The organism is Bacillota bacterium, assembly GCA_040757205.1.
Lineage (GTDB): Bacteria > Bacillota > Desulfotomaculia > Desulfotomaculales > Desulforudaceae > Desulforudis.
Map to the genome: position 1 here is coordinate 1 of JBFLXL010000008.1, position 57671 is coordinate 57671.

The following is a 57671-nucleotide window of genomic DNA, read 5'->3' on the forward strand; positions in this document are numbered from 1 at the left end:
AACTCGATCCAAGAGGTCCGGGGGCCGGGAACGTCAACTGTCACGGCTCCCGGTGCCATCCACTCCCGGCAATGACGAGTGCCATTGGCACGCGTCAATCAGTGACAAATAGCTCCGGCAGCAACAGTTACCGGCCAGTATAAAATCACGCAGCTGACTACAACCTCACCGTCACGGTTGAGGAGGCGGCTCCGAGGAGTTCGCGGACCAACTTCCGCCGCCGGGCCAGGTACTCCTCGGAGGAAATTACGGGAGGAAATTACGGGAAGGAAAAATTACGGGGACACCATTGGGAAATTACGGGGACACCATACTGAATTACTGAGTTTTTAGTCTGCTGTTTTTCTTTTCCGAGGCCCCTTGGGACCCGGCTTACGGGGTCGCAGATTCAGCCCTAATGTTTTCTCAAGGGCAGCGAGAAATCCCTCATTCCCCAAGGGGCGCCCCGTTCTCTCGTGTTGCCCGAATACTTCGGCTTCCTCTGAAGAGATGGCCTTGGAAAGATATTCCCTCCAATTACCGAACATCTCTAACAACGGTCTGGCACGAAGCAATACGTCGTCGCGCCCATCCATATGCGCTCTGGCACTACTCCAACGATACTGCCACGGCTCCTTTACTAACCCCGCACGTACAGGGTTGAGTTCTATGTAGCGTGCACCAACCCAAAGATGGGCTTCATCCATTGGAAACGAAGAGAAACGTCCCTGCCACAGGTGACCGCTCCAGCCTTCCCGTGAGTTTACCCGGCGCGTGTAGCGGCGGTGGGCTTCTCCAATGGCGCCAGTCAGAGCTTCTTTCGATGGCGGCACAGCAATCAAGTGTACATGATTGGGCATCAAACAATAGGCCCAGATTTCCACTTCCCAAAGGGAACACCACTGCGCCATCAACTCAAGGTACTCCAGATAGTCCTCATTGCAGAAGAATGTCTGGAGGCGGCGGTTACCGCGTTGTGTGACGTGGTGAGGCACGTAGGGTGCCACCACGCGTGCTATTCTTGCCATATTTATCTTATAACACAAACATTTGGTAGAAAGCAATAATTCAGTATGGTGTCCCCTTAATTCTTCCAATAATTCAGTATGGTGTCCCCTTAATTCTTCCAATAATTCAGTATGGTGTCCCCTTAATTCTTCGTCCTTAATTCTTCCCCTTAATTCTTCAGAATTCTTCAGGTATGTCCCCTTAATTCAGGTGGGGAATTTCAATTTGCCGTTGACAATCCCGCAGCCGCGGTGATCAGGGCTGCACCCGGGCGATGCGCAAGGTATCCATCCTGACATTGCCGTACTTGTGCCCCCGGGCGTCCTGGATGTTGAAGTACTCCTTCTTGTATGCTATCCCGTTGGTTGAGCACTGACTGGACCAGTGATGCAGCCCGATAATGTGGCCGCTGCTGTCCCGGAGCCATTCGATGAACACCACGGTATGCCCGGTGTTATTTTCCCTGCCGAATTGCATGAAATCACCCGGCCGTGCCTCTTCAAGATCGGCGATCCCCATGCCCAGGCCGTACTTCTCTACCGCGGCCACAATGTGGTGACCGGCCTGAGCGCCGCCGGCCATATACCAGCGCAGCAGAAAATCAAACAGTTCGTCAAAGGTCATCCCGTTGAAATCCCCCGGGTCGAGCCCCAGGTCAATGTTCCGCTGCTGCATGGCCTTGAAGAAAACCTCGAAGGTGATGCCCGTACAATGACTGGCCCTGTTCCCGCTGGGATGGGCCCGGGCCAGCACCCAGCCCTTATATTCCAGAGTGGTGGTCACCCCGTTGTAGTTCTGATAGTCGGTGTTGAACAGGTAAGGATAATCCCGGCCTTGATAGGTGTTGACGATATCCAGAACATAGGTGTTGAAGGACTGTATGGAGAGGTCTTTAAGGGGCACGGATTCCGGTGGCGGCGGCTGGGGCTGCGGTTGCGGCGCCGGCGCCGGCTGCGGCTGCTGGATCCGGGGTTTCTCGGCCTCAGCCGGGTGCCCGCTTTCGGCTTGAGCCTGCTCAGTCTCCGCCGGGGCTTCCTCGACAATAAACGCTTCTTTTCCCAGCGCCTCCGCGGAACCGCTGTCTGTGGTCTCATCGCCGCTCCTCCGGTCACCGGCGACCACAGATGCGGCATCCTGAGCCACGGTACCGCCGCCAACGTCCGGCGGAACCGCCTGCGCAGCATATACCCAGATGGTGATCATCACCGCCAAGGCCGTAACCACGATCTTGCCGCAGTGCGTTTTCCAGAACATGCTAAGATACCCCGCCGCTGCCAAGTTGCTTAAGGAAAACCACTGCAGTAAAAATTATCGTAGATGACCAGAATTCCTCTTGGTAAATCCATACAGCAAAGTAGGTTGGAAGAACGGGAAATGGAAAAAACGAAGCCAGGCCCGCTTCACTGTTTTCCACCTCTGGGCAAAGCGTTCGCGGTTTCTTCCCGGGGTGGGTCAAGAATTACCCCGTCGCACCACTGAACACCGCCAGCCCGGCCGGAAGGACAAAGCATGTCCATTACGACGTGCTTGCCGTTAAAGGCTTCAGGATTTCCACGAACAGCCGCACCAGTTCCGGGTCGAACTGCGAGCCGGTGCACCTCTCAAGTTCGGTAACCGCTTCTCTGTGCGACATCGCCTTCCGGTAGGGGCGGTCGTTGGTCATGGAGTCATAGGCGTCGGCGACAGCCAGGATGCGGCATTCCAACGGGATTTCCTCGCCTTTCAATCCCAGGGGGTAGCCCTCCCCGTTCCATACCTCGTGGTGCTTCAGAATCAGGTCGGCAATGTGCACCAGGTCCGGGACCGAATGGGCGATGCGGTGACCGATCTCACAGTGCCGCTGCATTTCCGCCCTCTCCGCCGGGGAAAGGGGCCCCTTCTTGAATAAGATACGGTCCGGCACACCAACCTTGCCGATGTCGTGAAACTGGGCCAACAGGCGCAGGTCGTTTACCGTGCGCTCGGGCAGGCCAAGAGCCTGGGCCATGCGCAGGACCAAGTCTTGCATCCGTTCCCCGTGCCCCTCGGTAATGTGGTCCCTGGCTTCCAAGGTCTTCATCAATGTCTGGATGATCGCGCTGCGCGTACTCTGGCTGCGGTGCAGTTTATCCCGGTACATGTTGTTGTCGGCTTCCCGGAATAGGTTGTTTAAGTTGTCGGTATCGTCGTCACCCACCGCATAACCAACGGACAAACTCAAGGGAAGCTCCGGATGAAGCAGGTTGTGGCGCTCCACCGCCTCCCGGATCCGTTGGCAGGCACCCTGGACGACTGTCTTATCGCTCTCCGGCAGGACCACGGCGAATTCGTCTCCCCCCACCCGGGCCACCACGTCGCTCTTGCGGAAAGCCTGCTGCAAAACCCCGGCCGCCGCCCTGAGCAGCGCATCCCCGGCATCGTGGCCCAGACTGTCATTGACGAGCTTGAGTCCATCCACGTCACACACGACGAGGCCTACCGGCGCGAAGCGTCCGCCCTTCAGGCGCCGCATTTCCTCCTCGAAGTAAGCCCGGTTGTAGATTCCGGTCAGCGGGTCGTGCAGGCTCAGGTACCTGAGCCGCTCCTCCGCCTCCTTCCGTTCGCTCACATCGCGGATGGTTTCGATCGCCCCCGTCACATTCCCCTGGCCGTCAAACAGCGGCGACGCCTTCTCCCAGACGAAGGCCCCTTGGCCCCCGTAGACTGAAGGAACGAAACCCTCGGCATAGTAGGTGTTGCCTTTAATCTCAAAGCCCTGGTACTGCCACTCAATACCCTGGTCCCCCCCTATCACCAGGTCGATCAGCATGGGCCTCGGCCGCCCGTAAAAAGGTAAGGAGTAAGCATAGTCACCCTTACCGAGGATTTCGGCCTTCGAAATCCCCGTCATTTTCTCAGTGGCTAGGTTCCAAGCAATCACCCGCTTGTCGCGGTCGACGACAAACGTGGCGTCCGGCAAAAACTCGATAATGTCCTGCAACTGCTGGTGTGCAGTCTGGAGTTTCTCCGCCAGGCCGCGGTAGGACTCTTCACTGTCCTGCAATTGGCGGCCGGATTGCTCCAAGGCCGCCAGCATCCGGTTGATGGCGCCGGCCAGGTTTGACAGTTCGTCTTCTCCGGGGATAGCCAGGCGTACCGACAGGTCACCGGTCTTTCGAATCTCTTCAACCCCGGAGTTCAGGCGCTCCAACCGGGAAAGAACCAAGTTCTTCAAAAGGAGCATCGTGCTTATGATGATTACAAAACCGCCCGCCATGAGGAACCAGACAAAGAAGTTGATGGTGGCCAAACCCTGTTTGTAGATCGCCCGTGGACGGTCCACCTTCAGGACAAGCGCAGGTTCGCCGTGGATATCCTCGAGCAGCGCGTACCCCGCCACCGAATCCGCACTCACCGCCCGGGCGACAATTGGGGTTTGTTGCGACAAAAGACCGCGCGCCGCCTCGAAATCAGCCGGCGGCGTTGGGTCATCCAGGCGACTGGCGGAGAGATTCAGCTGTGTTACTTCAGACAAACGCGCTATTTCCAGATTGTCCAAATAACGGCCCCAAATCAGGGCTCCCTGGATCGGTCCCTGCCTTTCATTAGTCACGATGGGTCGCGAAGCAACCAATAGCGGTCCTTCCGGGAGAAGAACCAATCCACTGACACTGCTCTCCGGGTCGAAATGATCCAACAGGGGGCTGCCGTCCCCAAGGTGTGGCTCCAGGCTTCTCGGCAGCGGCATTTCCTCTCCGCTCTGCAGGTCAAAGGCCCGGCCGAACACAACCCGGCCGGGCGCATTGACGAAAAGCATTAAGTTCAACCGGAGATTATCAAATGTGGCATCCGGGATGTTTCGGCGCACATAATCCGGATCGCCGGTCATGATAAACGCGTAGGTCTCATCCCACGCGGCCCAATCACCCACCCCGTTACTCAGTTCATCCAGTTGACCGGCAATCAAACTCAGCGCCTGTTCGGTATAGTCGCGGGTCCTGTTCTCTTCCAAGTCCTCGTAGCTGTGCAGGAGTATATGGTGAGCGGCTGTATAAAGAATCACCAGTAAACCGAGGAGCATCGCCCCTATGAACATCAGGGTCTTCCTACGGAGTGTCAAGCACTCGCCCCCCGACCTTGGTTTCAACAGGATACCATACGACAAAATCTTCCCTATTTCCTCTTATCGTCCAAAAAGCTTGCTCGTCAACACCACACGAAAAAAAACCCGCATAAGGCTTAGAAGCCCCAAGGGAGCTTACGGGAGTACTTCGAAGAACATGGCAGGGGCTAATGAAAGCACGTCGGCAGAAACATTCATACTTGAAGTTGAGGCGGATAAATTGACACTGACAGCCTGGCGGATAATGCGGTTCTTTGTGTAGCGGGCTGCGCGAATCAATACCCGCACCCATTATTAATATAGTTAATGGTAACATTAAGAATCTTAAATTAGCCATTGACATCTTTGAGTTGACCGAATAGAATGGGCTCAAATCGAGCGTGCCGCCGATCCAAGTGCCGATCCAAAGACCGGTTCGGAGCACGATCTCAGGCCGTCCGAGGCCGGACCAAGAAGGGGGTGAATCAATGAAGTACCAGGCGCCGCACTGCTGCCCGGTCTGCAATCAAGAATTGGTCATCAGCAGCCTGGCGTGCAGGCATTGCCAGACGCGGCTTGAAGGCGGCTTCACCTCCTGCAAGTTCTGCAAATTGCCGGCCGAGCAGCAGGAATTCATCGAGGTGTTCATCAAGTGCCGCGGCAGCATCAAGGACGTGGAAAAAGAACTGGGCATCTCCTACCCCACGGTGCGCAACCGCCTGGACGGGTTGATCCAGGCGCTGGGCTACCGGGTCGACCGGCCGCCCGCCGAAAGGCCCGACCACGCCGCAGAAAAGACCCGCAAGCAGGAGATCCTTACGGCGCTGGAGGCGGGGGAGATCACCGCCCAGGAGGCCGCCAAGCTGCTCAAGAAAACGGCTAAGTAAACGGGACAAACAGGAAAGGGGTAAGTATAATACAATGAGTGAGAAGAACAGAATCCTGCAGATGGTCCGGGACGGAAAGATCAGCGTGGACGAGGGGCTGGAACTCCTGAGCGCGCTGGACGAGACCGACGCCAAGGCCGCCCAGGCCGCCCAGGCCGCCGCTCAGGGCCCGTCCGCCAAGACCCGCGACCGCTTTCTCAGGGTGCGCGTGGACAGCGCCGACACCAAAGTCAACGTCAACATCCCGCTCGGCCTGCTGAAAGTGGCTTCGAACCTGATCACCATGGGCTCGGGCTTCATCCCGCAGGAGGCCCGCCGGGAAATGGAGGCCAAGGGGATCGACATCTCCAAGATCGACTTCGAAGAGCTCGTGAGCCTCATCGACCAGGGCCTGGTGGATGGGAAGCTTGTGGATGTGGACGTCGATGACCCGAAGGAAGGAAGGACCAAGGTGGAGGTCTATGTCGAGTAAGCGGCAGAGCCAGTTCCTGCTGATCAGGGTGTCTCAGGGCGGGTTCCGCCGGTTTGCGCTTCCGGTGCCCCTGTACGTCCTGGACCTGACCCTGGACGCTTTCTCCGACCTGGCCGCCCTGGCCGACACGCTGGCCCCGGGGCGGCTCGGGGCCCTGAAGCGGGCAGACCCGGGGGGCCTCGGCGGTCCCGGCGGCGGTAGTGTTGCCGGCAGCCTCATCAACGGCGGCGGTAATGCTGACGGCGGCTCGGCCGGCCGCCGTGGCCGCCGGTTGTCCGTGGAGCGCGTTCTCGCGCTCGTGCTGGCGCTCTTTCGGGAATTGCGCCGGCACGGCCGGTTGCGCGTGGTGGAGGTGCAGGCCGGCAAGGTGCGGGTATCCATCGACTTATACTAGACCGGAGAGGCTAAAGCAGCCGCGTAGGGCAACTCCGGCCTAAAAGTTATCCGTCGGCTTGTACTAGACTAGACCAAAGAGGTGGTCCGGATGAGTAGGCTCGTTTTCAGGATGGTGGCCAACACGGTGGCCGTGTACGTGATCGCGCTGGTGATTCCGGTCGTGGTCCTGGAGAGCGCGTGGGTGGGGCTTCTGGCCGGCGCGGTGCTCACCCTGCTGAACGCGCTGGTGCGGCCGTTACTGCTGTTGATCACTTTGCCCGTCAACCTGATCACTCTGGGCCTTTTTACCCTGGTGGTCAACGCCTGGATGCTGATGCTCACCAGCCGCCTGGTGGAAGGGTTGACGATCCCCGGGTTCTGGTGGGCCCTGGCCGCCGCCCTGCTGGTGACGCTCGTCAACGTGCCCTTAAATCAGTTGTTCGGAAACCGCCGTTTCAGGATGTGGTGAACTGCCGGAAAAGGGCGCGCCGGCACCCCGGAGGCGGAGTCCCTGCGGCACTGATCAAGAAAGCGAAACCCGGCGGGTCTTTTCATCGGGCTGGCGCTGTTCGGGTTAACCGGACGGAAAGAGTTCAGCGGGCAGTTTGGGGAGAGGCGTTTGGCCGGTTCGGATTGAGGCGGCGGGTCAGGAGCCTGCGCGCCACGTTTACTTCGCGGAAAGCCGGACGGCTGCAGGCCGATTTGCGTCGGCGGGCCGAACAACTGGAGAGGGAATACCGCGTTTGCGAAGAGGCCCTGCGGAACACGGCGGGAGAACTCTGAACAACGGCAAGGAACGGTCGGCCGGCCCGTAGGTGCCGAAAGGGGAGTCCTTTAGGCGCCGTCAGCGAGAAAGACAAGGTGCTCCGGGTGGTGGTCCGGTCCGTAGATGCCGGAGGGGGGTCTTTAGGCGCCGTTAGCGTCCGCTGTGCTCCGGCAGTCCGAATACAGCGGTTGACCTTCCGTTCAGCCCTGCAGTTTGTCGCGCAAAAGCCGGTTCACCTTGCCGAGCATGTTGCCGAAGCTGTTGGACCGGGTGATTCAGCCCTGCAGTTTGTCGCGCAAAAGCTGGTTCACCAGCTGCGGGTTCGCCTTGCCCTTGGTCTCCTTCATCACCTGGCCCACCAAAAACCCGAGCGCCCTCTCCTTGCCGCCCCTAAAGTCGGCGGCCGGCCCGGGGTGGGCGGCGATCACGCGGTCGGCCACCGCACCCAGTTCGCCGGCGTCGGCGATCTGCACCAGGCCCTTTTCCTTCACGACCGCCCCGGCGTCGGCGCCGGTGGTGAACATCTCATCCAACACGTCCTTGGCCATCTTGCCGCTGATGACGCCCTCGCGCACCAGCTCCAGCAATTCCGCCAGCCGCCGCGGGGTGAGGCCGGTTTCCTCGATCTCCCGCCCGGCCGCGTTCAGGCAGCGGCTCACCTCGCCCATGAGCCAGTTGCTCACCGTCTTAGGCTCGCCGAAGAGTGCGACCGTCTCCTCGTAGAAGTCGGCCATCGCCCGCGAGGCGGTGATCACTTCGGCGTCGTAGGCGGGGAGCCCGTGCTCGTCCACCAGGCGCGCACAGCGGGTGTCCGGCATCTCGGGCATCGTCCGCGCAAGCTCCGCCACCCAGGCCGGGTCGATCTCCAGCGGGGGCACGTTCGGGTCCGGGAAGCAGCGGTAGTCGGTGGCCAAATACTTGGTGCGCATTGCCCGGGTCATGCCCCGGGCCTCGTCCCAGTGCCTGGTCTCCGGGACCACCGGCTCCCCGTTTCGCACCAGGTCCATCTGCCGGGCCACCTCGTACTCGATGCCCCGGGCCACGGCGCGGAACGAGTTCATGTTTTTAATCTCGGTCTTCTGGCCGAACACCGCGCTGCCGCGCGGCCGCACCGACACGTTGGCGTCGGCGCGCATCGACCCTTCCTCCATCTTGCAGCCCGACACCCCGGTGTAGCGGATCAGGGAGCGCAGTTTTTGCAAGAAAAGGCGCGCCTCCTCGGGGTCGCGCACGTCGGGCTGGGTGACGATTTCCACCAGCGGCACCCCGGCCCGGTTGAAGTCGACCATGCTGTAGGGCGAGTCGGTGATGTTCCCCAGGTGCAAAAGCTTGCCGGTGTCCTCCTCCAGGTGGATCTGGCGGATGCGCACCCGCCGGGTCTCGCCGTTCACGTGCACGTCCACGTGCCCGCCCACGCCCATGGGGTAAAAGTACTGGGAGATCTGGTAGCCCTTCGGCAGGTCGGCGTAGAAATAGTTCTTGCGGTCGAAGGTGACGTAGGGCACGATCTCGCAGTTTAGCGCCAGGGCGGCCCGGGCGTGGTACTCCACCGCCCGCCGGTTCAAGACCGGCTTGTGGCCGGGGAGTCCCAGGCAGACCGGGCAGACCTGGGTGTTCGGCGCGGCGCCGAAGGCGGCGCTGCAGCCGCAGAACATCTTGGTGCCGGTGCCGAGTTCGATGTGGATCTCCAGGCCGATTACCGCTTCAAGCTCCTGCACTTTTCAGTATCCCTCCGTATTCGTAAACGCGATCGGCGGCACGTGCCGGTAGAAACCGATGTCCTCCTCCAGGGCGCGGGCCGCGCGCAACAGCACGCCCTCCCCGAAGGCCGGGCCCACCAGGTGCAGGCCCGCGGGCAAGCGTCCGGCGAACCCCATCGGCAGGGAGAGCGCCGGGAGCCCGGCCAGGTTGGCCGGCAAAAGCGCCGCGTCCCGCAGGCGCGCCGCCAGCCCGTCCAGTTCGGCGTCCGCCCAAGGGGGGGCCGGCGCCGGGGCGGTGGGGGCGGCCAGGAGGTCGAACTTGGCGAAGGCGGCGTGGAAGTCCTGGCGCACCAAGGTGCGCACCTGCTGGGCCTTCACGAAAAACTCCTCGAAGTGGCCGGCGCTCAACACCAGCGTGCCGAACAACTGGCGGCGCCGGAGGTCCGCGCCAAACCCCTCGCGCCGGGTGCGCCGGTACATCTCGTGCAGGTGGCGCGCCTCGGCCCGGTGGCCGAACCGCACCCCGTCGAAGTTCGAAAGGTTGGAGAACGCCTCGGCGGACGAGATCACGAAGTAGGCGGCCACGGCGTGGGCGGTGTGGGGGAGCGAGGTCTCCTCCACCCGGGCGCCGAGGCCGGAGAGCCGCGCCAGGCACTTCTCGAAGAGCGCGCGCACCTCCGGGTCCATGTCCGGGGAAAGGTACTCGCGCGGCACGCCGACGGCGAGCCCCCGGACGTCTTGCCCGAGGCGGGCGGTGTAGTCCTCGCCCGCCGCCCCCGTGGTCAGCGGGTCGGCCGGGTCAGGCCCGGCCAGCACGGTGAGCGCCGCCGCGCAGCCGGCCACGTCCACCGTGAGCGGCCCCAGGTGCTCCAGCGAGGGTGCGCACTCCACCAGCCCGTGGGTGGGAATGAGCCCGTAGGTGGGTTTCAAACCCACCGCGCCGCAGTAGGCGGCCGGCAGGCGCACCGACCCGCCGGCGTCCGAGCCCAGGGCCAGGCAGACCTGGCGGGTCACCACCGCCACCGCCGCCGCCCCGCTCGAGCCGCCCGCCAGGCGCGAGTCGTCCCAGGGGTGGAGGGTGGGTCCGAAACGCGAGTTCCGGTTGGTCGTCCCCAGCCCGAACTCGTCCAGGTTGAGCTTGCCGACCGGCACCGCCCCGGCCCGGCGCAGCCGCTCGTAGACAAGAGCGCTGAACGGGGGCACGAACAGCTCCAGCATGCGAGAGGCGCAGGTGGTGCGCACGCCGGCGGTGCAGATGTTGTCTTTTACGGCGAAGGGGATGCCGGCGAGGGGGCCGGGGTCTTCGCCGCCGGCGATCTTTTGGTCCACCGCCCGGGCGTCGGCCAGGGCCAGGTCCGCGGTCACCGTGATGAAGGCGTTCAGGGGTTCCTGCAGCGCGTCGACCCGGTCGAGCACGGCGTTCGTCAGCTCCTCCGCCGAGAACTCGCGGGCCACGAGCAACTCACGGAGGCGGCCGATCCGCGCGTCGTTGAGCATCAAGGAAGCCTCCTCAAAGTATTTCAGATGAAGTTTTCTTTTCTATTCCTCGATAATCCGCGGCACCCGGAAGCAGCCGCTCTCCTCCTCGGGCGCGTTCGCCAGGGCGGTCTCCAGGGGCAGCGACGGCCGGGGCTCGTCCGGCCGCGTGACGTTCTTCAACGGGCGGACGTAGGCGGTCGGCGCCACACCCTCCACGTCCAGCGTCGCCCACTGCCGCTCCACGAAGGCGAACAGGGCGTTCACCGCCTCCAGAAAGCCGTCCAGCTCCGCAGCGGGGATCTCCATGCGCGCCGCCTCCGCGGCCTGCGCCAGCTCCTCGGCACTGATCATCGGCAAAAAACACCGTCCTCAAACCAAGATAATACAAATTTGCCCCATTTTCGTATTATACCAGCACCGCACCCCGCAAGGCAATGATCCTGCAGTAGCCCGCGTCCAATCACTTCTGGAAAGATTGCAAAGTGAGCGGCATAGCGAAGGGGCGTCATTGGAATCTCAGTAAATTCTCTTCTCGGGAATGGCTTCGCGGATTCCACCACGTGGGTCTTCGATGTCCCCTGCATAACGGGGAATGAGATGGACATGACAATGCCAGATGGTCTGGCCGGCGGCTTCTCCGATGTTAATGCCTACGTTGTAGCCTTGAGGATTGTACTTGGTCTGGAGCAACAGTCAGCAGTCGTCTAAAAGGCGCGGTCGTAAATAGCGAAGGTTAGATTGTTCGGTCACTATTATCACCCCCTAGGGTACCCTGCCCAGGGTCCGATCCGTGATTGCGCCCATAAGCGCTAGCATCATGCGACCTTCCCTAAGATCGCTCACCGCAAATGTTCGCTGTCCATCTGATCTATCGTCCCACACCCCGAATTCACCGCGGCCCTGGTAACGAATTCGTATCCTTTCGCTGTCCAGTAAGAAGGTGGTCCGTCCCCGGGGATCGTCCGGGTCGATTGAGGCCGCTTGGCCGGCCTTGGTCGTGAACGTAATGCCGGCTTGGCGTAACTCCTCCCACAGCCGGCGTTCGGCTTCGGTTTCCAAATAGAGTTCGCTCATTGTCTTTGAGTGCTCTAACGAGTAACGCGTTCCCCAGCGAAAAAGAACCCGGTGCCGGTCGGTGTTCCAGATAGGCCGCTGGAGCTTCTCCAGTGGATCAAGGTGAAACAGGATGTAGGGTTCATCCGCCGATCCACGTCCAGTCCAAGGGGTGTGGATGTCACCCCGCCGACGCATCTCAATGCCATGCACCCTGGCGCAATAGCGGACGCCGCCGTAGTCCTGGCCGGTGAGGGTGACTGGTTCGAAAAAGGCGAGCCATCTTACATTCATACGGCGCTCTTTGCTGATCCGGGCCAGTGGTGCCAGATAGAGTCGATGCTGGCGAATCCAGACCCATTGCTCAAGACCGTGTCCTATTACCCCAACCAGCACTACCTCAGCCATCTTAGCCCGGTTGGCCAATTCCTCGTCACGCAATACCACCCCGACTGCCTTTTCGGCGAAGTGGGTACCCGAGCGGCGGCAGTTCCTGGCCAGCCACTCTTCCACGTAGCTGGTCTCCGAAGGTAGGAAGGGCAACGCCCCAATACCGATGGCGTCTAGGCTGCGAAAGAGACGGTTGTCACGGAATTCCAAGTTCTGTGTATCCCGAAAGGGGAAGAGAGCCAGCGCTTCGACAATGCGCCGGCGGGGCGGAATGGCATTGTCCACGATAGCGTCGCGGTAGCGGTACAATTGGTTCACCGCATCTTCAGGCGGGCCGGGAGTGCCGTACTTATCCAAATAGTCTTGGTTTCCCACCACCCGGTACTTTGCATCCAGGACTACCTCGACCGGGGTCTCCCAGCCCGTTGGGTGAAAGCTGAGCAGGATGTCGGGACGCTGGGCGCCGGTGGCCGAGACAATTCTGGGATTGTATCGCATGGTGCAGACCGTGCGGCCGTGTCGGCGGACTTCCATCATCAGATGTCTTCCGCGGCGCAGTCGGATAGTCAAGCCTCCTGGGCTACGTTCAACCAGCGTTTGGGGTTCAAACCGACCACCGGTACGAGCCGAAATGATGCCCAACAGGGCCAACACGCACCAGTACTCATAAAGTTCGCTTACGTCTTTGAGGGAAAGCTGCAGGGCGTCAGCCTGGATGCGCAGACCCAGACGCAGAGTAAGACAGCAGCGGAATGCCTCCCGGTAGCCGGGTGCAGCTCGGAAAACGAGAGAAGAATGGGCGGTTGGGGATGCGCCGGTTACCGAGGCCAGGGGTTCCAAGCGCATGATTTGGTCGAGGCGGGTCTCAAGGTGCCTGACCTGAGCGGCGGCTTCTCGATAATGTGCCCGGCCCGAGGCGACCCCCGCGGCCCGAACCCGGGTGTGCATGTCGGCGAGGCGCCGGCGGACCAAATCCAATTCATAGCGCAGCCATTTGTTCTCTGGGGTGTTTAGGTTAGGGCGGGGGCGATTAGCCCGGAGACGGTCCGGAATGGGCACTTGGTCCACGAGAGTGCAGGAAAGAACACCACGGCGCGCCGCGCTACGCACGGCTGCTCGGACGAACCGGTCAGACCGCTTCACACGGGCTGATGGTCCGTACATTGGTTCGGGAACCAGGGCCCGGTGCGGCTGGCGGGCGATTTGATGCACTGCGCGTTCCAGGTCCTGAAAGACATAGTCCAGCAGCAAAAGCCACTCTAAATCGGTTTGTGTGCCGGCAGGCTTAGATGGTACGGCACCCTGGTAGGTGGCCCGGAGGTAATCAAAGGCGAGGTTGTAAACGTACTTGGAGACTTCGGCCAGCAAGTCCCAGTAATCTTCGTCGTAGTCGAGCTTGGTGGGGAAGACTTCAAGTTCAAGCGTTAGATGCTCTTGCCGGCCGAGAAGGAAAGTGAAAGAGCTTAGCCCCACCCGATCTTTGAACGTAAAAGTACCAGTGCTAACACTGGGGTCGATAGCCGAAGGGTAGAAGCCCTGTTGCACCAGCGGGTCGCGATGCCGGATTGAAGGTGTTGCTCCCGGCTTTTTAGCCCGAACGATTAGTTGATAGGTAGTGTTTTCAAAGAAGGTCGGTTGCGCTTTAGGTTCGGATGGGTCCAAGGTGTACGGTTGGTTGGTGCGCAAGCGTAGGCGGGGATAACGGCGCCTGGGACCAAGAGGTACGACCGCTTCCGGCACCCCTTCCGGTCCCCAGATTTCCACGGCCAAGTCGGCAGTCTCGATGAACAACAAACGTGTGGGCTTCACAACATCACAACCAGTAAGAAGTGTAGCCGTCGCGGTCCAACCGCTCCAGCATTATCCGGAGCTTGGCTGCAGTTTGAGGGTACCGGAAAGAATCTAAGCCCGGAGTATGACGCAGCAAATACGAGAGCTGCTGATCTCCCGAGCGCACTTCGGCAATCAGGCTGCGATACTCAGCAGAGTTGTTGCGGAGAGTAAGCTCGAGCAGGTCGAGCATTATCTCCTGCAGGGTTGCAGCACCTCCGTGAATCCGCGGCAAAACCTTAGCGCAAAGCACGTAGTCGAGGGCAGTGTTCTCCGGAAAAACGTCCGAGATCGTGCTGGCGTGGCACACGAAAAGGCAGGCCTCGTCACGCACGCGGTAGCCCACTTGAAGTTGGGCCTTTTGGAGGCTCCGGTTTACACGTGCGAGCAGGTCAATCACTCGCATACACGTTTCCCAATGCGGTTCATCGGTTAGCTCACTCAAGGTCAGGGCCAACGGCTTGAACAGTTCCAGGCTGACAACAGAGCCGGTCGGTAGTGCGTCCGGCTCCAAGTTTGAGCCAAACTGGTGCAGATCCACTTCCGAAAACTCTAGAGTGAAGGCGCGGTCCAATACCTTGCGGCTAAAACCGTGAGTGGTCTCGTCCATGTTTACCGTACCGACGATGAAGAGGTTCTCTGGAAGGCCGATCTCGTGCCATTTTGCAGCTAATGGGTCATCATTCAGTTCTTCCGGGGCCACTAGTTGGTCGGTGACCACCTTACCATCCTCGCGGCGACGGCTCTCGATTTTGCTCAGTACATCGGCCAGGTAGTGTTCTACGCGGGCCAGGTTCATTTCATCCAGTACAAAAACGTGGGGTCGGGCGGGTGATTTGGTTGCTTCGCCGGCAAACCCCAGTAGTCGCCCGGGCCGGAAGTTCTCCTTAAGGTCCCGGTAGCCAATCAGGTCTGCGCTGTCGGCCCAGTCCGGACGGACGGCTTCCAACCGCAACTTGGCACCGATGGCCTCGGTAAACAGCCGTGGCAGGCGGGTCTTTCCGGTCCCGGAGATTCCGGCGAGAATCACAAACGGTTTGGTACGCAGGGCACAATAGAAGGCCGCGACTTGCGGCAGGGTGAAGTGGAATCCGCGTGCGCTGATGTACCCGTGTACCATGCGGATGGCTTCGCTGGTCGCGCTCACCGAGGTCACACCTCCCTGGGGACTATTAAGTCCACTGGGTTCCGGCCACTCGCTGGCTAGCGCCTGACTTTGTTCGGGAGTGAAATTGTGGACCTGGCCGCCCCCCAAAGCCACTAACTCGGCGTGTAACTCCGGAGGAATCTCACGGATGGAATGCTGCTGGTTGAAACCTGGCTGAGCTGAGATTTGCGCTCTTAGGTCAGAGGTTAAGGGGTACGGCTCAGGGAACGGTATGAACTCCTTGAAGTGCGCCCGGTAGCGTCGACGCCGATTCTTATCTACCCCATCGTCCTCGATGGTGCCGAACTCACCGTGCCCGACTAAGACCACATTACCGCCTTCGCGCCGGTCCATAACAAACCGTACACCAGGTTGAATCCGCGTATATCGTGGAACCGTCTGACCGTACTGGTAGGACTGACCCTCAGCATCTTGCCAGTTCGAATCCGGGTTAGAACGGATTATGAGGCAATACTCAAACGAAGTAATGGGCATCATCGCACCCCGCCAATTCGTTAGTCCAGGTTTTCGACATCTGACACTAAATTCCTGCATTTCCAGACTGCTTTTGGCGGGGGTCGCCCCAGGCAGAACGGGCGAAGCATTTCGAGTCTGACAGCTCCAGGAAGGATTTGGTGTTTTTTATGTCGAATTGATGACCAATACGTTTCCAATGAATCAGACTGATCGATGGGAACCGCGGTTGAAACTTAGGGGATTAAGGCGATGGTGTTGATCTATACAAGTGCAATGGGAGCAATTATCATTCCGCTGAGAGCATTTGAAAGCAAGGAGCAGGCGGAAGGATTTATCCAGATGGCTAAGTCCTATCATTCAGCGGCAAGAGCTGTTGTACCAGTTGAAAGATAAGGTTCCGGGGTTCGCCCTACGGTGTGCGGCGAGGGGTGCGGGAGGTCCTGCCCGAAGTAAGCAACTTCTGCTTGGCGGACCTCGCCTAATCGGTCAAGCAGTGTCTCCAGGCAGCAACATCAGGTGCCCGGCTTCACGGGCTTTCTTTTAATCAAAACCGAGTCCGAACCCGCCTCCGGTGGGACCCACCTCCGGTAGGTGCTCCCGGGCCTCGTCCCAGTCGATGAAGATTATACGCGACGTGGCGGGGGGTATGCGCATAACCCTCCCTGTCTATCTTGACACGGGTAAATCATACGTATTACATTAAGGGTGTGGAGAATGAAAAGCTACTCCTCAAAAGAGATACTGGACGTGCTTCAAGATGACGGCTGGGTGTTCAAGAATCAGAGGGGATCGCATGTGCAGATGATCCACCCTGCAAAACCCGGGAAAGTGACCGTCCCCCATCCCAGAAAGGACCTTGACCCCAAGACCGTCAGGAGAATCGTGAATCAGGCGGGGATAAACCCAGGCGAGCTGCAGGGAGGGTAAAACATGGACAGCTACATATTCCCGGCCGTTTTTGAGCCGGGGGAAATCAAGGGGTACATCGTAACCTTTCCCGACCTGCCGGGGTGCGTCACCGAGGGTGACACTCTGGAAGAAGCCCTCAGAATGGCCAGGGATGCATTGGAGCTTCACCTGTACGGTATGGAGGAGGACGGGGATGAAATCCCGGGCCCGACTCCTCCTGAGAAAGTCGGCGTTCTCAAGGGCGCTTTCGTCGTCCCCATTGAGGCGTGGATGCCGCTGGTTAGGGACGAGATGGCCAACAGGTCGGTGAAGAAGACCCTGACCATCCCCAAGTGGCTCAACGACCTGGCCGAGGAGAGGCAGGTCAACTTCTCGCATATTTTGCAGACCGCTTTGAAGGAACGTTTGGGGATTAGGAATTATCCGTAGTGGTGACAGCCGAGATTGTTGGTGCGCCTTGTAAACTTCTACGCAGACGCCACTAGAGACGGATGCGCCGGCTGATTCTGAGCGTTCGTCGGGGGTGCCCCTTCTATGCGGGGCGGCATGGGGGCGCGGCAGCGCAGAGACTTGGCCGAGCGGCTGGCGGGGATACCGGACGGGGAAGAGCGGGTACTCATCGCCACCGGCAGGTACATCGGCGAGGGTTTCGACGACCCCCGGCTCGACACCCTGTTCCTGGTGATCCGATCTCCTGGCGGGGTACGCTGCAGCAGTACGCGGGCCGACTGCACCGGCTGAACCACGGCAAGCCGGTGGTGCGGATCTACGACTATGTGGATGAGCGGGTGCCGGTATTGTTGCGGATGTACGAAAAGCGGCTGAAGGGTTACGGCGCCATCGGCTACCGGGTGAGGGACGGCTGCTAGCGGGTAGCGGGAGAACAAGACCTGGTTGTTGTTGACCACGCACAGTCCGGACTTGATCAGTCGTCTGCCGGTTGGATGCTTTGCGGACGCAACGGCTGTAAGGGCTATCCCCCTTGTTATCGGCCTGAGGTGTATTGGGCGAAGAGTAAATCAGGGGTGCGGTGCGCCGGAGGTGAAAAATGCAGGAAGGAAATTGCAGGCGCAACAAGGGGTGCCGCCGCATCCACGACGTCGAGTTCGCCATCCTCGATGCGGGCGGTCAGCACGGTTACTTGTTATCAAGTGACTGACAGTCCCCGGTGCAGCCGCTGCACCCCGGCGGCGATCCGCTCCGGTTCCAGGTGCCCGTATCCCAGGATTACTTTGTGCCGGTGCCGTCCCTTCTCGAGGGCGTGCCGCTCCACCGGGTAAACCCGGACCCCCTCTTGTTCTAGCCGGGCAAGCAACTCCTCGGTGAAGTCCACCCCCGGGAACTCAACCACCAGGTGCAGTCCGGTGGAGTCGCCGCTGACCGTGTGCGCGCCGGGGAAATGGCGGCCCAAGGCCTCCTTGGTGGCCCGCCGCCGTGCGGCGTACACCCGCTTCATTCGGTTGATGTGCCGCTCGAGCCGGCCGTCGTCGATGAGGCGGGCCAGCGCCAACTGGTCGAGCGACGGGGTGTGGATGTCCGCGTAGCGTTTGAGCTCGCGGCAGCGCACCATCAGCTCCGGGGGGAGGATGACGTAGCCCAGGCGCAGGGCCGGGGCCAGCACTTTGCTGAAGGACCCGGCGTAGATGACCCGCTCCGGGTCAAGCGAATGCAGGGTGCTCAAGGGCGGCCCCTCGTGGCGGAACTCGCTGTCGTAATCGTCTTCCACGATGAAACAGTCCTTATCGCGGGCGTAGGCGATGAGTTCGATGCGGCGCTGCACCGGCAGGATGCCGCCCAGGGGGAACTGGTGGGACGGGGTGACGTAGACGAAGCGGGGGCTTGCGTCCGCCGGCAGGAGCGCGGTGTCAAGGCCGTGGGCGTCGACGGGCACGGGGATGAAGCGGTACCCGGCGCCGGCGAATATCCGCTGCATGCCGATGTTGACCGGGTCCTCCACCACTGCCGCGGCGTCCGGCAGATAGAGAAGTTTGGCCACCAGCGCCAGACCCTGCGTCGCCCCGGTGGTGATCAGCAGCCGGTTGGGGTTGCACATGAGGCCCCGCGCCCGGAAGAGGTACCCGGCCAACGCGCGCCGCAGCTCCGGGCGGCCTTCCGGGCGGTCGTACATCAGCAGGGACCCCGGGGCGTCCAGGCAGACCTCGTGGACGAGCCGGCCCCACTTTTTGAGCGGGAAAACGTCCACCGCCGGGATCCCGGAGCGGAAGTCGATGAGGTCTTTGGGCGCATCCGCTGCAGGGGGCGGCGGGTTCCCCGGCGGGTGCCCGGCAAGGATCCCGCTGGGTATGCCAGCGGGCATGTGGGCGGGCCTCCAGGCGGGCGTCCGGGAGGGGGCCGGGGGCTTCCCCCCAAGCCGCCCCAGGCTGGCCCCGGCCGCCACCCGGGTGCCCGAGCCCTGCCGTCCCTCGAGGTACCCCTCGGCGGTCAAGAGGCCGTAAGCCTCGAGCACCACGTTCCGGGAGACCCCCAGCACCGTGGCCAGCTCCCGCGTCGAGGGGAGCCGCTCGCCGGCCGTGATTCTCCCCTCCAGGATCAAGTCCCGCAGCCGGATGTAGACCTGCCGGAAGAGGGGGGTGGGGTCGCCCCTGGTGACCGTGATGCCCAGCATCTTCGACCGCCTCCAACAACCAAAGTGGTACCATCAAAAACGTCTTGAAGTGGAACTTCTGCGACCACTCCGCCGATGGTACCATTATAGCCGATGAAGACGAACGTTTCCGCCTACCTTTGCTTGGCCGCGGCGATGGCCCTCGCCGGCAGCTCGGTGGTGGCCGGCAAGGTCCTCACCCAGCAGCTCCCGGTGTTTCTGGCCGCGGCCGCGAGCCTCCTGACGGCCCTGCTGGTGCTGCTCCCCCTCGCCTGGAAGATCGGCGGGGGGCTTTGGAACGTCCCCAAAAATGACCTGAAGCTGCTCGCCCTTCAGGCGCTGACCGGCATGGTTGGGTTCCGGATCTTTCTGTTGTACGGCCTGAAGACCACTTCCGCGGCCGCAGGAGGGATCATCACCAGCACGATGCCGGCGGTGGTGGGGCTCATTTCGTTTCTGGTGCTGCGGGAGAAACCCACGTGGCACAAGGTCGGCGGCATTGCGGCGGTGGTGGCGGCGGTGCTCGTCCTCAACCAGGCGGGCCGGTCGGGAGTGGGAGACTGGTCGTTCTGGGGGAACGTCCTCGTCTTCTTGGCGGTACTGGGGGAAGCCCTGTTTGTAATTCTACAGAAGTGGATCTCCAAGGAGACCCTGGCGCTGACCCGTACGGCTCTGGTCAGCTTGTTCGGCTTTATCTTCTTTTTGCCGTTCGCCGTCTACGAGGGGCTCAAGTTCGACTTCGCGGCCCTGGGTTGGGTGGATTGTCTCGTGGTGGTCTACTACGGGGTGGTCGTGACGGCACTCGCGTACATCCTTTTCTACAAGGGGGCGGCGGCCGTGCCGGCCACCACCGTCGGGGTGTTCGGCGGGTTCATGCCGATAGCGAGCGTGCTGCTCTCCAGCCTGATTCTGGGCGAAGTGCTGTTGTTTCAACACCTGTTGAGCCTGGGCCTGGTGGTGGCTGGGATCGTTTTGATCGCGGCGGGTCCGGAAACGGATCACCTTCTCCCCGCTGCGTTCGGACAGAAGCGGCGTCGTCGAGAGAACAATTGACAATACGCGGGATCTAAGCGGCCGGGATATTCGAAAGGCTTTGAGACTTTTCCGGAAGTCAAATCCGCCGCGGCCAACTGCTCAACCGTGGCACGCACCGCGCCAGGAATCACGGATAACCGTTCCCGGTCATCCTCGTTTTCGAGCTGGATTTCCTCAAAACTGCTCAAGCACCAGGCAAAGGTATCCGATTTCCCGGTTCAACTTGACCCTCCCGCCCTGGTAGATACTCTTTCTGACCAGGTAGGTAGATGTCTGCATCTCTTCGGCGATTTGCCGAGTTGTAAAACCCATTGACTGCAGGAGCATCGCTTCCAGCACCATCAACCGGGCCGACTTCTCTTTTTCCCTTGCCTCTTGATAGTATTTTTCCGTCTCGGCCTTCCGTTTCAGCCTGTTCGCCTCGGCCCGCCGCTTCCTTTCCGCCGCGATCAGCCGCCGGTCATGGTCGGTAAGCCCGGTCTCAAACCGCCATTTGACCTGAGCAAAAGTTATTGCGGGCGATCTCAGCAGGCTCCCGGCCCGGGACATTACCGCGCCGATGAAGTCACTGCTCCGGTTCGCCAGCAGACTGTCGATGTATCTCTGCAACATTCTGGACTGGGAGCGGTACATTTCTTCAAAACTTTCGTGTACGCCGCCATCTCTATTCAGTCTCTTGTCCCGCCGTCTGATCCGCACCGCCTTGCTGCGGGCGCGCACCGCGACCACCCGGTAATATTCCCGCAACGCCTGCAAGTACGCGTCGGGGTCGGGCTGGGCGAACGGAGGCGGGACAAGCGCCTTCAAGACGGCTTCCAACCGGGCGTCGGCAGCGTCCGGCGACAGGCGGGCCCGGCGGTCCCATTCCTCTCCGCCGTCCCAAAAGTGCTGCTGTTCGCCGGCCGTGAGCGTCCAATATTCCGGATCATCGCCGCCGGCCGCCGCACCGGAATCTGCCGCATACTCCGCCGCCGGCCCGGTGGTGGACACCGCCGCTCCTGCCGCCGCCCCCGCTGCCCTTGCCGCCGCCCCCGCCCCAGCCGCCCCGCCAGCCCATTGCTCCCGAAGCGCCGCCAGAAGCGCTTCGCGGGAACGGCCGCGCAGTTCAAAAATCAGGAACGGATTCTGATCGAACTCCCGGGCCAGCACGTAATGCACGGCGGCGATGTGCTTGCACGGATTCGCCCAGTCCGGACAGGAACACTCGGCCTGCAGTTCCCGGGGCGAAAACGGTAAAAGGTGGCAATCGGCGGCCACAAAAGCCTGCTCGATCTCCGCCGGCATCTCCCCGGCCAGCAAGCGGGCGGCAAAATCGGCCCGGCCGGCCATGACCTTGATTGCCTTTTTCCAGGCGGCGTTCGGCAAAGTGTCGATCCGCATGTACACATGGTAGGGGCGCGGGCGGGAACCCCGCACCTGCGCTTTCACCAGGCCGGCACCCAGCAAGATCTCCTGCACGCGGCCGCTGCGGGCATAAGTGCGGCCCCGCTGCAACCGGCCGGCCCAGCCGAACGACTGCAGCACGGCAACCCAGCGTTGCCCCCACCAACTCACTCCAAATTCCTGGCGTCGCGCCATCTCCATCCCCCCTCCGCGCCTGGCGCCTGCTTCTGGATCGGCAGGCGATTCGTCCAGCGCCTCCGTGGACGTCGCGCCATCTCCATCTCCTCCCGCGGCGCCTGCTTCAGTCCGGATCTCCGGCCAGGGCTTGCGCCCGCAGTTGGAACAAATCGCGCAACTCGGCGGTGGACAGTTCGGTCACCCAGTCCTCGCCGCTGCCGATCACCTCGGCGGCCAGCGCCGTTTTCTGTTCAATCATCAGGTCGATTTTCTCCTCCACCGTTCCCACGCAGACGAATTTATGCACCAACACGTTCCGTTGCTGCCCGATGCGGAAAGCGCGGTCCGTGGCCTGGTTTTCCACCGCCGGGTTCCACCAGCGGTCGAAATGAAAGACGTGGTTGGCGGCGGTCAAGTTCAGACCGGTGCCGCCGGCCTTCAGAGAAAGGATGAACAGCGGCGGCCCGCCGTCCTGAAATCGCGCCACCATCTCGTCCCGGGCACGGCGCTGGACGCCGCCGTGCAGGAAAAGCACCTCCCGGCCGAAACGCCGCTCCAGGTGCAGCCGCAGCAAGGCGCCCATCTCCCGGAACTGCGTGAACACAAGCGCCCGGTCCCCGGTCGCCAACGCCTCGTCCAACAATTCTTCCAACCGGTTCAGCTTGCCGGAACGCCCGGCGAGCGAACCGCCGTCCTTCAGCAGATGCACCGGATGATTGCAGAGCTGCTTAAGCTTGCCGAGCGTGGCCAGGATGAGCCCGCGCCGCTCCATCCCCGCGGCGTTGTCGATCCGGTCCAGCATATCCGCGACCACGGCGGCATAAAGCGTACCTTGCTCCGGCGTCAGGTGGCAGAAAACCTTTTGTTCCTGCTTTTCCGGCAAATCAGGGGCCACGTTCGGATCGGTTTTCAAGCGGCGCAGGATGAAGGGCGCCACCAGGCGGCGCAACCGGGCGGTACGGGCCGCATCGCGGCCCCGCTCAATGGGGCGGGCAAAGTGTTCCTGAAACCAGCGCTGGGAGCCCAGATACCCCGGGTTCAGGAAATTGCTGATCGACCAGAGTTCGGAGAGGCGGTTTTCCACCGGCGTACCGGTCAACGCCAGGCGGTAGCCGGAGGCCAGCGCACCCACATGGCGCGCCTGTTTGCTCCCGGCGTTCTTGATGTGCTGCGCTTCGTCCAGAACGATCCCGTCCCATGTCACCCGCGCCAAGGCGGCGTGATCGCGGACAACCAGCCCGTACGTGCTGACCACCAAATCCCAGCGGACCGCTTCCCGTACCAGGTCGTCCCCATGCAGCCGCTGCGGACCGTGGTGCACCAGCACCCGGAGTCCGGGAGCGAACCGGGCCGCCTCCCGTTCCCAGTTCCCCACTACCGAGGTCGGGCAAACGAGCAGTGACGGGCCTTGCGCCCGTCCCTGCTCCCGGCGCCGCAGCAAAAACACCAGGAACTGGATGGTCTTGCCCAGTCCCATGTCATCGGCCAGGCAGGCCCCCAAACCCCACTTTTCCAAAAAACAGAGCCAGGAAAAACCACGTTCCTGGTATGCCCGCAACACTCCTTGAAAACCGGCCGGCACCGGCAGGGCCCCGGGCCGCTCCCCGGCGGTCAACTGCGCCAGCAAATCCCCCACCCAGCCCTCGCCAACGGTTTCGACCACCGGCAGCGCGCCCGGTTCGCCCGGTTCCGCCGCCGCCCCTTCATTCGGCGCCCGGCCCGCATCACCAGACAATCCGTAGCGGAGCGCCTCCGCCAGCTTCATCCGGCCCGCCCCGGTTTTCCGGCGCCACAGATCGGCCACCGCCGGTACCGTTTCCGGCGCCAACTCCACCCAGCGGCCGCGCAAACGGACCAGCGGCACCTTCAGGGCCGCCAGCCGGGCAAACTCCTCCCGGTCCAACAACTCTCCCCCCAAGGCCAGTTCCCAGTCGCACTCCACCACCGATTCCATGCTCAGCAGCCCGGATATCCCGCCTGCCGGAGAACGCCCGGCCCGACCCGGGCGCGGCGGGCGCAATTTCAAATGCAACCCCGGAGAAACCGCCTGACCGCACCAGGGCGGCAACTGAACCACAAAGCCCTGCTCCTGCAACCGCGCCGCCCCGGTACATATAAAATCGTAGGCCTCGGCGATGGAAAGACGGACAAAAGCCGGGCGGGCCGTGCGCAGTCCGCCGTCCAACGGCGGGAAAACCTGAGCGGCCAGTCCCAGGTCGGCCAGCAGTCTTTCCTGGGGACGCACAAACCGCCGCTGCAAAAACTCCAGATCCCGGCCCCGGGCGTTCCACACCTCTTCCGCCGGCACCAGCAGCGAGGGATCGTCCACTGCCTGCAGAAAAAACTCCAGCCGCCAGTCTTCATCCCCGTCCGTCTGCGACCATCCCGGTTCGGCCGGTTCCTCGGGTTCTCCCGGCTTCTCCGGCGCCACCAGCCGCAGGCAGGTGCGGAAACCGGCCTCCGCCGCTTCCACCTCCCGGGTCAGTTCGCCCTGCCAGGCCGCCAGGCCGGCCGTCAACGATTCCAGGGACCGCTTCGGTATCTTGAGCAGCGGTCGGCGGTCGCCCAGCGCCGCCATCCAAATCCCGGCGGGCGTGGACTGGTGATACAAAGACAGTTGGGTACCGCCGGCCTCCGCCAACCAACGGCGCACCGTGGCATCGATCACCGCCTGCAGGAAATCGGTCAGCAAATCCGGACCGCGGCGCGGCAGTACACCGCTGTCCGCCGCAAAAACCGCCGGATCGGCCGCCATCCGGCAAACGGGCGGCATTCGCTCTCCCAAGTGCGCCAAGCGTTCCGCATCCTCCGGCGCGTTCAAAACCGGACGCCAGCAGGCCGCCGGCACCAGTTTTTCCCGCGCCGGTTTTTCCCACGTTGGTTTTTCCCGCGTTGGTTCGGTATGGATCTCCACACCCGGCTGGATGCGCAACCGCTCCAGGAGATCCAGGGCAAACCGGGCCGCACGGCCCCAATAGAGCACATCGGCCGCCGGGAGCACTCCGGAAGAACCGTCCATCTCCGGCAGCGTCAACAACACGTCCAGCAACCGGGCCGGAAAAACCGCCGCCGCTTCCACCGTCCAGGGCAACAGCCGCAGCACCGGTTCCAGGCCTCCGCCGGAAGCATCCGGCCCGTTCACCGCACCTCTCCGGGCCGTCCCGGCGTGTTCCGCCCGCCGGTGCGGCCCGGCCGCCATCGCCGCGGGCGCAGAAACAGGCCGAGTCTCTGTAGACGGCAGCACCACCACCAGCTTGTCCGGCTCCGTCACGGGAATAGGGTCACGATTGTCCCAAAAAGGCAGCGCGTCCCGGAGTTGCACCGCTTCGACGGCGAACGGGTGCGCCGGCTGCCAGCCACCTTTGCGCCTCGCGGGCCGCCCCTTGCTCCCCTTGCTCCCGGAGGCATTGGAAGCCTTTTCCCCCCAAAAGTACATGCGCCCGGCTCCGGGACAGTCCCCCTCATTCACCCACACCGCGTGCAGCACAATCACCGCACCAACCACTCCCTAAATCCGGTCAACACCAACCAATATCCGCGATCCGCGCCCCGGTTCGCAAATTTAGCCCCATATCCCCAAACCATTGAAACTCCAAATGAATAGGTCTGGTTCAACGAACAAACTCGATTTCCTGCGGAGGTGAGAAATAATGCGGCGTCTTTCGGAAGGTTTGCGCCAGACATCGGAAGGTTTGGGCCAGACGACGGTCACTTGTTATCAAGTGACCGAAAGCCCCCGGTGCGGCCGCTGCATGACGGATTGCCTGGTGGTATTCACCCAGGCGGTGATGAACAAATTACTGATGGCGTTGGGAGCGGCCCTCCTCGAGCTGGATCACCGGGACGTCGAAGATCTTTTCCCCGGTGCGGTTCAATGGTTTTACCCTCGCCCGGCGGTTTTCGGAGTCCAGTTCCTCGATCCAGACCGGAAAACCGTTCAGCAGCACCTCGATGGTGTCGTCGGCGGCGACGATCTCGCGGGCCCTTTCAAAGTCCATTTTCATTTCGCTCCCTTTTTTTATGGCTTTCCAGTGGGTTGGTGCTTAGGAGATAGTCTTCCCCGCCACCGGGAAAAAACATCTTGACAGGTTCGTAGAAGATTCATAATATTAGGTTAAGTAGGGGGGAGTAGCTCTTAAGCAGCGGCGGACATCGTCAGCACGTCCTGCGTTAACGTGGGGCCGGTGCCGCAGATCAGGGCACAGAACGTATTTGTGCCTGATGAGCAAGACCTCTGCCAGGCGCGATGCTTTTAGACAAGCGTTCGTCCGGCAGGGGTCGTTTGTTTTAGTATCGGAAAGGAGATTGTCCAGGTTAGTATTTCGGAAGCTAAGCAAATATAACCCTGTATTGGGTTAAGTAGGGGGGAGTAGCTCCCGGCAGCGGCATCGTCAGCACGTCCTGCGTTAACGTGGGGCCGGTGCCGCGGATCAGGCGCACAAGACGTATTTTGTGCCTGATGAGCAAGACCTCTGCCAGGCGCGATGCTTTTAGACAAGCGTTCGTCCGGTGGGGGTCGTTCGTTTTTTCTGATGAACGCAAAAACAGTGCCGGGAGGTGAGTAACGCCGATACTCAGGTGAAGGCGGCTTAAACGCCGTGCTCTTGTCGAGCGGGGGAACCTGCACGAATCCGAACCTTGACCCTTCAGGGAAATCTTACCGCCAAAGGAGGTGCCCGGCCCTTATTATCAGGGGATGCAGGGGATGAAAAAATAAACTTTAATTTTGTGATGGAGGTATTGCCGTGTCTCAAGCTACTTTAAACCCGGTAAATGCAAATTATGTTGAAGGCATTCGCAAGGCTCTCCCGGGCTTGATTCTGGTGGCCGCGCTGGGCGGGTTCGCCTTCTGGGCGGACGGTTACATATTTATGTGAAACATTTTCTCATAGGTCCCAAAAATATTCCTTAATTAACGGGGGTGTGATAAGAAATGAAAGGACAGGCTCCTCGTCCTGCGGACGATGTGGTGGTGCTGGATGAATCCCCTAAAAAAGGATTTTCGGAACTCTTTAAAAGCGAGGATTATTGGGCCATTTGGTTGGGTGCCGTCGTTTTGCTGATGGGGTTGTTTCTTTACGTGGTCCTGGGTCCGGTGACCGATGCCCGTCAGAAGATAGACGAATACAATGCCGTTATGGCCGCGGAAGCCCAGAGAGCCCCTTTTAAAACCATGGCCTGGCACCAAGCCCGGGAGGCTAAGGAAAAAGTAACCACCAGATCGGAGCCGGCCAAAATACTGGAACAATATCTGGCCCGGCCCGGCAGATGGGATACCAGCCCCGCGGCTTCATTCTACCTGAGCCCGGAAGAGGCCAAAGCCGTCAGTGAGGCCAACAAACCCAAGTTCGAGGCGGCCCAAAAGGAAAGGGAGGAAGCGGAGGCAAAGGCTAAAATAGCCGAGGCAGACGCTGCCGCCGCCGGTTATAAGGATGCCGCTCTAAATGCTCAGGCGGGGTCACAAATCGACGCATGGATAAAGGCCCGGGAAGCGGAAGCAAAGGCGAAAAAAGCCGCCGAAACCAAACCATATAATCACTTTGTATCTCTGGGCGTACTGTGCGTGGCCCTGGGACTGTTCTTTTCGATCGGCATGAAGATAATGGGCGCCAGTCTGCGCCGGTTTTTGCTCGGTTTTCCTTTTGTGTTTCTCCTGGCGGCACTGGCCTATTTCCTGGCCGCCCAGGTTGACATCAGGGCGTGGGGATTGGAGTATGTCCTCTGGGCCATTATCATCGGCCTTTTGATCAGCAATACCGTCGGCACCCCCAAGTGGGTGATGCCGGCGGTGCAAACCGAGTATTATATTAAAACAGGCCTGATTCTACTGGGGGCCAGTATTCTTTTCGGCAAGATCATTCTGGTGGGGCTCCCGGGATTGCTCATTACCTGGGTGGCTTGCCCGGCGGTGCTGATCTTTACGTACTGGTTCGGCCAGCGCATATTGAAAATGGAATCCAAGACTCTGAACATTGTGTTGTCCGCCGATATGTCGGTGAGCGGCGTGTCGGCGGCCATAGCCACCGCCGCCGCCTGCCGGGCCAAAAAAGAGGAACTTACCCTGGCCATCGGCATCTCCATTATTTTCACTTCCCTCATGATGTTTGTCATGCCTGCTGTGGCCAAAGCCGTGGGAATGCACCCGGTGCTGGCCGGCGCATGGATGGGTGGTTCCATTGATTCCACCGGGGCGGTGGTGGCAGCGGGCGCACTGCTGGGAAACGAAGCCATGACTGTGGCCGCCACCATCAAAATGATCCAGAACATACTGATAGGGATCGTGGCCTTTGGTGTGGCGGCTTACTGGACCACGGTGGTGGACCGCACCCGCGCCGGCGAAGTGGAACTCACCGCAGGCGCAGCAGTCAGGGAGATTTGGAAGCGTTTCCCAAGATTCATCCTGGGCTTTTTGGGGGCTTCCCTGGTATTCTCCGCCATTTATCAGTACCTGGGCCCGGACATGGGCAAGGCGGTGCTGGACGAAGGAATGATCAGGGGTTGGAGTTCAATCCTGCAAGGCTGGTTTTTTGCCTTGGCTTTTGTATCCATCGGCCTGGGGACCAACTTCCGGGAGCTGAAAAAATACCTCAAGGGCGGCAAACCGGTAATACTCTATATTGTGGGTCAGTCCGCCCAGTGGATAATCACCCTGGTCATGGCCTACCTGCTGTTCTTTGTACTGTTTAGGAGTATTACGGATAGGCTCATGATGTAACCTCCGAAGCACAATGGCAGAATGCGGAATACGGGGAATGATGATGGAAAAGGACAGATATGCCGAAAGACCCGGCGGACCCAAGGGTCCGCCGGGCACAAACAACAAATGGCTCGTTTTTTTGCTGACGGTGTCGCTCCTGATGATTTTCGCCTTTGTGTTGCTTCCCGGACTCCCGGGCCTCTTGGGCCTCAAGCATAGCCATAATCTGATCATCGAAGAGGGTATCGAAGCGGGGGCTTTTTTTTACCCCGATGTAAAAAAAGTCGGGGAAGCCGAGTCCTACTTGCGGGATTCCCGCGACTACGCCCCACCGGGGTGCGACATTTCCCAGTAATACCAATGCTTTTCCGGATTACGTTTTTTGGCGAAAACATCTTGACAGGCCCCAAGAAAAATCATAATATTAGGGTAGGTAGGGGGGAGTAGCTCCGAGTAGCGGGCATCGTCAGCACGTCCTATGTTGTGTGGACCGGTGCCGCAAATCAGAGTGTTGGTGTATTATGTCTGATGAGCAAGACCTTTACCAGGTATGGCACTTTTATGCAAGTGCGTCTGGTAGGGGTTTATTTATTTTTATTGTTTCTACTACTAACTGACCAATAACTGACCGAAAAGGAGATTATCCATGCCGACATCTTCACGGTGGCACTGCCTGAGCGTTGAAGAAACGCTCGGGGAACTCAAGACGTCGCAGAGTGGACTGACCTCGGAAGAGGCCCGGGAGCGCCTTGCCGTCTACGGCCGCAATGAGCTGGAAGAGAAGAAAAAGAGGACGCCACTCATGATGGCCCTGGACCAGTTCAAGGATTTCCTGGTCGTCGCGCTGCTCATTGCCGCGGTTGTCTCCGGCGTCGTTGGGAAGCCCACCGCCTCCCTGGCGATTCTCGCTATCGTGATCTTAAACGCGATCATCGGCTTTATTCAGGAGTACCGGGCCGAAGAGGCCATGGCGGCGCTGAAACGAATGGCGGCGCCCCTCGCCACTGTCCTGCGGGACAATGTGCCCGCGCAGGTCAAAGCCGCCGAGCTTGTTCCCGGAGACCTGGTGCTGCTGGAGGCGGGCCAAATCGTACCTGCGGATCTGCGCGTGGTGGAAACGGCGAATATGCTGGTGGAGGAGGCCGCCTTGACCGGGGAATCCGTTCCCGTGGAAAAGCACACCAGAAAGCTTCGCGACCCCCATCTCCCCCTCGGCGACAGAAAGAACATGGCCTATCTGGGGACCGTGGTCACTTATGGCCGCGCCTCCGGGGTCGTCGTCGCCACGGGCATGGGCACGGAAATGGGGACGATCGCGACCCTGCTTCAGGAAGAACAAGCGGCGAAAACCCCCCTTCAGCAGCGGTTTGCCGTTTTCGGCAAGCGGCTGGCGGCGGCGATTTTCGTGATCTGCGCCGTCATATTCGTGGCGGGTCTGATGCGGGGAGAGCCGGTCTTCCTGATGCTGCTCACCGCCGTCAGTCTTGCCGTGGCGGCCATTCCCGAGGCCCTGCCCGCCGTTGTCACCATCACCCTGGCCATCGGCGCAAAGAAGCTGGTAAAACAGAATGCCCTGGTGCGAAAGCTGCCCGCCGTCGAAACCCTCGGCTCCGTAACCTATATCTGTTCGGACAAGACCGGCACCCTTACGCTCAACAAGATGACGGTGGAAGAGGTGTACGCCGAAGGACGTCTGGCGGCGGCCGAGGAACTGCGCGGCGCTCCTTCGGCCGCGCATGCGGCATCCTCCTTTACCACGCTGCTCACGGCCATGAGCCTGTCGAACGATGTAAAGGTCGGCGCGGGCGGCGCCGTAAATGGCGACCCCACCGAGGTGGCGCTTTTTGCCCTGGCGGAGGAGAGCGGGTTCGGCAAGGCCGCGATGGAGAAAAAGTACCCGCGCCTCGCGGAATTGCCCTTTGATTCGGACCGCAAGCTCATGACCACCTTTCACGCCTGGGAGGACGGGAAGATCGTCTCGTTTACGAAAGGCGCGGTCGAGGTGGTCTTGGACCAAACCGAGGGGATGCTCACGGCGCAGGGCGAGACCGCCCCCATTTCTCCCGAGGTCGAATGCGTGAGCGAGCAGATCGCCGGGGACGGGCTGCGGGTCCTGGGCTTCGGGATGCGGATCTGGGAGAGGCTCCCCGACGACCTCTCACCCGCCGGCGTGGAGACCGGGCTCACCCTGATCGGTCTCGCGGGCTTGATGGACCCGCCCCGGCCGGAGGCGGTGGATGCCGTGGCTGTATGCCGGTCGGCCGGCATTACGCCCGTGATGATCACGGGCGACCACCCGGCCACGGCGCTTACCATTGCGCGGCGCGTCGGCATCGTGACGGACGGCGCGGAGACGGTGATGACCGGCCGGGACCTCGAAAAATTGCCGCCGGAGGCGTTCGAGGAGCGGGTCGAGCACATCCGGGTTTATGCGCGCGTGGCGCCGGAGCAAAAACTCAGGATCGTCAGGGCCCTGCAGGACCGGGGCCAGTTCGTGGCCATGACGGGCGACGGCGTGAACGACGCGCCGGCGCTCAAGCGGGCGAATATCGGGGTCGCCATGGGGATCACCGGAACGGACGTGTCCAAGGAGGCGTCGAGTTTGATTCTCCTTGACGACAACTTCGCGACGATCGTAAAAGCGGTGAAGGAAGGACGGCGCATTTACGACAACATCCTTAAATTCATGAAATACTCCCTGACCTGTAACGCGGGGACCGTCTGGGCCGTGTTCCTTGCGCCCTTTTTCGGACTGCCTCTTCCCCTTCTGCCACTGCAAATATTGTGGATGAACCTCCTGTGCGACAGCCTTCCCGGGATCGCCTTGACCGCGGAGCCCGCCGAGAGCAGGGTGATGCAACGTCCTCCCCGCAGGCCGGACGAGGGAGTCTTCGCTCAAAACCGCGGCCTTTTCATTGTCCTCTTCGGGCTGGTCATCGGCGCCTCGGTCCTTCTTTTTCAGGCCTACAGCATGCACGCGGGGCTGGCGTGGCAGACCATGGTATTCACCGCGCTGGTGCTCGGAAGAATGGCGGCCATCCTGGCCATGCGCTCGGAAAATGACTTGCTGCTCTCCATCGGTGTCTTCAGCAACAGGTCGCTCCTGGGCGCGGTGCTCCTCGTCGTCCTGCTCCAGATGGCGGTCGTGTATCTGCCGTTTGCAAACGACATATTCGACACCACGCCGCTTACGTTCCACGAGCTGGCGCTCACGCTCGCCCTGTCGGTCGTGATGTTCCTGGCCCTCGAGGTTGCAAAGGCGTTCAAACCGCGGGCCCGGCTGCAACCGTATTCAATGTCGTAGTACGGGTGGTCGCCGCAAACCGGCCAACAAACCGGGGTGGGCCGCGTCAGAGCCTGAAAAAGAAAGGGGGGCCTTCATTAAGGAAGGCCCCTCACGAGTTGGTTTCGGCGGGACGCATGGGCAGCGGCCGGCGCGCGGCGGCGGCTGGGAGCGCGGGGGGCGCGGCCGGGGGCGCAACCTGAGAAATAACCAGTTGCGGCTATTTTCACGCAGCGGGCGTGGAGCTTTTTTCTGCTCCCAGTCCGGGACAGCCGCCTTTTCTTTTGACCTAGCCCAGGATCGCCGCCAGGTCCTGGTCCGGCGTGGTGATCGGCTTGAGGTCAAAGGCCTTGACCAGCGTTTCCAGGACGTTTGGGGAGACAAACGCCGGCAGGCTGGGCCCCAGGCGGATATTCCTGATCCCGAGGTGCAGCAGGGTGAGCAGGATGGCGACCGCCTTCTGCTCGTACCAGGACAGCACCATGGAAAGCGGCAGGTCGTTGACGCCGCACTTAAAGGCGCCGGCCAGCGCCACGGCGATCTGGACGGCGGAGTAGGCGTCGTTGCACTGCCCGATGTCCAGCAAGCGCGGGATGCCGCCGATGTCGCCGAGCTTTTGATCAAAGAAACGGAACTTGCCGCACGCCAGGGTCAGGACCACGGTATCCCGGGGAGTCTTGGCCACGAACTCGGTGTAGTAGTTGCGGCCGGGCTTCGCCCCGTCGCAGCCGGCGACCAGGAAGAAGTGCTTGATGTCCCCGTTCTTTACGGCGGCGATGACCTTGTCGGCCACGCCCAGCACGGTGTTGCGGGCGAATCCCACCAAGACGCTTCCCCGGTCCTCGTCGGCGGCGAAACCGGGCAGCGCCAGCGCCTTCTCGATGACGGGGGCAAAATCCCCGCCGGCGATATGCTTGACTCCCGGCCAGCCGACGACGCTGGTGGTGAAGATGTTGTCGGCGTAGGCGTCCTTCGGTTCCTGGAGGCAGTTCGTGGTCATCAGAATCGCCCCGGGAAACTGGGCGAACTCCTTCTTCTGGTTCTGCCAGCCGGTGCCGAAGTGCCCGTAGAAGTGCGGGTGCTTTTTGAGTTCCGGGTAGCCGTGGGCGGGCAGCATCTCACCGTGGGTGTAGACGTATACGTCCCGGCCCGCGGTCTGCTGGAGCACCGCCTCCAGGTCCTTGAGGTCGTGACCGGACACCAGGAGGCACTTCCCCTGCTTGTGCCCGAGGGGCACCGCGGTCGGAACCGGGTGGCCGTAAGTGCCGGTGTGGCCCGCGTCCAGAAGTTCCATGGCGCGCAGGTTGACCTCGCCGCACTGCAACGCCAGCCCGACCCAATCGTCAAGCGTCAGGGCCGGATCGGTCAGGGCGGCCAGGGCCCGGTGGATGAAGGCGTAGACCGCGTCGTCCTCCTGCCCCAGGGCTTGCGCGTGCAGCGCGTAGGCCGACATCCCGCTGACCCCGATGACCGTGATCGACTGCAGGGACTGTACGTCCGGGTCGGCGCCGCGATCGTAGGGCAGGCCCACCTCTTGCCCCTGACGGATCAGGCCGTCCAGGTCGGGAGCCGGCTGGAAGGAGGCCGCCGGATCGGAGAAGCCGGTGTTCCCGCCGGCCAGGCGCACCTTTTCCCGGAGTTGGGCCGTCAGCGCGGCGCACCGGCGGATGAGCGCCTCCAGGCGCGCCGGATCGAAGTTGACGTTGGTCAGCGTCGCGAACAGGCCCTCGGTGGTGAACCGGTCGGCCTCCCGGTCCACGACCCCCACGCGCCGCCCCTCGTGGGCGTAGAGCGCCAGGCCCTTCACCGCGTGGAGCAAAAGGTCCTGAAGCGCGGCCACCTCGGGCTTCTTCCCGCAGACGCCGGTAACGGTGCAGCCCTTACCCTGGGCGGTCTGTTCACACTGGTTGCAGAACATCTTCATTTCTTTTTTCCTCTCCCTTCGGTTTTTTGGGGGTTTTAAAACCCCCGGAAGACACTTGCCGGTTCAAAATGCTGGGCTTGTTGGAATCGCTTTTAGCTTGGGCGCATCTGATTGGGTGGTCGCAAAGTCTTTGTGCGTCTTGTGCCTAATCCCCCCATAATCCCCCCTTAGATGTAATGGATGATATTTGTCCTCTATGCCCGAAAAAAATTTGGTCCCGTGCTCAGGCCGGGGCGCCCCGGGCATCGTGCCCGTGCCCGGACCGCTCCAGCGCCACGATCTCCGCGAAAGTCTTGCTGTTGAGTTCCGCCACGAGGGCCTGCTGGGCGCTGGTCAGGATGCGGTGGATATGGCACGTGCCCTTGTTGGGGCACTCGTTGCCGTAGGCGAGGCAGACGTTTATCGCCAGCGGCCCTTCGATCGCCGTAATGACGTCGCCCAGGCGGATCTCGGAACTGGGGCGGGCCAACCGGACGCCCCCCTGGACGCCGCGCTGGGTGTGCACCAAACCGGCCCGGGCCAGGAGCTGGATGGTCTTTTTCAGGAAGTCTTCCGGGATCTCCTGGCGTTCGGAGATCACCTTGGCCGGCAGTATTTCGCCGAAGGGCAGCCGGGCCAACTCCAGCAGGGTGTGAACGGCGTATTCCGTTTGACGGGTGATCTGCACGGTGCGCTCTCTCCTATAGAGGACTAAAATCATCCTATTTATCTTATACTACAACAGAAGCATAAGGCAACGCAAGTGCCAAACGCAAAAATTTTAGAAAGCAAGTACCGGTCGGTGCGACATGCCCTGCTCAGATCGGCCGCCGGGGTTTTGCAGCAGGTTTTCCGGGGAAGCGACGTGGTGGCGCGGGTAGGGGGAGACGAATTCGCCGTCGTACTGCCGGAGAGCGACAAAACGGTGGTCCAGAATGCCTGTCAGCGGATCGGGAGGCGATTGAGCGGCACAACCTGGACCATCCCGAACTGCCTTTCTGCTTGTCGATTGGTTTTATGGTCACCGACGAGGATGCAGAGAGCCTGGGCGACTTGTTCAGGGAGGCCGACAACTGCCCCGTATACTGAGCGCATAAAGTCAGAAAGACGGCGGCCGAAAAAGGAAAGAACAGGGTGAGTGTGTAACTAGTATGCAGGGTGCGTGTTCCGGGTTCCGCCTGGGCGGGGGGCACCGGGCGGGATAATGGAGCGCCTGATGGGGGAGGTTGCAGGCGGCGTGGGCAACATTCCGACCAAGCCGGCGGACGGCGTGGAGGCCGACCCCCGGTGCGGCAGGGCCTGGTGCCCGTACTGCGCGGACGCGCTGGAGTACGTCTGGGACGCCGCGCTACGGATCGCCCGCTGTCCGGGATGCGGGGTTAGTACCCGCGACTTTCACGTCATGCAGGCCAACGGTTTCTGGAATGAAGGCTTTAGGAAGCGGTTCGACGCCGGGGTGAAAAGGTCCCGGCGCAGGTGGGTCAAGGGCCGGGGGCAAATGCGGAGCCAGCGGGTGCTCTGGTTGCCGATACCTAGAGACCCCGGACCAGATTGACGCCGAGCACCAATGAAGACGATCTTTTGCTAACGGGGGTGCAGGACAAACCCGCGGACGACGTACTGCTTTCGGTCGCTGAAGGCCCAGACCCAGTCCATGGCGTGGACCGGGGTGAAAAGGCGGGTCAGGTTTTCCGGCACTGCCCCGGCATTCTTCAGGTGACTGTAGGTACGGAGCAGTCCCTCGACCGCCGCCGGGTCGATCTTTTCGGAATCCGGCGCGAGCGGGGCCGGCCCACAGTCCTTCCCGAGCCGGGCCGCATTCCATTCCAGGATGTCCGTGGCGAAAGCAACGGCGCCGGCGGGCGTAGCGGTGCCGGCGGGTGCGACGCTGCGGTGCATGATTTCGCCTAGCCGGTCGGACAGGGCCCGGGTGACGCCGGCGGCGGCGGCGTGGATCCGGTCCCGGATGGGGGAGTGGCCGGCCACCGCCCCGATGAAGGGTACGAACAGTTGGGTGGCCACGCAGACGGAGACCACCAGGTCGTAGCCGCAGCCGAGTTCGGGCGGCGGCGGCAGCCCGGCTTTTCTTCGGAGAGTGAGGAGGTAGCGGGCCAGGTCGGGCCACCGGCCGTGCCGGGCGAGGCGTACGACGGTTTCCGCCGCGCCCGAGGCGGCGAGCCCGGTCAGGTCGCCCGTGAGCAGGCGCACACCCGCCTTTTGGGGGGCGGTGAGTCTGCCCGCGCCCGCCGCCAGCGCGGTTTCGTCGAGGTCGAAGAGGGTCAGCTCGGTGAAGGTGTCGGCCAGGTGGCCGAGCGGGATGTCGTTGCCGTTGCCCGCCCCCAGCACCAGGCACCGCTCGCGGCGGGTCCCGGCGGCGGCCCGGTCCACCAGTTCCCGCACCAGCTCGCGGTGCCGCGTCCATCGGCCGTAGAAGGGCCGGGAAGCGTCGTTGCCCAGGCACAGCAACAGCCGGTACGCGTCCCGGTCGGCGGCGTCTTTGCCGCAGCACTGCAGGAATGCTCCCCCGGCGATACAGGAACACGGTTGGGACAAACGCTCCGCCACCCCTTCTCCGAAACGGCATTATTCCGCATTGTATCACTTCCGCACCGCGCCGACCCGCTAACGCGGGTACCCCGGCCCATCGCCGGCAGACACGGTCATAATAAGGTTACAAATACTAGTAATTAGGTCATAGTTGAACATATCCTCCGTTCGTCCGGCTGCCCGCCCGTCAGGTTTGACGGGCCTGAGGCTGGCGGTAGAGGAGCCTACAAGGCGATTCCCAAGAGGGAGAGCACATTCTGGATGCGGTTGCAGACCGTGGCCCGGTTGGAACCGGCAAAGAGCAAGCCCACAGCCCGGTTTTGCCCGTCCAGGACCAGGGAGCCGCTGTCTCCGGGGCTGCTCATCGGGCCGGTCAGAAATTGGTCTGTAAAGACGGCGGAACGCCCGCCGGAGAAACCTACCACCATCTTGACCGCGACATAGGTGACCTGCCCGTGGGTGAGCCCGGTGGTGCGCCCGCTCTTCTTAACCGCCATCCCCAACGCGGCTTCGGCCGTGCCCTGCACCACGCCGATTTCCAGGATTTCGGCTTTTACGTCCGCGGGGTCCAGCGGGGCGGCCACGGCGGCGTCCACCAGGTTCTCCCCGGTCTGTCGCTTGTAGATCTTTACAAAATAGTCCGGTTGGAAAAGGCGGACCAGGCGGTTTAAAGCCTTTTCAAACCGGCGCGCCGTGGGACAGCTGGGTTCCTGGCTTTGGCTTTCAAAGCGGATCGGGATGAATTTCAGGAGCCGCCCGATGGTGTCCATTTCGGGGTTGCCCTTGTCGTGGACGCCCGGCTGGACGATGGGGTCCCCGACGGTACAGCGGCCGTCGGTGCCGTTCGATTCGTTAGCGATTACGTGGTTGTTGGACAAAATCAACAGCCTGCCGGTAGATTGCTCGGTGACCTGAGCGCCCAGGGTCCCCGCCGTGACCCGGAAATGACCGACGCTTACCCCCGGCGGTGCGGGCCTCCACTTTTCCGTCCGCCCGGCGTGAATCTGAATCCGGCCCACTTCGACCACGTCGGTGGGCACATTCCCCAACTGCTTGGGGACCAGGGCAGCCGCCGGCAACGCCTGGGACGGCAGTTTTTCGCTGACGAACACTGCCAGGGACCTCTCCGAAGTATTTTTTTGCCCCGTGATTTTGTATCCCAGCCCAACTCCTACTACATTTGGCAGTAACATCAGTTGAGGCGCGTGGCGTTCAAGTACTGAACGATGGTTCTTCACGTTTTCCCACACCTTTCTTATGGTGGAATGATTTGCCTGGATGCTGGTGACAGTCTATGTGGGAGAGGAACAACAGGTGCCAAGCTGAAGAGCGGGCAATCGGCTTAGGCGGCGGAACGGCGACTCCCAAATGACACGATCAAGCCTTGTTGCCGACTGTAAAGCAAAATTTACGTAATCCTCACGCTCTCTTAACATTGCACCGGTAAAATAAGAGGCGTAAACCGGTCGGAAAGAGTGAGTGCGGATGACCGCGTCACTGGCAGTGAGCATTCGGCAACAGAATACATATCGTGTCGGCGAAAGTGCCGCTTTCCGTGCGGCCGACGAAATCACGGCGGACGCGGTTGACGGTTGTCTGGCCTTGGTGACGAGGGAAATCAATCAGTCCTTTGCTTTGTTGGACGCGGCCGTAAAACCGATGGTTGCTTCCAGAGAGACGACGGCGGTCCGGATTGTCTCGCATTTCGTGCAAACAGGTTTTTCGGAGAACCTGATGGAACGGATAAACACCATTTTCACGGCATCGTTGCAAGCGCGTTTCGACGGTGTTCGGACCGATGTGCAAATCACTTTGAGTGATGATGTCCTGCCTCCCGTGGACTGGTTGTCCGAGGCTTTTTATGAGCGGCGCAGAACACGATTTGTGCAGCGTCTGATGTCGGCCTTGGCGGAAAACAGTATTCAACTAACCATGGAGACCATTTCTGCGGGAAAAGTGAGCAGCGGTACGTGCAAGCGCTTGGATATCGGCGGCACGTTGGTCCGGATGCTGATGGACAGGGTGGTGCACGAGGACTTCATTGGATAACCTGGGCAAAAAAATCACCGTGAGTTGCCTGGCCGCCTGTGGCTTGGTGGTGGCCATCGGTCTCATAAACGGTCAGCCGCCGCTGCAAATCATCCGCACGGGTATCAGTTTGGCGGTTGGGGCCATACCGGAGGGATTGCCCGCCGTCGTTACGATTGCCATGGCCTTCGGCGTACACCGGATGGCGAGGAAGAACATGGTCGTCCGCAAGCTGAATGCCGTAGAAACGCTTGGTTCTGCCACCGTGATCTGCACGGACAAGACCGGAACGCTGACCAAGAACGAAATGACGGTGACGGACATTGTGGGCTATAGCCGGCATTGGCAGGTTACCGGGGAAGGATATCTGCCCCAGGGGCGGTTTCACAGCCAAGGCCGCGTGGTTGATCCCGCTCAGGATGCGGAACTGCGCCAAATCCTCAGCATTTGCACCTTATGCAATAACGCCGGCTATGACGGCGACAACGGCCATATTCAGGGTGATCCAACCGAAGCGGCGTTGAAGGATCCGCCCAAACCGGGGGTCAAACAAGCGGTAGCCAAATGCCGCCGGGCCGGGGTCAAGGTTTTGATGATCACCGGGGACCACCCCGCCACCGGTATGGCTATTGCCAGGCAACTGGACATTTTGCGGCATGGTCGCCTGCTGACCGGCAGCGACATTGAAAAAATGAGCGAGGAAGCACTAGGTGAATGTCTTGAACGAGTGGAAGTGTGTGCGCGTGCCACGCCGGAGCATAAGCTGCGCATTGTGCGCGTGCTGAAACGAAACGGTCATGTGGTCGCCATGACGGGTGATGGGGTTAACGATGCGCCGGCGGTCAAAGAAGCCGATGTGGGCATCGCTATGGGTTGAGCGGCACGGAAGTGACCAAAAGCGCCTCTTCCATTGTACTGACCGACGATAACTTTGCCACTATTGTTGCCGCACTGGAAGAAGGGCGCAAGCAAGCTATAGACAAGGATATTGCGGCGGTCGAGCACAGTCCCGCAGGAGGGAGCCATGGAAGAGAAACTGACGGTTTTGCGAACAAAACTTCGTGAAGCGATAAGCCTCTTGAAAGAAGCCGTGGAAATCAGCCTGGAAATGAAAGCGGCGGGAACTGTTGCCGAACGTGAAGCAAACGGGTTGTGGAGCCTGTTTTTACAGGAATTCTTGGCGTATGCAAAAAAAACGTAGCCGCGAAACAAAACAAAACTTTTTGGCGGGAATACGTTTGCCCCGCTGAGTTGGGGTGACGATACGCAACGGCGGCCACGATCAGCCTTGAGCCGGCGGCGCTCTTGATCTTCTTGGGAAAAAGCAAGGACAATAAGCGCCAGGTTACGCGGACCCGAGACCCTGGCGGGTGCCGGGAGCGGCCGGGGCCGGGCGCGACTAGTTAGGCCGACCCCCTGTCGCGGGCGAATGCCTTTCCTACCGGTGGTCGTAGACTACGCAGGTCCCGGCGATAAGGTCGTGCAAGCCGCGCTTTTCCTTATGGAAGGCCACCAACACGAAGCCCAGCCCCAAAAGGAGCGCGCTGACCGTATAGCCGAGCAGGCAGCGCAGCAGCGCCTTGCCGTAGCCGAATTCCTGCCGGTCCCGGTAGGTGACGATCCTAATGCCCATGATCTTTTTTCCGGGCGTCTTGCCGCCCCAGTGCACCCAGAAGGCGACCGTGACGGAGACCGAGAGCAGGAAATTCACGAAGTCGGCCCGGCCGGAGGTCGCCCCGCCGGTATACCATTCCCAGCCGAAGAGGGAGGAGACGAAGATGGTGATGGGAATGCCCAGGATGAAGCCGTCCAGAATCGTGGCCACCGCCCGGACCCAGAAACCGGCGTATTCCACCGGTACCGCCGGTACCACCGGTTGCTCCGGGTGGTCGAATTGGTCCTGATCGTACATACCTTCAAACCTCCTTGGTGGTCATGTTACTGCCACAATATATGCGGCCGCCCGCGGTCTAGGAGACCGCTGCAAAACTGCGCCTGGCTTTGTCAGGCTCGCCGTCCGATGCTCACGTACCACCCAGTACGCTCCGCGCCGTCCGGCTTCGCCGCATCAAGCCATGCTTGTTTTTCGCGGCCTCCAGTCTTTTGGAATAGTTATCCATAAAGGCGTTTAGATCTAATTCTTGTCCAATTTCTGGTTTTGCAACACTCTCCTAGACCGGCCCGGGCCATTCCGGTTTCGCCGGCTGCCGCTCGTCTCTTTACGCCCGCAGCTCGTCCCGCAGGCGCATCAGCAAGACCCCGAGCCGGTTTCTCCCCGTGCCCTGCTTCCCGACTCCCCAGCGGTAGTCATCGGGGGAGTCGTACACCAACTCCTCGTCACCGGTGGCGAGCAGTCCTTCCTTTAGTTCGGGATGCTGCGTGAATTTGGCCCGGAAGGCGCTTTGCATCACCTCTTCCTGAACCGTGTCCCAGTCGGCCCGCAGGGGCAGGTCCCGCCTGCGGCCCTCGATCGCGGCCATCTTGGCGGTGGCCTGGCAGCGCACATGCTCGCGGATGGAGATGGTTTTGCCGCTCGTGTAAGTGATTTCGGCGTTCTCGTCGAACTTGCCGGCCTGGTAATAGTGTTCCACGGTCGGCCAGAAGCGGCCGTCCAGCTCAAAGCCGTAGGGCGAAACGGTGTTCATGAAGCCGTAGGGTTCAAGTGTCTTCCAGAACCTGATCACCGGCAAGCCCCCTACCTGTGTGTGAACTTGGGGATTGGGCTAGTTGCATTTGTTATATTCGACGTGATCCAGGGTTTTCCTTCTTCTGTCATTGAGGATTGGCGGCCGAGATTGACCGGCGGATCAAAAAAGGCCGCGATATCAGCACGGTAACGGCGCCGTGGGAGGCGGCGGAACACCAGATGCCGGCCGTTGCGGTAAACGACCCGCGCCCCGGTGAGGGGGCTTCCGGCAAGCGGGATATGATAATCCCAAACCTTAAATGGGACGGCGGCGAATAATAGGACGGAAAGGCAAAGAGAGGAAAAAGCACATAATGCGCGAAGGACTTAAGACCAAGGACGCCCGACCGCCCAGAGACCGCGAAATGGTGAGGAATACCGGGTTTCCCGGTGCGCGCACCAAGTGGCCGATGCGGCACAGGGACGGCGACACGCCGGCGGCACGGGACGGTTCTCTGCCGCCAATCGACACGGGGGATTGCGACACGGGGAAGGTCCCCTCGGCGCCCAAGGAAAAAGGAACGCCGCCGCAAAAAGTACCGGAGATTGGGGGAATAGAGGGTGGACGGAATGACCTTTTTTGAAGAGCTCAGGGCGAGCACGCAGACGTACCTCCTGGACGCCGCCTTTTGGTTGCAGGCGGTTGAAGTGGCGGTCCGGGTACTGGTCGTTGTCGCCGCCGCCTACCTGATCGTCCGGTTGGCGCGCAAGGCCATTCAGAAGCTGCTTCAGCAGCGGGAAAAGGGCCTCGTCAAGTTGGACGAGCGCCGGCTCGGCACGGTGAGCGCGCTGCTCGGCAACGTCGTCGGCTACGTCGTGTATTTCGTGATGGTGCTGATGGTCCTCGCCCAACTGGGCTTCAACCTCGGCCCGGTACTGGCCGGCGCCGGCATCATCGGCCTGGCGGTCGGATTTGGGGCGCAGAACCTGGTGCGGGACGTGATCAGCGGTCTTTTCATCATCCTGGAGGACCAGTACGCCGTGGGCGACGACGTGGCCATCGGCAATTTCACCGGCACGGTTCAGGAGGTTGGCCTGCGGATCACCAGGATTAAGCAGTGGACGGGGGAAGTCCACTTCATCCCGAACGGGAGCATCACCCAGGTCACCAATTTCTCCAAGGAGAACAGCGCCGCCGTGGTGGACGTCGGGATCGCCTACGAGGAGAAGGTCGAAGAGGCCGTCAGGGTGCTGGAGGCCCTGCTGGCTCACCTGCGGATGGAGATCGAGGACATCATCGGCGAGGCGCGGGTCCTGGGGGTGCAGAGCCTCGGCGATTCCGCCGTGGTGCTGCGGGTGATGGCCGAGTGTAAGCCGATGACCCACTTCGCCGTGGCCCGCAAGCTGCGGGAGATGATCAAAGCCGAGTTTGAGCGGGAGAACATCGAAATCCCGTACCCGCGCACGGTGGTGTTCCGGCGGGAGTAGCCCCGCAGCATTCTAAAAAGTATTGGACAAACCGGAAAACCATGTTAAAGTGCAATTAGTTGGCCAATATGAAGTAAGCTGTCGCATTTGTACGGATTAGTTCGAATCCTGGAGAGGATGAGGGCCTATCCACCGACCAACTGCCGCCACGCTCCTGTCCGCCGTTCTGCTGTGCCTGGCGCTGTTTGTCCTGACGCCGTCCGGGACGGCCGGGGCCACGGCCGTAAGCACCAACGTCGGCGTCATCATCAACGCCGTACCCTTGGCTATTCCCGCTGCCGATCAGCAGCCGTTCATCAAGGACGATCGAGTGTACGTGCCGCTGCGCGCGGTCGGCGAGGGCTTGAACTTCGAGGTGCAGTGGGTCGGCGCAACCAGGCGGGTGGTCATCACCACCGGGGGACGGGACGGGGCGCAGCTCCCGGCCCGGACGGGCGGCCTGAAACCGGTGCAGATCGTGGTGGACGGCCGGGTCAAGGAGATTTCTCCCGGCCAAGGCGAGCCCTTCGTGACCGCCGCAGGGCGGACGGTGGTTCCCCTGCGGGCGGTGGGCGAGGCGCTCGACTGCGCGGTGGACTGGGACAGCGCGGCGCGGCAGGTGACCATTCGGTCCAAACCGAAGCCTCCGCCGCCCCCGCCGCCCAGCCGCGGGCCGGAGGAGTACGGGGAAACGAGGCCCATGCCGCCGCCCGGCGGCGGTCTGCTGGCGGAGCTCGCCGCCTACCGGACCAACATCCTGCTGCTCGGCGGGACGCGCATCAACACGGCGGAACTCCTGGGCCGGGACGAAGGAACTTTCAGCCCGGCCCAACTGGATAAGTTCCGGAGCGACTTGGATGAACTCAGAAAGTTCGATGCGCGGGTCAGGCTCCCGGACGGCCGGGAATGGGCCGTCGCCGAACTGACCATTCTGGGGCCGGCAATCGCCACCGCCGACCAACTGCGTGCCTGGCTGGAGGCTGAAGCCCGGAAGCGCGTGCGGACTGAGCAGTGGGGGCGGGAGTTCGTCCCCTTCCCGGACCTGGTGGGCCTCTACCTGCGGATCGGCGCCGAGTACGGCGTCCGCGGCGACCTGGCCCTGGCCCAGGCGGCCAAGGAAACCGGGTACTGGCAGTTTACCGGCCTGGTGCAACCCGACCAGAACAACTTCTGCGGGCTGTGGGCGATCTCCAGAGACCGTCCTTTGACCGGCAGGGAACCCCTGAACGGGGCCGACCCGAGCCGGGTCCGTCTGGAGGCGGGGCGCCATGGCGCCACCTTCGCCACGCCGGAAGCCGGGGTCGAGGCGCACATTCAGCACCTTTACGCCTACGCCACCAGTGCCGCCACGGACCTGCCGCCCGGTAAAACTCTCCTGAGCCCCCGGTTTGTCTATGTACAGCGCGGGTGCGCTCCGACCTGGCAGGGGCTGAACGCGCGCTGGGCGGTTCCCGGGACGACTTACGGCCAGAGCATCATCCGCGACTACTGGCTGAAAGCTTTCGATTACTAATCAAGACCGGCCGGTCCGTCGTGCTTTGTTTGGGCCTTCACGGGCATGATCGCTGCGGGCGCTGGGCGGTGGCGCGTTTCTCCCGCACCGGACAACACCCCCATTCACCCTTTTTGAGCAGACGGACTCCCGATTGCGCGCAAAAGGCCGACCGGAAGTCTCCGGATTGGATAATGGCCCTCAGCCGCCCTCATTCCAGTTATTTCCTCTTTACGGAAGGATGCCAAACCAACTTCGCTAGGTTACAATAACTGGGTGAACAGTAAATTATTGCCCATTGCGGAATCTGCATTGACGGGTGGGTGTTGGCTCTGAGTTCTTCGGAATGGCACACGCTGACCTCCCGGAACAGGAACACGTGTGCCAGGATATCGCTCACCGGCGGGGTAACCGCATCGGCGGTCCGGCCGGCGCCGGATGAAAAGAAGAGCCGGGGTTCCAGCGGCCTGTTCCTGATCTCGGGCCTGGCGGTATTGCTGGTGGTATGCGGCACGGCTCTCTTCGGGCTCAAGGGTGACACCGGGCCGCCGACGATCCCCGCGGTGGCGGCGGTGGTCTCGCACGCGCCTGCCGCCGACCTGCCGGCCCGACCCGCTGACCCGGCCCGATCCACTGGTGTTGGTGCCCCGGTTGGGCGCCCCGAGCAGGCACCTGGGGATACCCCGGGCGGGTATTCCCAGGCAGCCCCGTTGCCCGACCGGGTGGACCGTTCCCAGGAAGCCGCCCCCGGCCCACCCCCCCCGGAACCAACCGTTCACCAGTCGGCCCAAACCGCAAATGCGCGCATCCCGGAGCGTTCGAAAACCGAACCGGCCACCCGGGGCGGCGGGCGGATGCTGGCCATGCTTGCCACGGCCTACACCCCGGACTGCGGCACCGGCGACGGCTACACCGCGACCATGACCAGGCCGCGGATCGGGGTGATCGCGGTCGACCCCGAGGTCATCCCTTACAAGACACTCGTTTACGTCGAAAACTACGGCTACTTCCGGGCCGAGGACACCGGCGGGGCCATCAAGGGCAACCGGATCGATATCTACATGCACACCAGGGAGGAAGCCCTGCAGTTCGGCCGGCGCTGGGTGGACGTCAAGATCATCGGGAAAATAGAAGAATAGCAGCTTTCAACGGGCGGAGCCGGCCGACCCGCGAATGCGGGTACCCCGGAGAGTGCCCGGCGCGCCGTCGGCCGCCTTGCCGTTAACCTGGCGGTCCCGGAAGACGCCGGCCACCCCGAGCAGGATGAGGGCCGCACCCCCGAGGGTCCACGCGGTGATTGCCTCGTTCAGGATCAGCCGGCCCAGAATCACGGCGATCACCGGGTTGACGTAGGCGTAGGTCATGACGATGTTGGTGGGCAGGCTGCGCAAGGCCCGCACGAACGAGGTGAAGGCGAGCAGCGACCCAAAAACCACGAGGTAGCTCCAGGCCCACCACGCGGCGGGCGAGGGGTTCGGGAGTGGCTCGTTGAAAACCAGGACGAGCACGGCAAAACCGATTCCACCGAAGAGGTGCTGGTAGGCCGAACTGGCAATGACGCTCATGCCCACCGGTTTCCGGTTCAGGAGCAGGGAGCCGATTCCCCAACTGACGGTGGCGGCCAGCAAAGCGATAACGGCGAGGGTGTCGGCCCGCGTGCCGGTGGCCAAGACGGGGGCGGTCAACAGACCGAGGCCGGCAAACCCGATCAGCAGCGAACCGGCCAGAAGCCAGGACGGGGGCTTGCGGTCCAGGAAGGCCACCATGACGGCCACCCAGATGGGCATTGAGCCGACCAGGAGGGCGGCGTAGGCGGAATCGGCCCGCTGTTCGGCCCAGATCACCAACCCGTTTCCCCCGGTCCAAAGCAGGAGGCCTGAAGCTGCGAGGACCAAGAGTTCCCCTTTTGCCGGACGCAGGCGGCTCCGGGTCAGGCCGGCCCAGAGCAGCAACAAAACCCCGGCGGCCATAACGCGCATCGCCCCCATAATGAACGGGGGAAAGCCGCCGCCTTCGCCCACGGTCACCCGGATGGCCAGGTAGGTGCTGCCCCAGACGACGTACACCACCAGCAAGTCGAGGTAGGCGGACCAGTTTTCCTTTCCGGCCGAATTCAAACCGCCGGTCGGGGTCGGCGCGGCGCTCACGTCCGGTTTTCGCCTCCCGGAGTCCGGAGTCTATAGATAATGACTTCTCCATTATAGGAGTGCAAAAGTTGGGCGTCAAAAGAAAATTTACAGGCTGCCAGGACCCCGTTTCCAAGAAAACGGGTCAAATCCCGGTGCAAAAAAGGGCGCCGGGGTTTTTCCAGTCCGATAGAAAAATTTTGCAGCCGCACAAAGGAGAATACCGGATTTTGTCAAATGTTTACTTTGGATGCGGAAGGATGTGCCGATGCACGGAGTGAGGTGTCACGGTTTGTCGGCTGACGGGCGGTCAACGGATTGTGGCCTGGTGGGACAATATCTGGGGTCGAATGGTGAACCTGGTGAACCTGGGAATGGTGAGGCGCCGACGGCGCTGGATGCCTTCGGCAGGCGGGCGACCGTCGCCGTGGAAACGGCCCCGCTTTACGAGGTCACCCGGCGGCAGAGCGGGGACCTTTTGAACTCGCTGCGCCACGGCATTATCGTCACCAACCGCGAGGGCACGGTGACGGCGGTCAACCATGCGCTGAAGAGTGTCCTGGATCCTTGGGGCATTTCGGTGCAACCCGGACAGTCGTTGGCGGGGCGGGGTTTCGGACGGCGCCTGGAGGCGGCCGTGCACCACGCCATTGCCACCGGCGAGGCTCATCCAAAAAAGCAGGAGATCCTGGGTGAGGGCGACAAGGCGCTGTATCTATGCTGGGACGTCGTTCCGCTGCGGCGGGGGGACGGCTCGGTGACGGGCGCCATCGCGGTGTTTGAGGACGCCACGGAGACGGTTGTCCTGCGCCGGAAGATCCGGGACTGGGAGAAACTGGCCACCGCCGGCGAGGTCGCGGCCGGTCTGGCCCATGAACTGCGCAATCCCTTGGCGGCCGCGATCGGGTCCATCCAGCTCTTCAGCCTGGCGGGCGATGAGGTCAATCGGCAGGAGTTGTTGAATAAGCTCCAGGCCGAACTGGAACGGATGAACACCATCCTGAGCAGTTTTTTGTCCCCGGCCCGCCCGGGCCGGAAAAAGCATCTGCGGCGGGTGAGCCTGGTCAAAATCTTGGACGACTTGAAATTCACCATCGGCGGCGAGGCCCGCCTGCACGACGTCGACCTGGTGGTCGGCAGGACGCCGGAGGACTTTCCCCTGGTCAAGGGGGAGGCCGGCGGTCTGAAGCAAGTGTTTTTGAGTATCGCCAAGAATGCCGTCGAGGCGATGGCTGAGGGCGGGCGGCTGGAAATTGAGTTCGACCGGGACGAGAACCACGCCTGGGTTTCTTTCCGGGATACCGGTACAGGAATTCCCCGAGAAAACCTGGAGCACATCCGGCGGCCCTTCTTCACGACCAAGCTGGCCGGAGCCGGACTGGGGCTGGCGGTTTCGTCCGCAATTGTCCAGGACCTGGGGGGTCAGTTGCGAATAGAGAGCGAGGTGGATCGGGGGACAAGGGTGCAGGCCGTGTTCCCGATCGCGGGCGCTAATCCCGCGGTTCAGGCGGAGTTGTTCTAAGCAGTAAGGAGTGTGACAGTGGAGAGGGTGGACGTGGTGGTTATCGACGACGACGACAGTGTGCGCTGGCTCATGGACGAGATACTCACCGCCGGTGGGGTTTCGCACCGGACCGCCGCCTCCGGCCCGGAGGGGCTCCGGTTGATCGCGGAACACCGGCCGCGTTTGGCGGTTGTGGATGTGAAGCTGGGGGCGATGAACGGCTTGGATGTCGTCCGGCGGCTGCACACGGTTTGCGGCGAGACCCGGGCGCTCTTCGTGACCGGATACGGGGACGCATTGGACGGTCAATTGGACGCGGACCTGCCCGTGGAAGGGATCATCGAGAAACCGTTCGACGTGACGGCTTTTCTGCAGCGGGTCAGGGGAGTGCTCGCCCGGCGCTAAAAACCGAACAATTTGTGCACGCCCAGGAGCTTTCCGGACATCACCAGCACTGAGACCACCAGGAACACCCGGATCCATTCGTCCCCTTTGTACACGGCGAACGCGCTGCCCAGGTAGGCGCCGATCCCGTTGCCGGCGGCCAGGGCGAGGCCGAGGACCCAGTCCACCTTGCCGCTCAGTACGAACACCAGCAGGGAGGAGAGCATGTAGATGGCCGTGACGAACACCTTCACGCTGTTGATCTTCACCAGCGACATGCCGGTGATCAGCGCGAGGGCCGCGATGATGATGAACCCGACGCCGGCCTGAATAAAACCGCCGTAAAAACCGATCCCGAAGAAGGCGAGCGCGGCGGCCCCGAGGCGGACCGGAGTGAAGTTCTCCACTTCCGCCTGAAGGAAGTACTTCTCCGGCCGCACGATGATGAGCACCATCACCAGCAGCATCACGAACGCCAACACCTGGTTGAACATTTCGTCCGAGAGGGAGAGGGCGAACCGGGCCCCGACGATCGACCCTATGACCGCCGGCACCCCCAGGAAGACGCTGAACTTCGGATAGAAAAACCCTTTCTGCCGAAAATAGCCGATGGCCACCAGGCTCTGGACCATCAGCGCCACGCGGTTCGTACCGTTGGCCACCGCCGAGGGCAGGCCGGCGAAGATGAGCACCGGCAGCGAGATCAGGGAACCGCCGCCGCCCACCGTGTTCACAAACCCAGCCACAATCCCGGCCACAAAAATAAGCGCGATCTGCAATTCATCCAAACCCAACTTCTCCTTCCGAAAAAGGGGCCAGGCCCCTTTTTTGACTTTTCCCAAGCGCCTCCGGGCCTGAAAAAGGGGGACTGTCCCCCTTTTTGCAAAGGGGCGGATTCCTTTCTAGTTTTCGAGCCGGTTGTCTGGAAAAGGGGGACTGTCCCCCTTTTTTTTCTGGGCGGCGGCCTGCAGGTAGGCATGCCGGGACCGGTTGACGTGTTCCCTGGCGACATGTTCGGCCAGGTCGCCGTCCCGGAGCCTGATGGCGGCCACCAGCCGGCGGTGTTCGTCAGTGGCCTCGGTCAGGCGCCCGGGGTGGGCATAACCCACACGCACAAAGAGGTCGATGTAGTCGGCCATGGACGTCACCATGTCGTACAGGCGGGGGCTTTCAGCCGCTCTGTAAATTACGTGGTTGAATTCCCGGTGGACACTCTCCAGCTGGTGCGTTTCCCCCCGGTCCGCCAGGTCTTCGATCTGTTCCAACAAGGATTCCAACCGCTTCAGCCGGCGGGGGCCGATCCGCTCGGCGGCCATGCGCGCGGCCAGACCTTCCAGGACGGCCCGGATGCGGTAGATCTCCTGCACCTCCCGGCTGTCCAACCGGGCCACCACCGCGCCGCTGCGGGGCATATGGTATACCAAGCCTTCCTGTTCCAAGGCGCGCAACGCTTCTCTTACCGGGGTCCGGCTGACCCCGAGTTCAGCGGCCAGTTTGCGCTCCACCAACCGGTCCCCGGGCTCATACCGGCCCTCAAGCAAGGCGCGGCGCAGCTCCCCGTGAACCTGGCCCCGCACCTGGTCGGCACTATCCGTTCCCGTTCCCGGGTGTTGCCCGTCTCCGGCCAAGGGCTTCACCTCCCGTTTGAACACGTAAAATGGTATACCATTTCGTCAATTGTAGCGCAGCCTGCAGGACAGTGCAAGTAGTCAATCGAAAAAACCCGCCGCCGGTGGTTCGGCCGACCTGGAAACAAGGCGGCCGTTCAGGGAGGGATGGAGCGGGCCAGTATAGAATAAACGTTCGGTCTCTTCGACATACCGCATGAATGGCGGCGTCTGGCAGGAGATGGAGCGGGCAGGTATAGAATAAACGTTCTGTCTCCAAATTATGAGGGGCTGAAGGCTGAATAATGGACGGCAAGACCTGGCTGCGGTATTCCATCAGTATCTGGGACGACATCCAAAAGGACCGGGAGGAGCGGGGCTACAATCACCCGGCGATGTTTCCGGCCCGCCTCACCGACCGCCTGGTGGAGATCTTCGGCCGCAAAGCGGTAGCGGGCGGCCTGGTGCTCGACCCCTTCATGGGCAGCGGCGGCACGCTGTGCTCGGCCTACCGCCGCGGTCTTAAGTCCGTGGGCTTTGAACTCTCGGCCGGGTACATCGATATCGCGCGCGAGCGACTGGCGGCGCTCGCGGCCGACCCGGGCGCGCCGCACTACCCGCGGATCATCCGGGACGACAGCCGGCGGCTTCTGGACTACGTGGCCCCGGACTCCGTGGGGCTCTGCGTGACGTCCCCGCCGTACTGGGACATTTTGAACCAGCGGCGCACCGCCGACGGCAAAACCATCCGCAACTACGGGAGCGACCCGGACGACCTGAGCCGGATCAAGGATTACGGCGCGTTCCTGGACGCCCTGCAGGCGGTGTTCGCGCGGGTGCGCCAGACGATGGTCGCCGGGGCCTACTGCGTGGTGGTGGTGATGGACATCCGGAAGAAAGACGACTTCTTCCCCCTGCACATGGACCTGGCCGCCCGTCTCCGGGACACCGGGCTCACCCTGGACGACATCATCATCTGGGACCGGCGCCCCGAATACAATAACCTGCGCCCCCTCGGCTATCCCCACGTCTTCCGCGTCAACAAGGTGCACGAATTCATCCTCATTTTCCAGAAGCGGCCGGGCTGAACTCCCAGCACCCGTAGTCCCCGTCCTCGAAGTAGTCGACGAGTTCGAGGCCGGCCGTCTTGGCCTGCCCGGCGAGGTCGGCCTGCAAAAACTCCTTGTAGTGGCTTTTTTCCAGCCACTCGACAAAGGCGTAGCGCAGCCGGTAGCGTCCGGGGGCGTAGTCGATGACCACCACCCGCTCGGTGGCTAGCCGGGCGATCCTGGACAAGAGCAGGAGCCGGTCGGCGGGGGCGAACACGTGCAGCAGGAAGGCGGTGAAGCAGTAGTCGAAGGTGCCGTGGTCCTCCGGGGTGAGTTCAAAGGCGTTCATCCGGCGGAAGGTCACGTTGTCAAAACCGCGTCTCGTCATCTTCCGGGCGGCCCGCTCCAGCATCCGGGCGGAGAAGTCGATGGACAGCACCCGGGCCATTACCACGGCGAGGGTGACGGTGAGGTTTCCGGTGCCGCAACCCACCTCCAGGGCCGACTTCCCGGGAGCGATCTCCAGGTTCTTCACAATGCGCCGGTAGGGCCGGATGTTATGGCTGGCGACAATGTCGTAGACGGGCACAATCCGGTCGTAGAAGTCGACCGGGGTCTGGATGACTTTTTTCACGGGCGGAGCACACCCCCCGACTTCCGCCTTGCCTATCTTAGATTAGTTTACCATAGAGCCCGTCCACCGCAGGCAAAAATCTTGCCGGCCCCGGACGGCGCCTCCGAAGGCGGTGCCGCCTCGTGGTTGCAGCCAATCTGATCCGGCTTTTGACTGGTCTTTATGCGCCAAACACCCCCCACCTTCCGGTGAAATCGCTCCTCGCGCGCCGCGCCGACCTGTTTTCGCGCCGTGTTTTTCCCACACGATTTGCAACCAATTCGTGAGCCTGGACGTCTATTAACATGTGCGGTAAGGTATAGCAAGAAGGGCGGGGATGATTTTGGAATTGCCGAAGCCGACCGATGGTTTGCCTCCGGATAGGCCCTCCCGGTCAAAGAGAAGGACGAACCCGTTCTGGCGGCGATTCGGAATGATCGCCGGTTCACTGGCCGTCTGGGGCGGACTGCTGTACGGCGCTTACTACTACGCCACCGATTACATCGACACTTCGATCCGCATGGTCCAAGAGAGCAACGCTCTGCACGTGCAGGCCCTGAGCGAGCGGCTGGACGCGATTCAACTGGAGGTCGCGGAGGTCAAGGAGACGCTGGCCGATACCGACCAGGTGCTGGCGCGCTCCGATCAGACCAGGGAGGCCTTAAACCAGCGGATCAGCGAACTGGACCGCCAGCTCGGGCAACTGCAGGAGAGCCTGAACACCCTGAGGAAGTCGCCCGATGTGGCGCGTTAACATGTTTTTCTTCTTTTTCGCGGCACCCCTGATCGGGGTGCTGATCGCCGTTTCTTCCTTCGGCCGGGCGGCGCAAGGCCTGGACCTGCCGGCGGCCGGGCTGCAGCCGGCCGTGGGGCGGCTGGCGGACGAGGTCTACCAGTTGCGGTATGAGGTCGGCACCGTCCACGAGTCCCTGGAGGAACAGCAGCGCCGCTACGAGGAGCAGCAGGAACAGCTTGCGGCTCTGGCCGCCAAGAGCGGCGAGCATAAACGACTTTCGGACGATATCTACGAGCAGCACATCCTCGACAAACTGGGGCCGCCGGTCCGGGTGCACCGTTCGGCGCGGGTGGAGGTCAAGGTCTTTGAACTGAAAGGCATCGGGTACCGCGGTTACATCGCCAAGGTGAAACCGTTTGACCCGGGCGTGCTGCGGGTGACGTACCGGGAGGGGCCGGGTGAGACGACGAGCGGCGCCGTCCGGCGCACCGGGGCGGTCCTGGGGGTGAACGGGGGCGGTTTCCACCGGGCCCCGGCCAACGGGCAGATGCACAGCCTGCCCATCGGGAACACGATGGTGGACGGGAAGCTGGTCGGGAACTTCCAGTCGCCCCGCGAGGATTTGTTCTTCGCCGGGTTTGACGGGCGGGGGCGGCTGGTGGGCGGCATCTTCAACGACCGCGCCGCCTTGCTGGGCACCGGCGCCCGGCAGGGGGTCAGCTTCGTGCCGATCTTGATCAAGGACCGCCGGCCGGTGCCGATCCCGGAAAAGTGGCGAAACCAGCGGCAACCGCGCACTATTCTGGGCGAGTACGCCAACGGCGATCTGATCATGATCGTGGTCGACGGGCGGCAGGCCGACTGGAGCAGCGGGGTGACCCTGGAGGACCTGCAGGTGACGCTGATCAAGTTCGGGGTGATCGACGCCTACAACATGGACGGCGGCGGGTCCAGCGTGTTCGTGTTTGGAAACGAGATTCTAAACCGCCCCTCGGACGGCCGGGAGCGGGTGATGGCCACTAATATCGTGGTTTTACCGTAGTGTCGAACCAAACAGTCGGGCAGGAGAAACGATGGGAAACGGCGAATTGTTATGCTGGCATTCCCGGCAGAGGCGGGCATATAAGGAGCCGGGCCTGCAAAGGGGGAGGGTCGGGGAATGAGGAGAGCAGTAAGGCCCACAGTGAGGCCCATAGTGGTGTTGTTGCTGATCGGGTTGCTCGCGTTTGCAGCGGGCTGTGGGGGGGCCAAGCCGGTGCCGCCGCCGGTGACCGCGGAGGTGACCGTGTACTTCTACCTGAGCAGCGACGGGATGACCCTGGAACCGGTGGTGCGGGAAGTGACCTTGAAGGAGGACACCCTGGAGGCACGTTTGCAAGCCGCAATGGAAGAACTCCTGAAAGGGCCTTCCGCGGAGGAAGCCGACCGGCTGGTCAGCCAGTTACCGGAGGATGTGAAACTGCTTGGTGTGGAGGTCAGCCCGCCGTACGCCACCCTGGACTTGAGCGCGGCGCTGGAGCAGATCGGCGGCTCGGCCAGGGTGCTCGGCATACTCCAGCAACTGACCTACACGGGCACCCAGTTTGAGGAAATCACCGACCTGGTCCTCGAGGTGGAGGGAGTCCGGGTCGGCACCAACGAGCGGCCGTTTTCCGGAGAGGGAGCGCTTTTCGAAACCCTTACGCGCCAAGGCGACCAGCCGCTGTAAACCTGGCGGGGTGCGGAGGTTCCCAAAGCACGAACCGGTGGAGGCCGGGTGGGCCTGACCCTCGATCACCGAGTCGTTCCCGCCGGGCGAGCATATTCATCCTGATGCGGCAGCCCGGGCCGAAAGCCCGGACTGCCGCCTGCTTTTGTCTTGTGGACTACCGGCGCAGGGTGAGCGGGATCTCGAATTCGTCAAGTATCGGTCCGCCGCCCTCGTGGGGGTACCCTGCGTTGTAGGTGAAGACGCGCAGCAAAAGGGGGACTGTCCCCCTTTCTTCCAGGGGACTGTCCCCTTTTTGCTCCGGCAGCTCCACGATCTCCCGGAAATAGCCCCAATCGCCCATCGCTCCGGTAGTGAAGTGCTCCAGCAGCAGTTCCCCATCCTTGGTTTCGACCCGGAAGTTCACCGTACCTTCGAAGGTGTTGGCAATGCCCCGGAAGACGAACGGGTCGGGCACCGTGCTCTCCGGCGCCGGGGCGAACACCTGGATGCCGCCGCGGCCGGCCACGATGGGCGGCAGATGATCGATGCCCAGCAGGGTGGGCACCTGCGGCCACTCGGTGGCGCTCTCGAACCGAACTTCTTTCTCGGTGGGTGCGGTCACCACCAGGTCGTACGGGTAGGTCAGCGCTTGGGTTACCGGTTGGCCGGGCGGCGGGTCCACGAACTGGACTCTCACTACCAGGGCCTCCGGGGTATCTCGGATGTCGGTGATGTTCACGTCGTAACCGCCGGTGGACTTCTCGCCGTAGGTGACCAGAATGTACAGGTAGTTCCCGAACAATCTGGACTGGCCGAGCATGATCGGCCGGGAGTTGTCGACCCAATCTCGGATCTCCTCCGGGAGCGTGTCGTAGGCGGGACGGGCGAAGCCCCCGTTCAGGTCGTAGGCCGGTTTCGGCGGGTCGGCCGGCTCCTTCGCACCGGGTTCGGGTGCGGGTATGGGTGCGGGGTCCGGACCGGGCTGGATCCCGCACCCGGCAAGCAGCAAGACGGTCAGCATTAAAGCAAACACGAGGAACCGAGCGTGCCGAGCACCGGTTGTTTGTTTTTGCATGGTGAGCTTCAAGCTCGGGTAGCCATCAGGTCGTAGAGGGCGTCTCCCACTTTTTTGTAGTTGCATTGGTGAGCTTCCAACCTCCTTGGTGATAACGAAGTTTGGGTTGGCAGATGCGCTTTAGGCCCCTGAATAAAGATCCCCCGCATTCTATAGGACGAATCAGGAGCACAAAAGGTTTCGCATTTTCCAGTCGTTGTGTCGTTGTTGCTTTGACTGCTCGGCGGCCGGGCTTCTGGGGCTTGGCGCCCATCGCGCCCGGCCCATTCTAAAAAATCGGCAGGGACACCTTCCTGGAAGATGCCTTTCCTTGCAATACGCGACAGGCTCAACTGTCGGGCGCGCGGCCAAGCAGGCCGTCTGCCTGACGGATGTGCGCAACTCCGGTCCAGTGGTGTCCCAGGAGACTGGCCCCGGCAGCGTCAACGGCGACCGGGTCGGTTCCGGCTACGATCATGCGGGCCGGCGGGTCCAGGGGTAAGCCCCGGAGGTGCGAACCGCGCAAGCCCACCGCGCCGTCGATTACGGCCAGATTTATCGGACAGTAGAGATTAATGTCCAGGATGGCCCGGTTCAGGTCGGTCTGGTGCACCCGGGACTTGCGGAAGCTCCAGAACCCGCTGAACTCGCCGGCCGGGCAGATGCCGATCATGTTCTTCAGGCTCAAGGTAACGGTGGTCATGGAGTGCTCTTTGAGGACGGGCACGGAGATGACAAAGGCGCCGTCCAGGATGGTGGGAAGGGGGAAACGGTCGTAAAGCACGGCCCGGGGGTCGCTCTTAATGGTGAACCGTATCCGGTCTAGGTCCACCAGCCTGATGCCCAAGCGCCGGGCCATCGCCTGGTAGCCCAGCGTCTCGAAACACCGTTCGGTGTCGGAGCCCCCGGAGCCCTCGGCCACCACCACCTCGGCGGCGGAATGTTCCAGGCAGAAACGGGCCACCGCCTCGACACAAGCCACGTCGGTGGTCACCGGGGGCGGGTCCGGGAGTACCAGGTTGGGTTTGATCACGATCCGCTGCTCTCGCTTCAAGACGGCCTCCAGGCCGAGGCGCCTGAGCGCGTCGGTCACCGAGGTCTCGTAATTTTTGAATTGCAGGCTCACCATGCTCATCTCATCACCCTCCTCATCCTAGCCAATAAGCCAAATGGGGTCAATCCTTTCTAGGTGAAGAGAAGGGAGGCGTCCTCGTCCAGGGTGACGCGGACGGCCCGGCCGGGGGTGATTTCCCCGGCCAGGACGGCCTTCGCCAGCGGGTTCTCCAAACGCTTTTGGATCACCCGCTTCAGGGGCCGCGCCCCGTACACCCGGTCATACCCCTCCCGGGCCAGTAACTCCTTGACCTCCGGCGTGACCTCCAGGGCGACGTTCTGCTTGGCCAGCCGGGCACTCAGACGCTCCAGCTGGATGTCGACGATGGCCTGCAGGTGCTCCGCGCCCAGCGGCTCGAACACCAGGATTTCGTCGATCCGGTTCAGGAACTCGGGACGCAGGTGCTGCCGCAGGGTCTCCAGCACCAGCCCCTCGATCTCGGTCCGCGGCCGCCCGGCCATTTCCCGGAAGTAGTGGCTGCCCACGTTGGAGGTCATGATCACCACCGTGTTGGTGAAGTCCACCGTCCGGCCGTGCCCGTCGGTCAGCCGCCCGTCGTCCAGGAGCTGGAGCAGAATGTTGAACACCTCCGGGTGGGCCTTCTCCATCTCGTCGAAGAGCAGCACGGCGTAGGGCCGGCGGCGCACCGCCTCGGTGAGCTGCCCGCCTTCCTCGTACCCCACGTACCCCGGGGGCGCCCCGATCAGGCGCGCCACGGCGTGTTTTTCCATGTACTCGCTCATGTCGAACCGCTGCAGGGCGCGCTCGTCGTTGAACAGGAACTCGGCCAGCGCCTTGGCCAGTTCGGTCTTGCCCACCCCGGTCGGCCCCAGGAACATGAAGGAGCCCATCGGCCGGTGCGGATCCCCGATGCCGGCCCGGGCGCGCCGGATGGCGTCCGCCACGGCCTCCACCGCGTGGTGCTGCCCGACGACCCGGCGGTGCAGGTTCTCCTCGAGCCGGATCAGCTTCTCCGTCTCCCCCTCCAGCATCCGGGACACCGGAATGCCGGTCCACTTGGCGACGATCTCGGCCACGTCCTGCTCGTCGACCTCTTCCTTGAGCAGCCGTCCGGGCCGGTTCTCCAGCCGGGTCTTCAGTTCGGCCAGCTCTTTCTGGAGTCCGGGGATCACCCCGTAGCGGATTTCGGCCAGCCGGGTGAAGTCGGCGTTCCGCTCGGCGGCCTCGTCCTCGGTGCGGGCGTTCTCGATCCGCTCCTTTAAGAGCCGGCCCTGCTGAATCAGGTTCTTCTCCTCGTCCCACAGCGCCTGGAGCTTCGCCAGCCGCTCCTCGGCGCGCGCCTTTTCCTCCTCGAGCCGGGTCAGCCGGTCCCGGCTGGCCTCGTCCTCTTCCCGGAGGAGGGCCTGGCGCTCAACTTCCAACTGGCGCACGCGCCGGTCCACCTCGTCGATCTCCGCCGGGCGCGAGTCGAGTTCGGTGCGCAGCTTGGCGGCCGCCTCGTCGATGAGGTCGATCGCCTTGTCCGGCAGGAACCGCTCGGTGATGTACCGGTCCGACAGGGTGGCCGCCGCCACCAGGGCGGTGTCCTTGATGCGCACCCCGTGGTGTACCTCGTACCTTTCCTTCAGCCCGCGCAGGATGGCGATGGTGTCGGCCGCGTCGGGCTCGCCGACGTACACCGGCTGGAAGCGCCGCTCCAGCGCCGGGTCCTTCTCGATGTGCTTCCGGTACTCGTCCAGGGTGGTCGCCCCGATGCACCGCAGCTCACCCCGGGCCAGGGCGGGCTTGAGCATGTTGGCGGCGTCGATCGCCCCCTCGGCCTTGCCGGCCCCCACCAGGGTGTGCAGCTCGTCGATGAACAGAATGATCTCGCCGTGGCTTTCGGCAATCTCCTTGAGCACGGCCTTCAGCCGGTCCTCGAATTCGCCCCGGTACTTCGCCCCGGCCACCAGCGCGCCGATGTCGAAGGCGAGCAGGCGCTTGTTCTTGAGCGTTTCCGGGACGTCCCCGGCGTTGATCCGCCGGGCGAGCCCCTCGGCGATCGCCGTCTTGCCGACG

The 57671-nt window shown here is 62.2% G+C and carries 54 protein-coding genes and 1 pseudogene (1 of these 55 running past the window's edge); 29 read left to right on the top strand and 26 right to left on the bottom strand.

Annotation, left to right across the window (positions count from 1 at the left end; translation table 11 throughout):
- Window positions 1-329: 329 nt before the first annotated feature.
- The 3 genes from AB1402_07060 to AB1402_07070 all read right to left on the bottom strand — a co-directional run bounded on the left by AB1402_07060 (window position 330) and on the right by AB1402_07070 (window position 5065).
- Window positions 330-1007, bottom strand: coding sequence for a transposase (locus AB1402_07060; GenBank protein ID MEW6541354.1), 678 nt, complete (start codon window positions 1005-1007; stop codon window positions 330-332).
- Window positions 1008-1242: 235 nt separating this feature from the next.
- A complete protein-coding gene (locus AB1402_07065; protein ID MEW6541355.1) occupies window positions 1243-2241 on the bottom strand; it encodes a hypothetical protein in 999 nt (332 codons plus the stop codon).
- Between the two features lie 262 nt (window positions 2242-2503).
- The gene (locus AB1402_07070; GenBank protein MEW6541356.1) at window positions 2504-5065 is read right to left on the bottom strand and encodes a CHASE4 domain-containing protein; all 2562 of its coding nucleotides are present in this window, start codon (window positions 5063-5065) and stop codon (window positions 2504-2506) included.
- Between the two features lie 470 nt (window positions 5066-5535).
- Between AB1402_07070 and AB1402_07075 the strand changes: the two genes are divergently transcribed.
- The 5 genes from AB1402_07075 to AB1402_07095 all read left to right on the top strand — a co-directional run bounded on the left by AB1402_07075 (window position 5536) and on the right by AB1402_07095 (window position 7564).
- Window positions 5536-5934: a DUF2089 domain-containing protein gene (locus AB1402_07075; GenBank protein ID MEW6541357.1), complete on the top strand. Its 399-nt coding sequence runs from the start codon at window positions 5536-5538 to the stop codon at window positions 5932-5934.
- Between the two features lie 34 nt (window positions 5935-5968).
- Entirely contained in the window at window positions 5969-6406 is a 438-nt protein-coding gene (locus tag AB1402_07080; GenBank protein ID MEW6541358.1) for a hypothetical protein, read from the top strand.
- Complete coding sequence (locus tag AB1402_07085) at window positions 6396-6800, top strand: hypothetical protein (protein MEW6541359.1); 405 nt, start codon at window positions 6396-6398, stop codon at window positions 6798-6800. Before AB1402_07080 ends, AB1402_07085 begins: the two co-directional genes overlap by 11 nt.
- Before the next feature lie 90 nt (window positions 6801-6890).
- Window positions 6891-7250 carry a phage holin family protein gene (locus AB1402_07090; protein ID MEW6541360.1) on the top strand — a complete coding sequence of 120 codons (360 nt, stop codon included), beginning with the start codon at window positions 6891-6893 and terminating at the stop codon, window positions 7248-7250.
- 164 nt (window positions 7251-7414) lie between these two features.
- Window positions 7415-7564, top strand: a complete 150-nt coding sequence (locus tag AB1402_07095; protein MEW6541361.1) for a hypothetical protein — start codon at window positions 7415-7417, stop codon at window positions 7562-7564.
- Between the two features lie 258 nt (window positions 7565-7822).
- Here the strand turns inward: AB1402_07095 and gatB are convergent, their stop codons facing one another.
- The 6 genes from gatB to AB1402_07125 all read right to left on the bottom strand — a co-directional run bounded on the left by gatB (window position 7823) and on the right by AB1402_07125 (window position 15146).
- Window positions 7823-9265: an Asp-tRNA(Asn)/Glu-tRNA(Gln) amidotransferase subunit GatB gene (gatB, locus tag AB1402_07100; protein MEW6541362.1), complete on the bottom strand. Its 1443-nt coding sequence runs from the start codon at window positions 9263-9265 to the stop codon at window positions 7823-7825.
- 3 nt (window positions 9266-9268) lie between these two features.
- Complete coding sequence (locus AB1402_07105; GenBank protein MEW6541363.1) at window positions 9269-10744, bottom strand: amidase family protein; 1476 nt, start codon at window positions 10742-10744, stop codon at window positions 9269-9271.
- 42 nt (window positions 10745-10786) lie between these two features.
- Window positions 10787-11077: an Asp-tRNA(Asn)/Glu-tRNA(Gln) amidotransferase subunit GatC gene (gene gatC, locus AB1402_07110; protein MEW6541364.1), complete on the bottom strand. Its 291-nt coding sequence runs from the start codon at window positions 11075-11077 to the stop codon at window positions 10787-10789.
- 165 nt (window positions 11078-11242) lie between these two features.
- The gene (locus AB1402_07115) at window positions 11243-11416 is read right to left on the bottom strand and encodes an HIT domain-containing protein (protein MEW6541365.1); all 174 of its coding nucleotides are present in this window, start codon (window positions 11414-11416) and stop codon (window positions 11243-11245) included.
- Window positions 11417-11488: 72 nt separating this feature from the next.
- The gene (locus AB1402_07120; GenBank protein ID MEW6541366.1) at window positions 11489-13978 is read right to left on the bottom strand and encodes a DUF2357 domain-containing protein; all 2490 of its coding nucleotides are present in this window, start codon (window positions 13976-13978) and stop codon (window positions 11489-11491) included.
- A 4-nt stretch (window positions 13979-13982) separates the two neighbouring features.
- Window positions 13983-15146, bottom strand: coding sequence for an AAA family ATPase (locus AB1402_07125; protein ID MEW6541367.1), 1164 nt, complete (start codon window positions 15144-15146; stop codon window positions 13983-13985).
- A gap of 726 nt (window positions 15147-15872) precedes the next feature.
- Between AB1402_07125 and AB1402_07130 the strand changes: the two genes are divergently transcribed.
- From AB1402_07130 to AB1402_07145, 4 genes and pseudogenes are all read left to right on the top strand, one after another.
- Entirely contained in the window at window positions 15873-16016 is a 144-nt protein-coding gene (locus AB1402_07130; protein ID MEW6541368.1) for a YcxB family protein, read from the top strand.
- Window positions 16017-16337: 321 nt separating this feature from the next.
- The gene (locus tag AB1402_07135) at window positions 16338-16550 is read left to right on the top strand and encodes a type II toxin-antitoxin system HicA family toxin (protein MEW6541369.1); all 213 of its coding nucleotides are present in this window, start codon (window positions 16338-16340) and stop codon (window positions 16548-16550) included.
- 3 nt (window positions 16551-16553) lie between these two features.
- Window positions 16554-16961: a type II toxin-antitoxin system HicB family antitoxin gene (locus AB1402_07140; GenBank protein MEW6541370.1), complete on the top strand. Its 408-nt coding sequence runs from the start codon at window positions 16554-16556 to the stop codon at window positions 16959-16961.
- A gap of 180 nt (window positions 16962-17141) precedes the next feature.
- A pseudogene (locus AB1402_07145) lies at window positions 17142-17401 on the top strand (restriction endonuclease subunit R).
- Between the two features lie 278 nt (window positions 17402-17679).
- Here the strand turns inward: AB1402_07145 and AB1402_07150 are convergent.
- Entirely contained in the window at window positions 17680-19158 is a 1479-nt protein-coding gene (locus AB1402_07150) for a PLP-dependent aminotransferase family protein (protein MEW6541371.1), read from the bottom strand.
- Between the two features lie 93 nt (window positions 19159-19251).
- Here AB1402_07150 and AB1402_07155 point away from each other — a divergent pair, with 93 nt between their 5' ends.
- Both AB1402_07155 and AB1402_07160 read left to right on the top strand, forming a co-directional pair.
- A complete protein-coding gene (locus AB1402_07155; protein ID MEW6541372.1) occupies window positions 19252-20190 on the top strand; it encodes a DMT family transporter in 939 nt (312 codons plus the stop codon).
- Window positions 20186-20416 carry a hypothetical protein gene (locus AB1402_07160; protein MEW6541373.1) on the top strand — a complete coding sequence of 77 codons (231 nt, stop codon included), beginning with the start codon at window positions 20186-20188 and terminating at the stop codon, window positions 20414-20416. Before AB1402_07155 ends, AB1402_07160 begins: the two co-directional genes overlap by 5 nt.
- On the opposite strand, the gene AB1402_07165 is transcribed toward AB1402_07160, so the two are convergent.
- From AB1402_07165 to AB1402_07175, 3 genes are all read right to left on the bottom strand, one after another.
- Window positions 20347-21756, bottom strand: coding sequence for an SWIM zinc finger family protein (locus AB1402_07165; protein ID MEW6541374.1), 1410 nt, complete (start codon window positions 21754-21756; stop codon window positions 20347-20349). The two genes, AB1402_07160 and AB1402_07165, sit on opposite strands and share 70 nt — an antisense overlap.
- Before the next feature lie 100 nt (window positions 21757-21856).
- Window positions 21857-25225, bottom strand: coding sequence for an SNF2-related protein (locus AB1402_07170; GenBank protein MEW6541375.1), 3369 nt, complete (start codon window positions 25223-25225; stop codon window positions 21857-21859).
- A 304-nt stretch (window positions 25226-25529) separates the two neighbouring features.
- Window positions 25530-25730 (bottom strand): H-type small acid-soluble spore protein, encoded by a 201-nt coding sequence (locus tag AB1402_07175; GenBank protein MEW6541376.1) that lies wholly within the window; start codon window positions 25728-25730, stop codon window positions 25530-25532.
- Window positions 25731-26665: 935 nt separating this feature from the next.
- Between AB1402_07175 and AB1402_07180 the strand changes: the two genes are divergently transcribed.
- The 3 genes from AB1402_07180 to AB1402_07190 all read left to right on the top strand — a co-directional run bounded on the left by AB1402_07180 (window position 26666) and on the right by AB1402_07190 (window position 31733).
- Entirely contained in the window at window positions 26666-28447 is a 1782-nt protein-coding gene (locus AB1402_07180) for a putative sulfate exporter family transporter (protein ID MEW6541377.1), read from the top strand.
- A gap of 43 nt (window positions 28448-28490) precedes the next feature.
- Window positions 28491-28784 (top strand): hypothetical protein, encoded by a 294-nt coding sequence (locus AB1402_07185; protein ID MEW6541378.1) that lies wholly within the window; start codon window positions 28491-28493, stop codon window positions 28782-28784.
- A gap of 291 nt (window positions 28785-29075) precedes the next feature.
- Complete coding sequence (locus AB1402_07190; GenBank protein ID MEW6541379.1) at window positions 29076-31733, top strand: cation-translocating P-type ATPase; 2658 nt, start codon at window positions 29076-29078, stop codon at window positions 31731-31733.
- Between the two features lie 268 nt (window positions 31734-32001).
- Here the strand turns inward: AB1402_07190 and hcp are convergent, their stop codons facing one another.
- Together hcp and AB1402_07200 are read right to left on the bottom strand one after the other, a co-directional pair.
- Window positions 32002-33630 carry a hydroxylamine reductase gene (hcp, locus tag AB1402_07195; GenBank protein ID MEW6541380.1) on the bottom strand — a complete coding sequence of 543 codons (1629 nt, stop codon included), beginning with the start codon at window positions 33628-33630 and terminating at the stop codon, window positions 32002-32004.
- 229 nt (window positions 33631-33859) lie between these two features.
- Entirely contained in the window at window positions 33860-34303 is a 444-nt protein-coding gene (locus AB1402_07200; protein ID MEW6541381.1) for an Rrf2 family transcriptional regulator, read from the bottom strand.
- A gap of 114 nt (window positions 34304-34417) precedes the next feature.
- Between AB1402_07200 and AB1402_07205 the strand changes: the two genes are divergently transcribed.
- Both AB1402_07205 and AB1402_07210 read left to right on the top strand, forming a co-directional pair.
- Window positions 34418-34753: a diguanylate cyclase gene (locus AB1402_07205; GenBank protein MEW6541382.1), complete on the top strand. Its 336-nt coding sequence runs from the start codon at window positions 34418-34420 to the stop codon at window positions 34751-34753.
- Window positions 34754-34819: 66 nt separating this feature from the next.
- Window positions 34820-35170 carry a hypothetical protein gene (locus tag AB1402_07210; protein ID MEW6541383.1) on the top strand — a complete coding sequence of 117 codons (351 nt, stop codon included), beginning with the start codon at window positions 34820-34822 and terminating at the stop codon, window positions 35168-35170.
- A 29-nt stretch (window positions 35171-35199) separates the two neighbouring features.
- Here the strand turns inward: AB1402_07210 and AB1402_07215 are convergent, their stop codons facing one another.
- Window positions 35200-36180 carry a hypothetical protein gene (locus tag AB1402_07215; GenBank protein ID MEW6541384.1) on the bottom strand — a complete coding sequence of 327 codons (981 nt, stop codon included), beginning with the start codon at window positions 36178-36180 and terminating at the stop codon, window positions 35200-35202.
- Window positions 36181-36386: 206 nt separating this feature from the next.
- Window positions 36387-37274, bottom strand: coding sequence for a hypothetical protein (locus tag AB1402_07220; protein MEW6541385.1), 888 nt, complete (start codon window positions 37272-37274; stop codon window positions 36387-36389).
- Between the two features lie 373 nt (window positions 37275-37647).
- On the opposite strand from AB1402_07220, the gene AB1402_07225 reads away from it, so the two are divergent.
- The 3 genes from AB1402_07225 (at window position 37648) to AB1402_07235 (ending at window position 39391) form a co-directional block, all read left to right on the top strand.
- Window positions 37648-38211: a hypothetical protein gene (locus tag AB1402_07225; GenBank protein MEW6541386.1), complete on the top strand. Its 564-nt coding sequence runs from the start codon at window positions 37648-37650 to the stop codon at window positions 38209-38211.
- Complete coding sequence (locus AB1402_07230; protein MEW6541387.1) at window positions 38204-39067, top strand: HAD-IC family P-type ATPase; 864 nt, start codon at window positions 38204-38206, stop codon at window positions 39065-39067. The genes AB1402_07225 and AB1402_07230 overlap by 8 nt, the downstream gene beginning before the upstream one ends.
- A gap of 147 nt (window positions 39068-39214) precedes the next feature.
- Window positions 39215-39391: a hypothetical protein gene (locus AB1402_07235; GenBank protein ID MEW6541388.1), complete on the top strand. Its 177-nt coding sequence runs from the start codon at window positions 39215-39217 to the stop codon at window positions 39389-39391.
- Window positions 39392-39628: 237 nt separating this feature from the next.
- Here AB1402_07235 and AB1402_07240 read toward each other — a convergent pair whose 3' ends face one another.
- Both AB1402_07240 and AB1402_07245 read right to left on the bottom strand, forming a co-directional pair.
- Complete coding sequence (locus tag AB1402_07240) at window positions 39629-40102, bottom strand: RDD family protein (protein ID MEW6541389.1); 474 nt, start codon at window positions 40100-40102, stop codon at window positions 39629-39631.
- Between the two features lie 307 nt (window positions 40103-40409).
- The gene (locus AB1402_07245; GenBank protein MEW6541390.1) at window positions 40410-40874 is read right to left on the bottom strand and encodes an NADAR family protein; all 465 of its coding nucleotides are present in this window, start codon (window positions 40872-40874) and stop codon (window positions 40410-40412) included.
- Window positions 40875-40972: 98 nt separating this feature from the next.
- Here AB1402_07245 and AB1402_07250 point away from each other — a divergent pair, with 98 nt between their 5' ends.
- The 4 genes from AB1402_07250 (at window position 40973) to AB1402_07265 (ending at window position 44914) form a co-directional block, all read left to right on the top strand.
- Window positions 40973-41155: a hypothetical protein gene (locus AB1402_07250; protein MEW6541391.1), complete on the top strand. Its 183-nt coding sequence runs from the start codon at window positions 40973-40975 to the stop codon at window positions 41153-41155.
- Window positions 41156-41446: 291 nt separating this feature from the next.
- Window positions 41447-42304: a mechanosensitive ion channel family protein gene (locus AB1402_07255; protein MEW6541392.1), complete on the top strand. Its 858-nt coding sequence runs from the start codon at window positions 41447-41449 to the stop codon at window positions 42302-42304.
- Between the two features lie 262 nt (window positions 42305-42566).
- Window positions 42567-43796, top strand: coding sequence for a stalk domain-containing protein (locus AB1402_07260; GenBank protein MEW6541393.1), 1230 nt, complete (start codon window positions 42567-42569; stop codon window positions 43794-43796).
- A gap of 302 nt (window positions 43797-44098) precedes the next feature.
- Window positions 44099-44914, top strand: a complete 816-nt coding sequence (locus AB1402_07265; protein MEW6541394.1) for a 3D domain-containing protein — start codon at window positions 44099-44101, stop codon at window positions 44912-44914.
- A 6-nt stretch (window positions 44915-44920) separates the two neighbouring features.
- On the opposite strand, the gene AB1402_07270 is transcribed toward AB1402_07265, so the two are convergent.
- Window positions 44921-45922 carry an EamA family transporter gene (locus tag AB1402_07270; protein MEW6541395.1) on the bottom strand — a complete coding sequence of 334 codons (1002 nt, stop codon included), beginning with the start codon at window positions 45920-45922 and terminating at the stop codon, window positions 44921-44923.
- 307 nt (window positions 45923-46229) lie between these two features.
- Here AB1402_07270 and AB1402_07275 point away from each other — a divergent pair, with 307 nt between their 5' ends.
- Both AB1402_07275 and AB1402_07280 read left to right on the top strand, forming a co-directional pair.
- Window positions 46230-47423 carry an ATP-binding protein gene (locus AB1402_07275; protein ID MEW6541396.1) on the top strand — a complete coding sequence of 398 codons (1194 nt, stop codon included), beginning with the start codon at window positions 46230-46232 and terminating at the stop codon, window positions 47421-47423.
- 18 nt (window positions 47424-47441) lie between these two features.
- Window positions 47442-47810, top strand: a complete 369-nt coding sequence (locus AB1402_07280; protein ID MEW6541397.1) for a response regulator — start codon at window positions 47442-47444, stop codon at window positions 47808-47810.
- Here AB1402_07280 and AB1402_07285 read toward each other — a convergent pair.
- Window positions 47807-48577, bottom strand: coding sequence for a sulfite exporter TauE/SafE family protein (locus tag AB1402_07285; GenBank protein ID MEW6541398.1), 771 nt, complete (start codon window positions 48575-48577; stop codon window positions 47807-47809). The two genes, AB1402_07280 and AB1402_07285, sit on opposite strands and share 4 nt — an antisense overlap.
- Before the next feature lie 114 nt (window positions 48578-48691).
- A complete protein-coding gene (locus AB1402_07290; protein MEW6541399.1) occupies window positions 48692-49417 on the bottom strand; it encodes a GntR family transcriptional regulator in 726 nt (241 codons plus the stop codon).
- Between the two features lie 284 nt (window positions 49418-49701).
- Here AB1402_07290 and AB1402_07295 point away from each other — a divergent pair, with 284 nt between their 5' ends.
- The gene (locus AB1402_07295; GenBank protein MEW6541400.1) at window positions 49702-50484 is read left to right on the top strand and encodes a DNA methyltransferase; all 783 of its coding nucleotides are present in this window, start codon (window positions 49702-49704) and stop codon (window positions 50482-50484) included.
- On the opposite strand, the gene AB1402_07300 is transcribed toward AB1402_07295, so the two are convergent.
- Entirely contained in the window at window positions 50459-51079 is a 621-nt protein-coding gene (locus tag AB1402_07300) for a class I SAM-dependent methyltransferase (protein MEW6541401.1), read from the bottom strand. The genes AB1402_07295 and AB1402_07300 overlap by 26 nt on opposite strands.
- 412 nt (window positions 51080-51491) lie before the next feature.
- Between AB1402_07300 and AB1402_07305 the strand changes: the two genes are divergently transcribed.
- The 3 genes from AB1402_07305 (at window position 51492) to AB1402_07315 (ending at window position 53502) form a co-directional block, all read left to right on the top strand.
- Complete coding sequence (locus AB1402_07305) at window positions 51492-51812, top strand: hypothetical protein (GenBank protein MEW6541402.1); 321 nt, start codon at window positions 51492-51494, stop codon at window positions 51810-51812.
- A complete protein-coding gene (locus tag AB1402_07310; GenBank protein MEW6541403.1) occupies window positions 51799-52836 on the top strand; it encodes a phosphodiester glycosidase family protein in 1038 nt (345 codons plus the stop codon). Before AB1402_07305 ends, AB1402_07310 begins: the two co-directional genes overlap by 14 nt.
- Before the next feature lie 117 nt (window positions 52837-52953).
- Window positions 52954-53502, top strand: coding sequence for a GerMN domain-containing protein (locus AB1402_07315; GenBank protein MEW6541404.1), 549 nt, complete (start codon window positions 52954-52956; stop codon window positions 53500-53502).
- Between the two features lie 157 nt (window positions 53503-53659).
- Here the strand turns inward: AB1402_07315 and AB1402_07320 are convergent, their stop codons facing one another.
- The 3 genes from AB1402_07320 to clpB all read right to left on the bottom strand — a co-directional run.
- Entirely contained in the window at window positions 53660-54505 is an 846-nt protein-coding gene (locus tag AB1402_07320) for a protease complex subunit PrcB family protein (GenBank protein ID MEW6541405.1), read from the bottom strand.
- 382 nt (window positions 54506-54887) lie between these two features.
- Window positions 54888-55673, bottom strand: coding sequence for a DUF362 domain-containing protein (locus AB1402_07325; GenBank protein MEW6541406.1), 786 nt, complete (start codon window positions 55671-55673; stop codon window positions 54888-54890).
- Between the two features lie 50 nt (window positions 55674-55723).
- A protein-coding gene (clpB, locus tag AB1402_07330; protein MEW6541407.1) for an ATP-dependent chaperone ClpB crosses the window boundary here: on the bottom strand, window positions 55724-57671 show its 3' portion. 638 nt of this gene lie beyond the right edge of the window; 1948 of the gene's 2586 nt are visible here — the last part of the coding sequence; the start codon falls outside the window, past its right edge; its stop codon occupies window positions 55724-55726.

Excerpts from the sequence above, each read along its gene's own strand:
- AB1402_07060 (MEW6541354.1), bottom strand. The coding sequence starts at position 1,007 with ATGGCAAGAATAGCACGCGTGGTGGCACCCTACGTGCCTCACCACGTC.
- AB1402_07065 (MEW6541355.1), bottom strand. The coding sequence starts at position 2,241 with ATGTTCTGGAAAACGCACTGCGGCAAGATCGTGGTTACGGCCTTGGCG.
- AB1402_07075 (MEW6541357.1), top strand. The coding sequence starts at position 5,536 with ATGAAGTACCAGGCGCCGCACTGCTGCCCGGTCTGCAATCAAGAATTG.
- AB1402_07080 (MEW6541358.1), top strand. The coding sequence starts at position 5,969 with ATGAGTGAGAAGAACAGAATCCTGCAGATGGTCCGGGACGGAAAGATC.
- AB1402_07085 (MEW6541359.1), top strand. The coding sequence starts at position 6,396 with ATGTCGAGTAAGCGGCAGAGCCAGTTCCTGCTGATCAGGGTGTCTCAG.
- AB1402_07090 (MEW6541360.1), top strand. The coding sequence starts at position 6,891 with ATGAGTAGGCTCGTTTTCAGGATGGTGGCCAACACGGTGGCCGTGTAC.
- AB1402_07105 (MEW6541363.1), bottom strand. The coding sequence starts at position 10,744 with ATGCTCAACGACGCGCGGATCGGCCGCCTCCGTGAGTTGCTCGTGGCC.
- gatC (MEW6541364.1), bottom strand. The coding sequence starts at position 11,077 with ATGATCAGTGCCGAGGAGCTGGCGCAGGCCGCGGAGGCGGCGCGCATG.
- AB1402_07130 (MEW6541368.1), top strand. The coding sequence starts at position 15,873 with ATGGTGTTGATCTATACAAGTGCAATGGGAGCAATTATCATTCCGCTG.
- AB1402_07135 (MEW6541369.1), top strand. The coding sequence starts at position 16,338 with ATGAAAAGCTACTCCTCAAAAGAGATACTGGACGTGCTTCAAGATGAC.
- AB1402_07140 (MEW6541370.1), top strand. The coding sequence starts at position 16,554 with ATGGACAGCTACATATTCCCGGCCGTTTTTGAGCCGGGGGAAATCAAG.
- AB1402_07150 (MEW6541371.1), bottom strand. The coding sequence starts at position 19,158 with ATGCTGGGCATCACGGTCACCAGGGGCGACCCCACCCCCCTCTTCCGG.
- AB1402_07155 (MEW6541372.1), top strand. The coding sequence starts at position 19,252 with ATGAAGACGAACGTTTCCGCCTACCTTTGCTTGGCCGCGGCGATGGCC.
- AB1402_07165 (MEW6541374.1), bottom strand. The coding sequence starts at position 21,756 with ATGGAGATGGCGCGACGCCAGGAATTTGGAGTGAGTTGGTGGGGGCAA.
- AB1402_07175 (MEW6541376.1), bottom strand. The coding sequence starts at position 25,730 with ATGGACTTTGAAAGGGCCCGCGAGATCGTCGCCGCCGACGACACCATC.
- AB1402_07180 (MEW6541377.1), top strand. The coding sequence starts at position 26,666 with ATGAAAGGACAGGCTCCTCGTCCTGCGGACGATGTGGTGGTGCTGGAT.
- AB1402_07185 (MEW6541378.1), top strand. The coding sequence starts at position 28,491 with ATGGAAAAGGACAGATATGCCGAAAGACCCGGCGGACCCAAGGGTCCG.
- AB1402_07190 (MEW6541379.1), top strand. The coding sequence starts at position 29,076 with ATGCCGACATCTTCACGGTGGCACTGCCTGAGCGTTGAAGAAACGCTC.
- hcp (MEW6541380.1), bottom strand. The coding sequence starts at position 33,630 with ATGTTCTGCAACCAGTGTGAACAGACCGCCCAGGGTAAGGGCTGCACC.
- AB1402_07210 (MEW6541383.1), top strand. The coding sequence starts at position 34,820 with ATGGAGCGCCTGATGGGGGAGGTTGCAGGCGGCGTGGGCAACATTCCG.
- AB1402_07225 (MEW6541386.1), top strand. The coding sequence starts at position 37,648 with ATGACCGCGTCACTGGCAGTGAGCATTCGGCAACAGAATACATATCGT.
- AB1402_07235 (MEW6541388.1), top strand. The coding sequence starts at position 39,215 with ATGGAAGAGAAACTGACGGTTTTGCGAACAAAACTTCGTGAAGCGATA.
- AB1402_07240 (MEW6541389.1), bottom strand. The coding sequence starts at position 40,102 with ATGTACGATCAGGACCAATTCGACCACCCGGAGCAACCGGTGGTACCG.
- AB1402_07255 (MEW6541392.1), top strand. The coding sequence starts at position 41,447 with ATGACCTTTTTTGAAGAGCTCAGGGCGAGCACGCAGACGTACCTCCTG.
- AB1402_07295 (MEW6541400.1), top strand. The coding sequence starts at position 49,702 with ATGGACGGCAAGACCTGGCTGCGGTATTCCATCAGTATCTGGGACGAC.
- AB1402_07305 (MEW6541402.1), top strand. The coding sequence starts at position 51,492 with ATGATCGCCGGTTCACTGGCCGTCTGGGGCGGACTGCTGTACGGCGCT.
- AB1402_07310 (MEW6541403.1), top strand. The coding sequence starts at position 51,799 with ATGTGGCGCGTTAACATGTTTTTCTTCTTTTTCGCGGCACCCCTGATC.
- AB1402_07315 (MEW6541404.1), top strand. The coding sequence starts at position 52,954 with ATGAGGAGAGCAGTAAGGCCCACAGTGAGGCCCATAGTGGTGTTGTTG.
- AB1402_07320 (MEW6541405.1), bottom strand. The coding sequence starts at position 54,505 with ATGCTGACCGTCTTGCTGCTTGCCGGGTGCGGGATCCAGCCCGGTCCG.
- AB1402_07325 (MEW6541406.1), bottom strand. The coding sequence starts at position 55,673 with ATGAGCATGGTGAGCCTGCAATTCAAAAATTACGAGACCTCGGTGACC.